At 59.5% G+C, this 57,450-nt stretch carries 49 protein-coding genes and 1 pseudogene (1 of these 50 only partly in view); 19 read left to right on the top strand and 31 right to left on the bottom strand.

Annotated features, from left to right (window positions below):
* The 12 genes from recD to rppH all read right to left on the bottom strand — a co-directional run.
* Nucleotides 1–1,511 carry the 5' portion of an exodeoxyribonuclease V subunit alpha gene (gene recD, locus AC6CWS_RS22010; protein WP_102004480.1) on the bottom strand. The gene continues 334 nt to the left of window position 1, outside the view, so only the first 1,511 of its 1,845 coding nucleotides appear in the window; it begins with the start codon at nucleotides 1,509–1,511; its stop codon lies beyond the left edge, outside the window.
* Nucleotides 1,508–5,044, bottom strand: coding sequence for an exodeoxyribonuclease V subunit beta (recB, locus tag AC6CWS_RS22005; protein WP_065882086.1), 3,537 nt, complete (start codon nucleotides 5,042–5,044; stop codon nucleotides 1,508–1,510). The genes recD and recB overlap by 4 nt, the downstream gene beginning before the upstream one ends.
* On the bottom strand, nucleotides 5,041–7,926 hold the full coding sequence (gene ptrA / locus AC6CWS_RS22000) for a pitrilysin (RefSeq protein WP_102004481.1): 2,886 nt from the start codon (nucleotides 7,924–7,926) through the stop codon (nucleotides 5,041–5,043). The genes recB and ptrA overlap by 4 nt, the downstream gene beginning before the upstream one ends.
* 120 nt (nucleotides 7,927–8,046) lie before the next feature.
* Entirely contained in the window at nucleotides 8,047–11,424 is a 3,378-nt protein-coding gene (gene recC, locus AC6CWS_RS21995; RefSeq protein WP_065882090.1) for an exodeoxyribonuclease V subunit gamma, read from the bottom strand.
* A gap of 12 nt (nucleotides 11,425–11,436) precedes the next feature.
* The gene (locus AC6CWS_RS21990; RefSeq protein ID WP_065882092.1) at nucleotides 11,437–11,760 is read right to left on the bottom strand and encodes a prepilin-type N-terminal cleavage/methylation domain-containing protein; all 324 of its coding nucleotides are present in this window, start codon (nucleotides 11,758–11,760) and stop codon (nucleotides 11,437–11,439) included.
* Nucleotides 11,745–12,152, bottom strand: coding sequence for a DUF2509 family protein (locus tag AC6CWS_RS21985; protein WP_065882096.1), 408 nt, complete (start codon nucleotides 12,150–12,152; stop codon nucleotides 11,745–11,747). The genes AC6CWS_RS21990 and AC6CWS_RS21985 overlap by 16 nt, the downstream gene beginning before the upstream one ends.
* On the bottom strand, nucleotides 12,149–12,706 hold the full coding sequence (locus tag AC6CWS_RS21980) for a prepilin peptidase-dependent protein (RefSeq protein WP_065882098.1): 558 nt from the start codon (nucleotides 12,704–12,706) through the stop codon (nucleotides 12,149–12,151). The genes AC6CWS_RS21985 and AC6CWS_RS21980 overlap by 4 nt, the downstream gene beginning before the upstream one ends.
* Nucleotides 12,703–13,254 (bottom strand): prepilin peptidase-dependent protein, encoded by a 552-nt coding sequence (locus AC6CWS_RS21975; RefSeq protein ID WP_065882140.1) that lies wholly within the window; start codon nucleotides 13,252–13,254, stop codon nucleotides 12,703–12,705. Before AC6CWS_RS21975 ends, AC6CWS_RS21980 begins: the two co-directional genes overlap by 4 nt.
* A gap of 187 nt (nucleotides 13,255–13,441) precedes the next feature.
* Nucleotides 13,442–14,236 (bottom strand): thymidylate synthase, encoded by a 795-nt coding sequence (gene thyA / locus AC6CWS_RS21970; RefSeq protein WP_023290899.1) that lies wholly within the window; start codon nucleotides 14,234–14,236, stop codon nucleotides 13,442–13,444.
* Nucleotides 14,237–14,242: 6 nt separating this feature from the next.
* Nucleotides 14,243–15,118 (bottom strand): prolipoprotein diacylglyceryl transferase, encoded by an 876-nt coding sequence (lgt, locus tag AC6CWS_RS21965; RefSeq protein ID WP_004205445.1) that lies wholly within the window; start codon nucleotides 15,116–15,118, stop codon nucleotides 14,243–14,245.
* A 244-nt stretch (nucleotides 15,119–15,362) separates the two neighbouring features.
* Nucleotides 15,363–17,609: a phosphoenolpyruvate--protein phosphotransferase gene (gene ptsP, locus AC6CWS_RS21960; RefSeq protein WP_023290901.1), complete on the bottom strand. Its 2,247-nt coding sequence runs from the start codon at nucleotides 17,607–17,609 to the stop codon at nucleotides 15,363–15,365.
* Between the two features lie 12 nt (nucleotides 17,610–17,621).
* Nucleotides 17,622–18,152: an RNA pyrophosphohydrolase gene (gene rppH, locus AC6CWS_RS21955; RefSeq protein WP_004205443.1), complete on the bottom strand. Its 531-nt coding sequence runs from the start codon at nucleotides 18,150–18,152 to the stop codon at nucleotides 17,622–17,624.
* 453 nt (nucleotides 18,153–18,605) lie between these two features.
* Here rppH and AC6CWS_RS21950 point away from each other — a divergent pair, with 453 nt between their 5' ends.
* The 5 genes from AC6CWS_RS21950 (at nucleotide 18,606) to AC6CWS_RS21930 (ending at nucleotide 21,911) form a co-directional block, all read left to right on the top strand.
* The gene (locus AC6CWS_RS21950) at nucleotides 18,606–18,770 is read left to right on the top strand and encodes a hypothetical protein (RefSeq protein ID WP_065882100.1); all 165 of its coding nucleotides are present in this window, start codon (nucleotides 18,606–18,608) and stop codon (nucleotides 18,768–18,770) included.
* A gap of 64 nt (nucleotides 18,771–18,834) precedes the next feature.
* Nucleotides 18,835–19,530: a DNA mismatch repair endonuclease MutH gene (gene mutH, locus AC6CWS_RS21945; RefSeq protein ID WP_048298206.1), complete on the top strand. Its 696-nt coding sequence runs from the start codon at nucleotides 18,835–18,837 to the stop codon at nucleotides 19,528–19,530.
* Between the two features lie 63 nt (nucleotides 19,531–19,593).
* Nucleotides 19,594–20,307, top strand: coding sequence for a TerC family protein (locus tag AC6CWS_RS21940; protein ID WP_023290903.1), 714 nt, complete (start codon nucleotides 19,594–19,596; stop codon nucleotides 20,305–20,307).
* 123 nt (nucleotides 20,308–20,430) lie between these two features.
* The gene (locus tag AC6CWS_RS21935; RefSeq protein ID WP_002915974.1) at nucleotides 20,431–20,649 is read left to right on the top strand and encodes a YgdI/YgdR family lipoprotein; all 219 of its coding nucleotides are present in this window, start codon (nucleotides 20,431–20,433) and stop codon (nucleotides 20,647–20,649) included.
* Nucleotides 20,650–20,870: 221 nt separating this feature from the next.
* A complete protein-coding gene (locus AC6CWS_RS21930; protein ID WP_008806332.1) occupies nucleotides 20,871–21,911 on the top strand; it encodes an NADP(H)-dependent aldo-keto reductase in 1,041 nt (346 codons plus the stop codon).
* Between the two features lie 198 nt (nucleotides 21,912–22,109).
* Here AC6CWS_RS21930 and lplT read toward each other — a convergent pair whose 3' ends face one another.
* The 3 genes from lplT to AC6CWS_RS21915 all read right to left on the bottom strand — a co-directional run bounded on the left by lplT (nucleotide 22,110) and on the right by AC6CWS_RS21915 (nucleotide 25,982).
* The gene (gene lplT, locus AC6CWS_RS21925; protein ID WP_023290904.1) at nucleotides 22,110–23,303 is read right to left on the bottom strand and encodes a lysophospholipid transporter LplT; all 1,194 of its coding nucleotides are present in this window, start codon (nucleotides 23,301–23,303) and stop codon (nucleotides 22,110–22,112) included.
* Nucleotides 23,296–25,455: a bifunctional acyl-ACP--phospholipid O-acyltransferase/long-chain-fatty-acid--ACP ligase gene (gene aas / locus AC6CWS_RS21920; protein ID WP_101994959.1), complete on the bottom strand. Its 2,160-nt coding sequence runs from the start codon at nucleotides 25,453–25,455 to the stop codon at nucleotides 23,296–23,298. The genes lplT and aas overlap by 8 nt, the downstream gene beginning before the upstream one ends.
* A 233-nt stretch (nucleotides 25,456–25,688) precedes the next feature.
* Complete coding sequence (locus AC6CWS_RS21915; RefSeq protein WP_049013350.1) at nucleotides 25,689–25,982, bottom strand: hypothetical protein; 294 nt, start codon at nucleotides 25,980–25,982, stop codon at nucleotides 25,689–25,691.
* 93 nt (nucleotides 25,983–26,075) lie between these two features.
* Here AC6CWS_RS21915 and galR point away from each other — a divergent pair, with 93 nt between their 5' ends.
* Nucleotides 26,076–27,092 carry an HTH-type transcriptional regulator GalR gene (gene galR / locus AC6CWS_RS21910; protein WP_002915981.1) on the top strand — a complete coding sequence of 339 codons (1,017 nt, stop codon included), beginning with the start codon at nucleotides 26,076–26,078 and terminating at the stop codon, nucleotides 27,090–27,092.
* Here galR and AC6CWS_RS21905 read toward each other — a convergent pair.
* From AC6CWS_RS21905 to AC6CWS_RS21890, 4 genes are all read right to left on the bottom strand, one after another.
* Nucleotides 27,053–27,532 (bottom strand): GNAT family N-acetyltransferase, encoded by a 480-nt coding sequence (locus tag AC6CWS_RS21905; protein ID WP_060592051.1) that lies wholly within the window; start codon nucleotides 27,530–27,532, stop codon nucleotides 27,053–27,055. The two genes, galR and AC6CWS_RS21905, sit on opposite strands and share 40 nt — an antisense overlap.
* Nucleotides 27,529–28,302 (bottom strand): GntR family transcriptional regulator, encoded by a 774-nt coding sequence (locus AC6CWS_RS21900; protein WP_004205433.1) that lies wholly within the window; start codon nucleotides 28,300–28,302, stop codon nucleotides 27,529–27,531. Before AC6CWS_RS21900 ends, AC6CWS_RS21905 begins: the two co-directional genes overlap by 4 nt.
* 67 nt (nucleotides 28,303–28,369) lie before the next feature.
* Nucleotides 28,370–29,797 carry a glycoside hydrolase family 1 protein gene (locus AC6CWS_RS21895; RefSeq protein ID WP_048298211.1) on the bottom strand — a complete coding sequence of 476 codons (1,428 nt, stop codon included), beginning with the start codon at nucleotides 29,795–29,797 and terminating at the stop codon, nucleotides 28,370–28,372.
* Between the two features lie 7 nt (nucleotides 29,798–29,804).
* Entirely contained in the window at nucleotides 29,805–31,142 is a 1,338-nt protein-coding gene (locus AC6CWS_RS21890) for a PTS sugar transporter subunit IIC (RefSeq protein WP_023290908.1), read from the bottom strand.
* Nucleotides 31,143–31,441: 299 nt separating this feature from the next.
* On the opposite strand from AC6CWS_RS21890, the gene AC6CWS_RS21885 reads away from it, so the two are divergent.
* On the top strand, nucleotides 31,442–32,443 hold the full coding sequence (locus tag AC6CWS_RS21885; RefSeq protein ID WP_004229436.1) for a LacI family DNA-binding transcriptional regulator: 1,002 nt from the start codon (nucleotides 31,442–31,444) through the stop codon (nucleotides 32,441–32,443).
* On the opposite strand, the gene lysA is transcribed toward AC6CWS_RS21885, so the two are convergent.
* A complete protein-coding gene (lysA, locus tag AC6CWS_RS21880) occupies nucleotides 32,436–33,698 on the bottom strand; it encodes a diaminopimelate decarboxylase (protein WP_023290909.1) in 1,263 nt (420 codons plus the stop codon). The two genes, AC6CWS_RS21885 and lysA, sit on opposite strands and share 8 nt — an antisense overlap.
* Before the next feature lie 136 nt (nucleotides 33,699–33,834).
* Here lysA and AC6CWS_RS21875 point away from each other — a divergent pair, with 136 nt between their 5' ends.
* Complete coding sequence (locus tag AC6CWS_RS21875) at nucleotides 33,835–34,761, top strand: LysR family transcriptional regulator (RefSeq protein ID WP_065882105.1); 927 nt, start codon at nucleotides 33,835–33,837, stop codon at nucleotides 34,759–34,761.
* On the opposite strand, the gene AC6CWS_RS21870 is transcribed toward AC6CWS_RS21875, so the two are convergent.
* On the bottom strand, nucleotides 34,727–35,440 hold the full coding sequence (locus tag AC6CWS_RS21870; RefSeq protein WP_023290911.1) for an aspartate/glutamate racemase: 714 nt from the start codon (nucleotides 35,438–35,440) through the stop codon (nucleotides 34,727–34,729). The genes AC6CWS_RS21875 and AC6CWS_RS21870 overlap by 35 nt on opposite strands.
* 139 nt (nucleotides 35,441–35,579) lie before the next feature.
* On the opposite strand from AC6CWS_RS21870, the gene AC6CWS_RS21865 reads away from it, so the two are divergent.
* Nucleotides 35,580–35,906, top strand: coding sequence for a cupin domain-containing protein (locus AC6CWS_RS21865; protein ID WP_023290912.1), 327 nt, complete (start codon nucleotides 35,580–35,582; stop codon nucleotides 35,904–35,906).
* Here the strand turns inward: AC6CWS_RS21865 and AC6CWS_RS21860 are convergent.
* Nucleotides 35,903–36,100 carry a hypothetical protein gene (locus AC6CWS_RS21860; RefSeq protein ID WP_065882110.1) on the bottom strand — a complete coding sequence of 66 codons (198 nt, stop codon included), beginning with the start codon at nucleotides 36,098–36,100 and terminating at the stop codon, nucleotides 35,903–35,905. The two genes, AC6CWS_RS21865 and AC6CWS_RS21860, sit on opposite strands and share 4 nt — an antisense overlap.
* 260 nt (nucleotides 36,101–36,360) lie before the next feature.
* Between AC6CWS_RS21860 and AC6CWS_RS21855 the strand changes: the two genes are divergently transcribed.
* Genes AC6CWS_RS21855 through AC6CWS_RS21840 form a run of 4 tightly spaced genes read left to right on the top strand, consistent with a single transcriptional unit; the run spans nucleotide 36,361 to nucleotide 40,589 of the window.
* Nucleotides 36,361–37,251: a carbohydrate ABC transporter permease gene (locus AC6CWS_RS21855; protein ID WP_002915995.1), complete on the top strand. Its 891-nt coding sequence runs from the start codon at nucleotides 36,361–36,363 to the stop codon at nucleotides 37,249–37,251.
* Nucleotides 37,244–38,146, top strand: coding sequence for a carbohydrate ABC transporter permease (locus AC6CWS_RS21850; RefSeq protein ID WP_025711283.1), 903 nt, complete (start codon nucleotides 37,244–37,246; stop codon nucleotides 38,144–38,146). The genes AC6CWS_RS21855 and AC6CWS_RS21850 overlap by 8 nt, the downstream gene beginning before the upstream one ends.
* A gap of 12 nt (nucleotides 38,147–38,158) precedes the next feature.
* On the top strand, nucleotides 38,159–39,286 hold the full coding sequence (locus AC6CWS_RS21845) for an ABC transporter ATP-binding protein (protein ID WP_017899248.1): 1,128 nt from the start codon (nucleotides 38,159–38,161) through the stop codon (nucleotides 39,284–39,286).
* 16 nt (nucleotides 39,287–39,302) lie between these two features.
* Nucleotides 39,303–40,589, top strand: a complete 1,287-nt coding sequence (locus AC6CWS_RS21840; RefSeq protein WP_032453986.1) for an ABC transporter substrate-binding protein — start codon at nucleotides 39,303–39,305, stop codon at nucleotides 40,587–40,589.
* Between the two features lie 59 nt (nucleotides 40,590–40,648).
* On the opposite strand, the gene AC6CWS_RS21835 is transcribed toward AC6CWS_RS21840, so the two are convergent.
* The 4 genes from AC6CWS_RS21835 to AC6CWS_RS21820 all read right to left on the bottom strand — a co-directional run bounded on the left by AC6CWS_RS21835 (nucleotide 40,649) and on the right by AC6CWS_RS21820 (nucleotide 44,955).
* Nucleotides 40,649–41,992, bottom strand: a complete 1,344-nt coding sequence (locus AC6CWS_RS21835) for a carbohydrate porin (protein WP_023290915.1) — start codon at nucleotides 41,990–41,992, stop codon at nucleotides 40,649–40,651.
* 121 nt (nucleotides 41,993–42,113) lie between these two features.
* A complete protein-coding gene (locus tag AC6CWS_RS21830; protein WP_032429209.1) occupies nucleotides 42,114–43,547 on the bottom strand; it encodes a glycoside hydrolase family 32 protein in 1,434 nt (477 codons plus the stop codon).
* A 19-nt stretch (nucleotides 43,548–43,566) separates the two neighbouring features.
* Nucleotides 43,567–44,808 carry an MFS transporter gene (locus AC6CWS_RS21825; RefSeq protein ID WP_023290917.1) on the bottom strand — a complete coding sequence of 414 codons (1,242 nt, stop codon included), beginning with the start codon at nucleotides 44,806–44,808 and terminating at the stop codon, nucleotides 43,567–43,569.
* A 12-nt stretch (nucleotides 44,809–44,820) separates the two neighbouring features.
* Nucleotides 44,821–44,955, bottom strand: coding sequence for a hypothetical protein (locus AC6CWS_RS21820; protein ID WP_032429210.1), 135 nt, complete (start codon nucleotides 44,953–44,955; stop codon nucleotides 44,821–44,823).
* A gap of 94 nt (nucleotides 44,956–45,049) precedes the next feature.
* On the opposite strand from AC6CWS_RS21820, the gene AC6CWS_RS21815 reads away from it, so the two are divergent.
* A complete protein-coding gene (locus AC6CWS_RS21815; RefSeq protein ID WP_065882114.1) occupies nucleotides 45,050–46,045 on the top strand; it encodes a LacI family DNA-binding transcriptional regulator in 996 nt (331 codons plus the stop codon).
* On the opposite strand, the gene araE is transcribed toward AC6CWS_RS21815, so the two are convergent.
* Entirely contained in the window at nucleotides 46,042–47,463 is a 1,422-nt protein-coding gene (gene araE, locus AC6CWS_RS21810) for an arabinose-proton symporter AraE (RefSeq protein ID WP_065882116.1), read from the bottom strand. The genes AC6CWS_RS21815 and araE overlap by 4 nt on opposite strands.
* 296 nt (nucleotides 47,464–47,759) lie before the next feature.
* Nucleotides 47,760–48,521 (bottom strand): 2-dehydro-3-deoxy-D-gluconate 5-dehydrogenase KduD, encoded by a 762-nt coding sequence (gene kduD, locus AC6CWS_RS21805; RefSeq protein ID WP_023290920.1) that lies wholly within the window; start codon nucleotides 48,519–48,521, stop codon nucleotides 47,760–47,762.
* 483 nt (nucleotides 48,522–49,004) lie between these two features.
* On the opposite strand from kduD, the gene AC6CWS_RS21800 reads away from it, so the two are divergent.
* Nucleotides 49,005–50,180: an oligogalacturonate lyase family protein gene (locus tag AC6CWS_RS21800; RefSeq protein WP_032453989.1), complete on the top strand. Its 1,176-nt coding sequence runs from the start codon at nucleotides 49,005–49,007 to the stop codon at nucleotides 50,178–50,180.
* 132 nt (nucleotides 50,181–50,312) lie between these two features.
* Here the strand turns inward: AC6CWS_RS21800 and ompK26 are convergent, their stop codons facing one another.
* From ompK26 to AC6CWS_RS21785, 3 genes are all read right to left on the bottom strand, one after another.
* Entirely contained in the window at nucleotides 50,313–51,008 is a 696-nt protein-coding gene (gene ompK26, locus AC6CWS_RS21795) for a KdgM family porin OmpK26 (protein WP_004205398.1), read from the bottom strand.
* Nucleotides 51,009–51,258: 250 nt separating this feature from the next.
* Nucleotides 51,259–52,437, bottom strand: coding sequence for an acetyl-CoA C-acetyltransferase (locus tag AC6CWS_RS21790; RefSeq protein ID WP_023290922.1), 1,179 nt, complete (start codon nucleotides 52,435–52,437; stop codon nucleotides 51,259–51,261).
* Between the two features lie 118 nt (nucleotides 52,438–52,555).
* Nucleotides 52,556–53,425: a LysR family transcriptional regulator gene (locus AC6CWS_RS21785; protein WP_032453992.1), complete on the bottom strand. Its 870-nt coding sequence runs from the start codon at nucleotides 53,423–53,425 to the stop codon at nucleotides 52,556–52,558.
* 102 nt (nucleotides 53,426–53,527) lie between these two features.
* Here AC6CWS_RS21785 and AC6CWS_RS21780 point away from each other — a divergent pair, with 102 nt between their 5' ends.
* The 4 genes and pseudogenes from AC6CWS_RS21780 to mrkH form a co-directional block, all read left to right on the top strand.
* Nucleotides 53,528–53,989: a multidrug/biocide efflux PACE transporter gene (locus AC6CWS_RS21780; RefSeq protein ID WP_017899256.1), complete on the top strand. Its 462-nt coding sequence runs from the start codon at nucleotides 53,528–53,530 to the stop codon at nucleotides 53,987–53,989.
* A 123-nt stretch (nucleotides 53,990–54,112) separates the two neighbouring features.
* A complete protein-coding gene (locus AC6CWS_RS21775) occupies nucleotides 54,113–55,342 on the top strand; it encodes an amino acid permease (RefSeq protein WP_065882118.1) in 1,230 nt (409 codons plus the stop codon).
* A 120-nt stretch (nucleotides 55,343–55,462) separates the two neighbouring features.
* On the top strand, nucleotides 55,463–56,341 hold the full coding sequence (locus AC6CWS_RS21770) for an aldo/keto reductase family oxidoreductase (protein WP_065882119.1): 879 nt from the start codon (nucleotides 55,463–55,465) through the stop codon (nucleotides 56,339–56,341).
* 382 nt (nucleotides 56,342–56,723) lie between these two features.
* Nucleotides 56,724–57,341, top strand: a pseudogene (gene mrkH, locus AC6CWS_RS21765) (transcriptional activator MrkH); the annotation flags it as partial.
* Nucleotides 57,342–57,450: the final 109 nt, after the last annotated feature.

Here is a 57,450-nt window from a genome sequence, read left to right as displayed (position 1 = left end):
ATCCCGATATCGCCATTAAACAGTCCCAGCGCGCTGTCGTTGCGCGCGATCATAATCGGCCGGCCGTCATACCAGCGGGAGTGGCGCGGCAGGGCGATCGCCCGCTGACGGTTGAGACGCTGCTCCAGCCGCTCATTGATGCCGCTCACGCCGTACGGCCCTTCACGCAGCGCGCACAGCAGCTGAAATTCGCTGAAGGCGGCCAGCATCGCCTGCGGTTCCGCCCGCTCGCGGCGCAGCTGCAGGTAGCGCTCATAGCCCTGCTGTGCCGCGCCGAGCATGGCGTCGTACTCTTCGGTCGTGCTGAGGGGATGAAGCGCGATATCGTCAAACGGCTGGCGCAGCATGGCCTTCACCTCCGCGCGCGCGCCAGCGTTCACCGCCCGCGCCAGGCTCCCAATGCCGGAGTGACTGCCGAAGCGATAGCTCTTTTGCAGCAGGCACAAGCTATCTCTCAGCGCGCCAGCGATAGCCCCCTCGCCCGCTGGTACCGGTGAACCGGTCAGCCGGGTCAGCTCCTGCGCCCGCGCGGCGGTATAGCCCGAGCTCGCCCAGGCGCAGATATCCCCCAGCACCGCCCCCGCTTCCACGGAGGCCAGCTGGTCGCGATCGCCGAGAAAAATCACCCGCCCGTGAGCCGGCAGCGCGTCGATGAGCCGCGACATCATCGGCAGGTCGATCATCGAGGCTTCATCCACCACCAGCACGTCCAGATGCAGTGGGTTGCCGGCGTGATAGCGCATGCGCTGGCTGCCGGGCTGGGCGCCCAGCAGACGATGCAGCGTGCTGGCCTCGGTGGGAATCAACGCTTTCTGCGCGTCGGTCAGCGGCAGTTTTCTCAACGCCGCGCCCAGCGATTCGGTCAGGCGCGCCGCCGCTTTCCCCGTCGGCGCCGCCAGGCGAATACGACAGCGCGGACTGTCTTCAATCTGGATTAGCGCCGCCAGAAGTTTGGCCACGGTGGTGGTCTTCCCGGTCCCGGGACCGCCGGAGATCACCGAGATGCGGCGGGTCAGCGCCACCGCCGCGGCCACTTTTTGCCAGTCGGTTTCGCCGGTGGCAGGGAACAGAGCGTTCAGGGTTGACGCCAGCCGGGCCTCATCCATCTCCAGCACCCGGTTGGCTTCGTTGAAGAAGCGGGCGACGGTCAGCTCGTTGCGCCACATCCGGTTCAGATAGAGCCGGTCGCCGCATAAGATCATCGGCGCCGGGGCATCGCCGCTGCTCACCGCCGACGAAGCGAGCAGCAGCGCGGGCCAGTCTTCCGGCGAGCCGGCTTCGGCCAGCAGCCGATCGCGGATCTCCCCCGCTTTCCCGCCGAGCGCCTCGTCGCCGCTCAGCCGCGAGAGCGGCAGGCATACGTGCCCCTCGCCGGCGTCCCGGCTCAGCAAGGCCGCCGCCAGCTTGACCGCCGGCGGGTCGTTTTGCGCCACCATCAGAGCAAACTGGACGTCCAGCGGCCGCAGCAGACGCTGCTCCACCGCCGCCAGCAGTAGTTGTTCGAAAGTCATGAGGCCTCCTCCTGAGTTTCTCCGGCAAAAAGCTGATCCAGACCGTCAATCAGCGGTCGCACCGGCCGGGTGGTGAAGATCCCCTGCCCCCCCTCCTGCCCGTCCATGCCGCGCAGGAAGAGATAAATCACGCCGCCGAAGTGGCGTTCATAGTCGTAATCGGCCAGCCGGTGGCGCAGATAGCGGTGAAGCGCCAGGCTGTACAGCTGATACTGCAGATCGTAGCGGTGAGCCCGCATCGCCTGCTCCATCGCGGGCCGGGTATAGGCCTCGCGATCTTCCCCCAGCCAGTTCGATTTGTAATCCAGCAGGTAATAGCGGCCTTCGTGGCGGAAGACCAGATCGATAAAGCCCTTCAGCATGCCGCGCACCTGGCGGAAATCCAGCGGCGGCGTGTCGGCGGAAAGGGGATCGTACTGGCGGATAAGCGCGTCAAGACGCTCCGCCGTCAGCAGCTGGGCGATGGGCAGGTAAAATGCCATCTCCACCTGTTTATCCCGCGCCGCCAGCTGATTGAGCGCGATATCCGGCCCCGGCAGACGGGTCTTCAGCACGCCCCCCAGCCAGTCGGTCAGCACCGGCGCCCACTGCGCGTCAAACCCGCTCAGCTGCAGTTTCTCCGCCATCCACCCTTCCGGCACCGGCTGGGTAAAGTCCAGCTCCTCAAACAGACTGTGCAGGAAGGTTCCCGGCGCGGCGCCGCGCGGAAACTGGTGCGGGGTCAGCTGCGGCTCTTCCACGACTTCGCCGACGCCGGCGGCATCGACATCCAGACGCGGCAGCAGATCCTGTCCGCCGCTGAAACCATGCTGCTGCAGCCCGGAATAGCTGGTCACCCGCCAGTCGTCGGCGATGCGGCGCTGCAGCTCGCGCGCCGACAGCGGGGGAATGCTCGCCGCCGGCGCCTGCCACGGGGTCAGATCCAGCTCGCCAGGTCTCTGTAATGCAATATCGCCATGGCAGAAGTCCGCTAAACGCGCGGCCAGCCCGGCGGCATCCATGGCTTCGCCCGCCTGCAGCAGCCGCCCGAGGGCGCTCAGATGAAAATCGCTGTTGCCGGACTTTCGACTGCTGAGGGGCGCCACGCCAAGGCTGCAGTGCCAGACCGCGCGGGTCAGGGCGACGTACAGCAGGCGCAGATCTTCCGCCAGCCGTTCCGCCTCCGCCAGCTCGAGGCTGGCCTCATCCTGGCCCAGATCCAGCACCGCCGCGAACGTCTCGCGATCGTGATAGAACGCCTGGTCCTGTTTGCGAAACCGGGCGATAAACGGCAGCCAGACCAGGGGATATTCCAGTCCTTTTGACTTGTGAATAGTGACGATTTGCACGAGGTGCTTATCGCTTTCGAGACGCATCTGCTGGCTGGCGGCGTTGCTGTCCGGCTCGGCGATATGCTGCGTCAGCCAGCGCACCAGGGCATGCTCGCTTTCCAACTGGCTGGCCGCCTCCTGCAGCAATTCGCTGATGTGCAGTATGTCGGTTAAGCGCCGCTCGCCGCCCCGGGTCGCCAGCAGGTTCTCGGCGATGTGCCGGGCCGTCATCAGCGCCCGCAGCATCGGCATCACCCCGCGCTGACGCCAGATCTGGCGGTATTCGCTGAACTCCTCCACCAGCGCGTCCCACGCCTGCTCATCCTGGTTGAGGTTTTCAATATCCAGCGCGGTCAGGCCAAACATTGAGGTCGCCAACGCGCTGCGCAGGGTATTTTCCCGCTCCGGGGACAACACCGCCTGCAACAGCCAGAGCAGCTCCTGGGCCTCCAGCGTCTCAAAAACGCTGTCGCGGTTGGAGAGGTAGACCGAGGGGATGCCCAGCGTCTGCAGCGCTTCACGCACCTGCGCCGCCTCCAGCCGGTTGCGCACCAGCACGGTAATATCCGAAGCCTGCACCGGGCGCGAAGTTTCCCCACGCCACAGCCGTGCGCGCCCCTGCTGACCGGCGCTCAGCCAGTCGCGGATCTGCGTGGCGCAGAGCTGGGCCATAAACGTCTGATAATCGCCGGCGCCAACGGTGTCGCCGGGCATCAGCCAGACGTTCATCGCCGGGACATCCGCCGCGTCAACGGTAAAGCGCAGCCCCTGGTTCTTCGCCGCCGACTTCACCGGCAGGAACGGTATCTCGCGAAACATGAAGGGGTTATCGCTGAGGCTGAACAGCCGGTTGACGCTACCCACCATGCCAGGCGAGGAGCGCCAGTTGGTGTCAAGCGTGTAGTGCGCGGCAACGTCGCCGCGCGCTTTCATATAGGTAAAGATATCGGCGCCGCGAAAGGCGTAGATGGCCTGCTTCGGATCGCCGATCAGCAGCAGCGCCGTCTCCGGACGCTGGCGCCAGATACGGCGGAAAATCCGGTACTGCTGGGGGTCGGTATCCTGAAACTCATCGATCATCGCCACCGGAAAACGCTGGCGAATGGCGCTGGCCAGCGCCTCGCCGCTGTCGCCGCGCAGCGCCTCATCAAGCCGGCTGAGCATGTCGTCAAACCCCAACTCGCCGCGGCGGCGCTTTTCGCGCGCGACCGCATCACGGATCTCGACCATCGCTCTCGCCAGCACCAGATCGGTGAGCGTCAGCGACGAGGCCAGCAGCGATTCGACGGCGCTAAACAGAGGATGCACGGGCGGTTCGCCACCGGCTTTGGTACGCTCAAGCAGAAACGACTGGGCAAATTTCTCCAGCGCGTCGGGCAACTGATAGCTCAGCGTCTCTTCCTGCGCCCAGGCGGTCACTTTCTCAAGCCATTTGCCCTGGTTGCCGCGATTGAACTTCCGCCGGTCAAGGCCGGAATCTTCAAGCACGCCTTCGATCTCCCCCACCTGCTCGCGCCACTGCTGCTTGAGCGAGTCAATGCGGCCGATGATTTGCTGATGGCGCTCGGCCAGCGTCTCGTCAGCGGCTGGCGGCGACTTGAGCTGCGGCGCTTCGCCCTGCAGCCAGCGGTCAAGGGACTTCAGCAGGTCGCGCGGCCCTTTCCAGACGTCATGGATCACCGCCGCGATATCGCGTGTCAGTGGATAACAGTGACGGCGCCAGAAGTCGGCGCAGGCCTGATAGCGCAGGCGGGATTCATCCTCGATCAGCTGCTGCTCGAACAGCATGCCCGACTCGAAGGCGTTAAGGCTCAGCATCCGCTGGCAAAAACCGTGGATGGTGAACACCGCCGCCTCGTCCATCTGCCGCTCGGCCAACAGCAGGGTCTTCGCGGCATCGTCTTTATCGGCGATCTCCGCCAGCAGCGCGCTGTAGAGCGGGTTGTCGGATTCACCGCGCATACAGGCGATGCGCAGTTCATGGATGTTGCTGCGGATACGTCCGCGCAGCTCTTCGGTCGCCGCCTCGGTAAAGGTCACCACCAGCAGCTCTTCAACGCTGATGGCGCGGGGATAGGCGGCCTCGCCGCCCAGCCCCAGCAGCAGCCGCAGATACAGCGCGGCGATGGTAAAGGTTTTTCCGGTGCCCGCAGAGGCTTCTATCAGACGCTCGCCCCTCAAGGGCAAGCGCAGGGGATCCAAAGACTCAGCGGTGTCGGTCATTCATTCTCTCGCATCAGGGGTAAGGATTGCTGCAATGCGCTGACGTTTTCCCACACTTTGCCGCCTGCCGGCTGGGCGTAGTCCGCTTTGCCATTCTGGCTACCGGAAATCTGGGACAATATCGTCACGCCCTGCGGATCCACCACCGTCTGATGGAAGAAATCGGCAAGTTTTTGCGGCGTCAGCAGTTTAATCTGAGCCACTACTTTATCACGTGAATCAAAACGCATATTACCGCGATCGAAATCTTTGCTCAGTTTCGATGCCTCTTCGCCCAGCGTCTGCGGCGCCTGCAGCATCTGGCTTATCACCGCCTGCTGGAGTTGGGCAAACTCTTCCGGCTTCATCGCCCGCAGCTTCGCCTCCGCGGTGGGGAAGAAGGCCTGGAACCGCTGCCAGAGGAAAGCCGGCTGCTTATCGCTACTCTGCAGCAGGAAGCCCATGCCCCACTGGCGCCCCACGTTCATCGGGAAGGCAAAGACCGCGTAGCCGAGCTGCTCTTCGGTGCGCAGCTGGTTGTAGAACCACGGCTGAATAATCTGTCCCAGCAGGGTGCTGGCGGCGGTGCTGCTGAACTCATCCACGTTGGGCGGCGCAAACACCGCGGCCAGCGCGGAGTCGGTGCTGTTGCCCGCTTTGTTGAAGATCGCCAGCTGCTGCCGGTTCACCACCACGTCTTTATTGCGGCACCATTCGTTGCCGTCAGCGCCCAGCTGCTGCTGGATCTGGCGAGCCAGCGTCGTGGCGGCATCGGCGGACATATTGCCGATCACCATCAGTTCAGGGCGCCCCTTGGTTTTCAGGTTGGCGCGGTAGTCGAGCACTTCCTGCAAGGTGATGGAAGGCAACAGCGCCCGGCGTACTTCGCGCTGGAAATACGGTACCTGGGAGACCATCTGGATCGGCATTATCGCCTGATCGTAGGCTTTGCCCTTCTCAGCGGAGTCCATCATTTGCGCATACCATGATTTGGCCTGCTCCAGCTGCTCCTCGGTCGGCGTCGAGCTGAAGTATCCCTGCAGCAGGTCGCTGAACAGCGCCGGCAGGTGCTGGGTGTAGCCGTTGGCATTGACCATTAACCCGTTATTGGCGCCGGTGGAGAACGAAATGCCGCCGACCGCCGCCTGGTTACTGAGCTGATCGAGGGCGATGCCGGCGAGATAATCGTTGAGGGCAAACATCACCTGCCGGCGAGCGCTGTCCATCGCCTGGGGATTACGCAGCACAAGAGAGATATCCGCCTTCGGCTCGCTGGCGAAATACTGGCTCGGGGCATAAACCACCCGCAGGGTCGGCTCATCGAGGATCAGCTGAGGGTGCGGCCAGGCTTTATCGCTTTTGATGAGGGTGAAATCATCCGGAATATAGGGGTTGAGCGCCGGCAGCTGCAGCTTGATCGCCTGCGCTTTTTGCTGCCAGTCAGCGAACGTCTGCTCGCCGATCTTATCCACCTGATACGGCGCATCGACAAAATAAGCGGTCTTGTTATGCGGTTCCTGCGGGCTGATATACCAGATGCGGGCGTTCTGTGGGGTCATCATCGCCAGCCGGTCTTTGATCGCCTGCGGGTCGTACCTATCGGCAATGTTGACCACGTCCAGCGCATGCTCGACCGGTACCCGGATCATGGTATCCGCCAGCCATTCCACGTAATCCATGTCACGGTTGATCGACGGATAGCGGAAATCCAGCGCCAGCACATGCGCCAACTCGTCAAAGTAACGTTTGTCGACGCCCTGGGTACGCAGGAGGTTGAGGTAGCTGAATATGGCAGCCGTCACTTCGTCGCGGTGCGCCTGGCCTTTATCGGTGAGGGTGGCAGAGATCGCCAGCACGCCGCTGTTGCCGTTCACCGCCGGGTCAGAATCCGCGCGGATACCTTCCGCCAGTCCCTGCTTTTGCAGCCAGTCGGAGAGCGTCCCCGGGCTGCGGTTGCCGATCAGGTAAGTGACCAGTTCATCCGTTTTGCTGCGGAAACGATCGCTGTTGTTGTCGATGCGAAACTCGACGCGCAGCACTTTACGCGGCATCGCCGGCACATAGTGAATAATAATGCCTTTTTGCGCATCGGTTACCACCGGGACGCTTATTTCCGGCCTGCTGATGTGACGATTCGGCACGCGGCCAAAGGTGTCAGCGGCCATGCGCGCCAGCTCCGGCAACGGCTTGTTGCTGTAGATCACCGCTTTCATCAGGTTGGCGGAGTACCAGCTATCGCGGAAGGTGTGCAGCGCATCAAGAACCGGGTTGCCGGGCTTATCGCTGAGCGTCTCGAGGTTGCCGCCAGAGAAGTGGGCCGCCGGGTGAGCCGGGTTAATGGTTTCTGCGCTGACCTGGGCCATGCGCATCCCGTCTCGCGTCCGGGCCATCGTCAGCTCGGCGTTGACCGCGTTACGTTCGCGGTCGGCATATTTTTTATCCAGCAGCGGCGCGGCGATGGCGTCGGCCAGCCGGTCTACGGCCCCGTCCAGCGCATCATTCTCCACTTCGAGATAGAACGCGGTGCGGTAGGGCGCGGTGCTGGCGTTATGGCTGCCGCCGTGCAGCTTAAGAAACTCTGCAAGGCTGTCAGGCTGGGGATATTTTTGCGACCCCATCAGCGTCATATGTTCCAGAAAATGCGCCAGCCCCTGATGATCGGCCGGATCCTGCAGGGATCCCACCGGCACCACCAGCGCCGACAGCGATTTCACCGCCTGCGGATCGGAAACCAGCAGCACGACCATGTCGTTATCAAGACGGATCGCCTGATACTGACGCGTATCTTTTTCGCTTTTGCGGATCGTCTCCTGAACAGGCTGCCATCCGGTGTCGGCTTGACTCAACGGCGCCCAGAGGGCGGCCAGCACTACAAAAACCTTGAACCATAAACTGCGGGGCATTCACGAACCTCATCATTAACAAACTTGCGCTGCACGGCGTGCAGCCTTTTATGTCCATCAGTCCGTGATACGTTGCGCATAATAAATGAACCGCCATTCACTGCGCAATTTTTATACTATTTAAATTTGTGTGGACTGATGGTAACGATATAGCGGTAACAGATAACGCTGCGTCTGGGCAATGATTTCTTCGTAATGCGCCGGCTCCAGCGAACGCCACAGGCGTTGATACCAGATATCGGCGCCCTCCCCGCTGACCACCATGTTACCTTCGTAGGTCTGCAGGAATTTGCTCCGCGCTTTCTGCTGCGTCTCTTCGTCCATTACGATGACATCCTTTTCGGCGTCATAACAGGCTTTCAGCCAGGCGCCACCGCTTTCCGGCAGCAGCAGCAGCGGCTGCGACATCCCCAGCAAATAGCCATCCACCAGCTCATTAAGGTACGCCTGCGCCTCGGCGGGCGCCAGCGGCGGAAAACGCCACTCTCCCTCTTTACGCACAAACAGCCGGCTCTCGCCGGTGCCGCCGCTGGCACAGTAGACAAGGTGTTCCAGCCAAAGTTGCATCCCCTGGGAGACGCTCAGCAGCGAAGGCCGCCAGCGCAGCAGCCCGTCCGGCTGCACCTGCTGCAGCCAGCCGGTCAGATTTACGCCGCCGCACTGGAGATCGATCTCCATGCTCTGCGCCTGCTGGCGCTCGGCTTTCACCCGCTCGGCCAGGGCCTGCATCTCCAGACGCTGCGTCTCCCACACCAGCTCGCCAAAGGCGCCATACGGCAGCTCGCCGGCGGCGCGGAAGCGGCGGAACATGGCCGAGGCGTCCTGTTCCTCGATAAGGGTATTGAGCAGTTGCTGGTTCAGTTGATAGCGGCTCAGCCCTTCCAGGGTGAAGGGCTCGTCATCGGGAATATCATCCTCTTCCGCACGGAAATTGACCCGCAGACGCTGCTGAAAGAACGCGCGAACCGGGTGCTGCCAGAAGCGCAGGAGCTGCTCGAACGGCAGGCTGTCTATCGGCGGCGGGGTAAGCGGTTGAATGAAGTCGCTATGCGCCTCACCCTGCTGGCCGGCGGCAGCCAGCCATTCCCGGGCGTAGCTCTTGTTCTCGTCCTCCTGGAAATTGGCGATGTCGAACGGCATGCGGGTATGCAGGTGAGTGATGTGGGCTTTAACCCGCGCCTCGCTGGTGTCGCAATCAAGCTCCTCGTCGCCGGCGAGACAGTGGCTCTGGCCGATGTAATCCACCAGCTCCTGCACCAGCACCGAGGGAAAGCGCTCGCTGTTGTCCTGGATAGAACGGCCGATGTAGCTGATATACAGCGTCTGTTCGGCGGACATCAGCGCCTCAAGGAACAGGTAGCGGTCATCATCGCGCCGGCTGCGGTCGCCGCGCTGCGGCTTCTGGCTCATTAAATCAAAGCCCAGCGGCGGCAGCGTTCGCGGATAAACCCCATCGTTCATCCCCAGCAGGCAAACCACTTTGAAAGGAATAGAGCGCATCGGCATCAGGGTGCAGATGTTGACCGGGCCGGCGAGAAAGCGCTGGCTGATCCGTTGTTGATCGAGGCGCTGGGCCAGCTCATCGCGCAGCAGCGTCAACGGCACCTGGTCGCCATACTGCGCTTCCAGACCGCTATCAATCACCGCCAGCCACTGCTGCTCAATCAGCGCCAGCGCCGCTTCGGTCTCGCTGTCCGGCAGGAAAAAGTCATTCAGCAGATCGCGACAGACCGGCAGCCACTCCGCCAGCGGCCGCTGCTGGGCGAGACCGCGTCGCCAGAGGTTAAGCTGCATCAGCAGCGATGCGAGGTTACCCACCAGTTCGGCGATCAAACCACTGGATTCGTCATAGGGCAGCACCGACTGCCATTCGCCCTCCCGGCTGTCCATCGCGTAGCCCAGCAGCATGCGGGTAAGGCCGAACCGCCAGGTGTGCTGGCCGGTCGCCGGCAGGTCAAGCTCACGGACGTTGTCGTCATCCATTCCCCAGCGGACCCCGGACTCGTTGACCCACTGGCGCAGGTAGCGCAGCCCCTCTTCGTTGATGTTAAAGCGCGCCGCCAGCACCGGCACGTCCAGCAGCGCCAGCACATCTTCGCTGGCGAAGCGGCTGTCGGGCAGCGAGAGCAGCGTGATAAACGCCTGCAGCACAGGGTGCGACTCCCGGGCGCGGCGGTCGGAGATCGCCCACGGCAGCCAGCGGTCGCCGCTGGCGGCGCCAAACACCGCCTGTATATAGGGGCTGTAGCTATCGATATCCGCCACCATGACGATGATATCCCGCGGCGTGAGCGTCGGATCCGCCTCCAGCATCGCCAGCAGCCGATCGTGCAGAACCTCCACCTCACGCTGCGGACTGTGGCAGACGTGAATGCTCAGGCTGCGGTCATCCTGCGCCAGCGGACGTTTGTCGCGACTGTGAGCGAACGCCTCTGCGCTCTGCCCGGCCACCGCCGCGTTGCGCAGTTCGAGGATATCCGACTGCAGGTTATGCAACAGGTTATCAGGAACGATATCGACAAAGGCGTCCAGCTCCTCATAGCGCTCCAGCCCCGCCAGCAGGTAGATATAGTCGCGTCCCAGCTTGCCCCAGGAGGCGAGCAGCGGGTTGCCGACATCCTGCTCCCCGGCGTCATTAAACAGCCCTGGCGCCTGCCCGGCGTCGCGGAACAGGGGCAGCGCGCGCGCCTCGCGGTGATGGCGTCGCTGACGCGACAGTAGCTTCGCCAGAAACGCCGGATCTTTAATATCTCCCCAGTAGTAGCGGCAGGGGTTGGTGAACAGCACATAGACATCGACATGCTTACCCAGCGCCTGCAGCGCCTGCAGGTAGACCGGCGGCAGCGCGGAAATTCCACAAATAAAGACGCGCGACGGCAGCCCGGCGGGCGGTTCATCCGCCTTTTCCAGGGCGCTGATAAAGCGCTGATAGAGATTGGCGCGGTGCCACTGCGGCTGACCGAGCTCGGCGGTATAGCGCACCAGCGCTTTCCACAGCGGCGCCTGCCACTGCTGGGCGTCGCCGAGGCCGTCAACCCGCTGGTCGGCCTCCCAGCGCATCAGCCATTCCGGGCGATAGACCAGATACTGGTCATAGAGGTCCGCTACCCGGGCGGCCAGCTGAAACAGCTTGCGTTTGTCGCCGTCATCGCTCAGATACTGGCGCAGCAGGATAAAATCGTCTTCTTCCAGGTGCTGCGGCAGGAGAGTCATCAGCTTCCAGCTCATGCTCTGCTTGCTGAAGGCGCTTTCGCCAGGGATATCTTTCAGGACGCGCACGAACATATCCCAGATAAAGCTCGCCGGCAGCGGAAACTCGATGTTGGCGGCAATTCCGAAGCGCGAGGCCAGGGTCATCTGCAGCCACTGCGCCATACCGGTACTCTGCACCAGCACCATTTCAGCCTGAAAAGGGTCATCCAGCCGCTGGCGCTCGACGATAAACTCCATCAACGCCTCGAGAACATCCAGCCGGTTTGAGTGGTATACCCTTAACATAATTGCTCCTGACTACTGGCTGACCGGGCAATGCAGCCGGGTCATCTGCGCCCGCTTTGCAACGGGCATACTGATCGTTACCGTGATGCTGACACATCTTTGCGTCGATGTCTGCATACGGCTTACCTGCTCGCCTGCCGGCGGAGGCGGCGCGGAAAGCTGGCTATAGCGCCAGGCGTCGCGCCATAGCTGACGCGTCTGGTTCAGCTGGTGGACCCCTTGCGCCATTCCGCGCTGATAGCCGCCCAGCGCGGTGACCGTCAGCACCATCAGCGCCATCGCCAGCACGGTCTCCGGCAGGTTAAAACCCCGCTGGCGCTTCATGGCATTTGACATAAGCTCACCTCCCTGAGCGGGCAAAAATCGCTCCAGCCATGGGCGGAGAAACGCACCTGCCCGCCGCGCACCTCGCCGGACTGCCAGACCTGCACCTCGCCGCTGGCGCTGCTGAGCAGCAGCGAACCGTCGTCGAAGATGCGCAGACAGGCGCGCCAGCCCTGCTGCGCCTGCTCGCGGCAGGCCAGCGGCGCCTGTGTCGACCAGGCCTGCTGTTTTCCCCACTGTAGCGCCGAATGGGCCACAGCCGTATCGCGGATCGCCTGCGTTTCGCTGGCGGTTTGCGCCAGCAGCGCCCGCTGCTGCAGGTTAAGCCCCTCAAGCAGCAGGCTACCGAGAGTCAGCAACAGGAGCACCAACAGCAGCGACGACATTCCACGCTGGCGGATCACAGGTTATACCCCGTCACCCGCTGCTCCACCTCGGCCGCCAGACCCGCCTGCCGGGCAGAGCGCGCCGCCAGCGTCACGATCAGCTCCGGCGCGAAGCCCTCGGTCAGCAGACGCTGCGCCGCAAAGCGCGTCACCACCATAGCGGCCGGATTGGTGATTTTCTCCCATCCGCTGCCGCGGCAGTCGCTGGCTCCGCGCAAAGTCTCCAGCGCGCCGTCGCGCAGGCGAAAGCCAGTGCTCTCCGCCGCTGCCGCAGGGGAGGTTTCCCATGTCCCATTGCTGTTCGCGTCCCAGCGCACAATCAGGCACTCGCCGTCGGCGGCAAGCTCCAGTCCGGCTCCGCCGCACGCTCCCCGGCAGTATCCGGCGCGCTGCAGATGTTTACCCACGGCATGCACCCGCTGCCACAGTTCGTTCTCCAGGGCCAGCTGTTCGCCCTGGCGCAGAATATGGCGCTGCAGGGCGGGTAGAAAGCGGCAGGCGCCAATCAGCAGCAGCGAGCCTATCGCCATGGCGATAAGCGCCTCCGCAAGGGAAAATCCGCGGCGGCTCACTGGCACCCTCCCGCGCTGTCGCTACGGCATAAACGAATCCGCCCCCAGTGTGAAATCACAATGCTCCAGCTGCCGGCCTCGCTCTGCAGCCGCAGATTCCCCGCCCAGGCGGTGCTGCGCAGGCCGTAGAATCCCAGGCCAGGCGTGACGCCTGCCAGCGAGATCCCCGGCCAGCGCGGGCGCAGCGTTAAAGTCGACCCGGAGGCGCACGCCGGCGCCTCCCCCTGCGCACTCAGGCACCAGCCCTCTTCATCCTGGCCGACGCGAAGCACGCGGTCCCGGTTGTAGGCGTTGGCGTCATCGCGCAGGAAGACCAGGAAATCCCGCACCTGGACGGCGGTTTGCCACAGTCGTTGCTGCTGCTGCCAGCGCTGCCAGCCGTACAGGACGCCGACGCTGAGGATCATCATTAACGTCAGCGTCACCAGGGTTTCCATCAGGGTATAGCCATGTTCTCTGTTCATGGCGCAGAGTATGCCGCGGCGGTTAGCCCTGGCGCGACGACGGAAAATAGCTTTCCCGGCCAGACACGCAAAAAAGGTTTGTATGATCAACAGCAGAACATTTTTTTGCGAGCCTCTTTCCAACATTCCCGCCCACAACCGCCTGTGGCCAGGGGCGGGATGAAGCGTTCCATTCCTAATGGCGACGAGGGCTGCCACTCATTCAGGTGGTGAAAACGGCATAAAAAAACCGGCGCCATCGGACGCCGGTTGGTCATATCTGCAGAGGGGGTTAAATCGCCACTGGCGCTTTGATTCCCGGGTGCGGATCGTAACCTTCAATCTCGAAGTCTTCAAAGCGGTAGTCGAAGATCGACGCGGGCTTGCGTTTGATGACCAGCTTCGGCAGCGGACGCGGTTCGCGGCTCAGCTGCAGATGAGTCTGCTCGAGATGGTTGCTGTACAGATGGGTATCGCCACCGGTCCAGACGAAATCGCCGACCTGCAGATCGCACTGCTGCGCCACCATATGCACCAGCAGCGCGTAGCTGGCGATGTTGAACGGCAGGCCGAGGAAGACGTCGCAGGAGCGCTGATACAGCTGGCAGGAGAGCTTGCCGTCGGCGACATAGAACTGGAAGAAGGCATGGCACGGCGCCAGGGCCATCTTATCCAGCTCGCCGACGTTCCACGCCGAAACGATGATCCGGCGGGAGTCCGGGTCGTTTTTCAGCTGGTCCATCACCGTGCTGATCTGGTCGATATGACGACCGTCCGGCGCAGGCCAGGAGCGCCACTGTTTGCCGTAAACTGGCCCCAGGTCGCCATTTTCATCTGCCCACTCGTCCCAGATGGTGACGTTGTTGTCGTGCAGATAGGCGATGTTGGTGTCACCCTGCAGGAACCACAGCAGTTCATGGATGATGGAGCGTAAATGACAGCGCTTGGTGGTCACCAGCGGGAAGCCTTCCTGCAGGTTAAAACGCATCTGATGGCCGAAAATAGAGATCGTGCCAGTGCCGGTGCGGTCATTTTTTGGCGTGCCCTCGGCGAGCACTTTCTGCATCAAATCAAGATACTGTTTCATGGTTCCTCAAGAATTCAGTTGCTGCGGACGGTGGCGGTAAGCCCAAACCATCATGATGATACCCGCAAGCACCATCGGGATCGAAAGAATCTGCCCCATGCTGATGTACTGCACCCAGCCGCCGGTGAACTGGGCGTCGGGCTGGCGGAAGAATTCCACGATAATGCGGAACAGGCCGTAGCCAATCAGGAACAGGCCGGAAACGGAACCGGTCGGGCGCGGTTTACGGATAAACAGGTTCAGGATCAGGAACAGCACCACGCCTTCCAGCGCCAGCTCGTACAGCTGCGACGCGTGGCGCGGCAGCGCGCCATAGGTATCAAACAGCGATTGCCATTCCGGGTGGGTCGGCAGCAGCGCCAGGTCTTCAGCACGGGAGCCCGGGAAAATCATCGTGTAGTGGAAGCTCGGGTCCACGCGGCCCCACAGCTCGCCGTTGATAAAGTTGCCCAGACGCCCGGCGCCAAGGCCAAACGGGATCAGCGGCGCGATAAAATCGGAGACCTGGAAGAAGGTCCGTTTGGTGCGTCTGGCGAAGATAATCATCACCAGGATCACGCCGATCAGGCCGCCGTGGAACGACATGCCGCCGTCCCAGACGCGGAACAGATACAACGGATCGGCAAGAAAGACCGGCAGGTTGTAGAACAGCACGTAGCCGATACGGCCGCCCAGGAAGACGCCGAGGAAGCCCGCGTAAAGCAGGTTTTCCACTTCATTTTTCGTCCAGCCGCTGCCCGGACGATTCGCCCGACGGGTGGCCAGCCACATCGCAAAGACAAAGCCCACCAGGTACATTAAACCGTACCAGTGGAGGGAGACCGGGCCTAGAGAAAAAATGACCGGATCGAACTCCGGAAAATGCAGGTAGCCACTATTCATCTGTCACCATAAAGACTTGTTATTCCGCCGAAAGTGGACAGCGGTGATGATCCATGCCCGATTAAAACGGGCACGCCGAAGGAGGCGAATCATAGCATAAGCCAGGTGTGCGATCCGCGCCGGCGTGTAAAAGATATGTATACGGATGCTAACAGAATGCCGTTTTCCCGGTGGTATCCTATTTTGCCGGAGGGTGCGAACAGAGGATTCCCGGGTTACGGCTTACGCCTCACCCGGGCTACCGCTACCGCCCGCCGCGGATCAGGCCGCCGAGACCGCGCCGCTCCATAAAGGCCGCCACCTGATGGCGCACCTCGGCGGTCATCTGGGCTTCGAGGCTGCGACGCGACAGCTCCTGCGCCTCTTCGATATCGATGCGGCGCAGCAGATATTTCACCCTCGCCACCGAGCGGCCGTTCATCGACAGATGGCGATAACCGAGACCGATGAGGATCGTCACGCACATCGGGTCGCCTGCCATCTCGCCGCACAGTCGCAGATCGATGCCAAAGCGCTCCGCGTCATGGGCGATCATCGCCAGCGCCCGCAATACCGCAGGATGCAGGCTGTCATACATGCTGGCGACCCGGGTATTGTTACGGTCGACGGCCAGCAGGTACTGGGTCAGGTCGTTCGTGCCTACCGAGATAAAATCGATCCGGCTGGCCAGCTGCGGCAGCATAAAGACCATCGACGGCACCTCCAGCATCACCCCCAGACGCGGACGCGGGATGGCGTAGCCGATCATCTCTTCCACTTCCCGGCTGGCGCGGTCGATCAGCCGACGGGCCTCATCGACCTCTTCCAGACTGGTCACCATCGGCAGCAAAATGCTGAGGTTGCCGGTGGCGGCGTTGGCGCGCAGCATCGCTCGCACCTGGATCAAAAAGATCTCCGGCTGATCGAGGGTGATGCGGATCCCGCGCCAGCCAAGGCACGGGTTCTCTTCGCTGATCGGCATGTACGGCAGCTGTTTATCCGCGCCGATGTCCAGAGTACGCAGGGTCACCGGTTTGCTGTTAAACATCTGCAGCATGCCCTGATACTGGGCGACCTGCTCCTCTTCTGAGGGGAAGCCGCTCTGCAGCATAAAAGGAATTTCGGTACGGTACAGACCAATACCGTCAACAAAGCTGCCGAGCTTCTCTTCGTGCTCCGGGCTTAAGCCGGCGTTGAGCATGACTTTCACCCGTTCGCCGCTTTTCAGCTCCGATGCGCGCTGGAGATCGTCCTCCGCCAGGCGGCTGAGCTCGTTCTCTTCGCTGATAAGCCGCTGATATTCCTGCAACAGAACAGGTTCAGGATCCACCAGCAGCTCACCGCGATAGCCATCGACAATCAGCGTATGGCCATGCAGCAGCGAGGGCTGAATATCGGCGCCCATCACCGTTGGGATGCCAAGGGCCCGCACCATAATGGCGGCATGGGAGTTGGCAGCGCCATCGCGCACCACCACGCCGGCCAGACGATCCTGCGGCACCTCGGCGAGGGTGGTGGCCGACAGCTCGTCCGCCACGAGGATAATGCGCGCCGGCCAGGTGTTAGGTCCCTGAATACTGTCGTCGAGATGGAACAGCAGACGCTGACCCAGCGTGCGCAGGTCGCCGGCCCGCTCTTTCAGATAGCCGTCGCTCAGCGCGGCAAACTGTTCGGCGAACTTCTCGATGATCTTTTTGACCGCCCACTCGGCGACGGCGCCTTTGTCGACTTCGGCAAAGAGCTCGCGACGCAGGCGGGCGTCGGAGAGCAGGTGCGAGTAGAGATCGAAGATCGCCGCCGTCTCTTTTTGCGCGCCGGCGGCGTAGCGTTTGCTGTAGCGACGAAACTCGTTGGCCGCTTCTTCCAGCGCGCCAGTGAGGCGTTCACGTTCCGAGGCGGTGTCCAGCGTCGAGGCTTCATACACCTGCTCCATCAGCGGCAGGCTGACGTCCATCCAGCCCTCGGCGATCGCCACCCCGGAAGAGGCCGGCAGAGCGCGAATGCGCGTCTGACGATACTGGCCAAACAGGGCGTTCAGCTGGGACTGGGAGAGGATCGCCGCCATCTGGGTGGCGAGGGTGACGAGGAAAGACTCTTCGCTTTCATCAAACTGGCGCAGCTCACGCTGCTGGACCACCAGCACGCCCAACAGCTGGCGGCGCTGGATGATCGGCACGCCAAGGAAGGCGCGGAAGCGGTCCTCTTTGACGGCGGGGATATACTTGAAGCTGGGGTGTTTTTGCGCATCGGCGAGGTTGATGGGCTCCGCCAGGCGGCCAACCAGCCCCACCAGGCCTTCATCGAACGCCAGCGCAACGGTGCGCCCGCGAGGTTTTTTTAACCCGCGGGTAGCCATCAGGTAATAGCAGCGTCGATCATTGTCAGCCAGGTAAACCGAGCAGACTTCCGTCTCCATCGCCTGGCAGACATCCGTCACCAGAATATCCAGCGCCTCGTTTAAACGCGGCGCACTCGCGACCTTCTCGACTATTTCTCGCAACCGAGTGAGCATAATGTGCGTGGCTTAACCTCTTTTACGTCGATAAGCAGGCGCGCTTTGCGGCTTAGGTGCGCTCTCCGCCAGCGACATAGTGACGCTGGCGAACTCTTTCATCACCCGGCGGTAGACGTCGCGTTTGAACGACACCACCTGACGCACCGGGTACCAGTAACTCACCCAGCGCCAGCCATCAAATTCAGGTGTGCTGCTGGTTTGCATATTGATGTCCGCGTCGTTACCGATCAACTGCAAAAGAAACCACTTTTGTTTCTGGCCGATACAAACCGGCTTTGTGTCCCAACGCACCAAACGTTTAGGCAACTTGTAACGCAGCCAGTTACGGGTTGAGGCAAGGATCCGCACATCTTTACGGCTTAACCCGACCTCTTCAAACAATTCCCGATACATCGCCTGCTCTGCGGATTCTCCTGGATTTATGCCCCCTTGCGGGAACTGCCACGAGTGCTGACCATAGCGTCGGGCCCACATGACCTGGCCCTGACGATTACAGATTACAATACCGACATTTGGGCGGTAGCCATCGTCATCAATCACCGGACTACCTCAAGATAAGCTTCAATGTGAATGATTGTTTCACACTCGTCGGAAACGGTAAACCACTCTGTTCGCACACTGAGAACGGATAACATTTGAATAACTCACAGTAATTGCCAGAGTTATAAACAGCGAAAGCGCCCGACGGCCGATTTTATTCACTTTTTCTGTGGATAGAGTTGTGAAGAAGTACGGAATTAACCCGGGAAAACCCGGAGTAATCTGAACATCGCACTGCTAGCACCTTATAATAATGATAGCATATTCATTAAGTTAGAATATATTCCTTTCACTTATTACAGCATAACGTGACGTTCATCACACATGCGATCCGCCGACTGATGAAAGATCGAGCAATGTCGATTTTATCCACAGATTACGCGCAGGTCGCGGGCATATTTTCTCTAAAAATTCGATTTTCGTCGCACGTCAAGGCTGTAAATCGAACCAGTAGTGGGGCTTTTCCCCAGTTATCCCACTTTTCTGTGGATAACATGGTGTAAGATCCTGTTTATTGTCAGTGACCAGTTCTGGAAAACCTGTTTTCATGGTTTTCACCTGCCACGTAATGCCCTTAAAAAATCATATAAATCATGGGATTGGTATAGTTACTCATAAAACGATAAACTCTATCCACAACGCGCAAAATTAGCGCTCATTTTTTAACCAAAGGTGTCACCCTATGCCCGCTATCGCTCCGCTCTCCTCTCCGCCGCAAAGTCAGGAACAGCTGTTGGCCCAGGCCCGCCAGCTGGCCGGCTATACGCTGGGTGAGCTGGCGGCGCTGGCCGGGATCCCCATCCCCCGCGATCTTAAACGTGATAAAGGCTGGACGGGCATCCTGCTGGAGCTGTGGCTGGGGGCCAGCGCGGGCAGTAAACCCGAGCAGGATTTCGCCGCGCTGGGGGTGGAGCTCAAAACGATCCCTATCGACAGCCGGGGCCGTCCGCTGGAGACGACTTTTGTCTGCGTCGCCCCGTTAACTGGCAATAGCGGCGTCACCTGGGAGAGCAGCCATGTGCGGCATAAGCTGCAGCGAGTCCTGTGGATCCCTGTGGAGGGAGAGCGCGCCATTCCTCTGGCGGCGCGGCGCGTCGGCGCACCGCTGCTGTGGAGTCCGGACGAAGAAGAGGAGCGCCAGCTGCGCATGGACTGGGAAGAGCTGATGGATCTTATTGTCCTCGGTGAGGTGGAGCGCATTACCGCCCGCCACGGCGAGGTGCTGCAGCTAAGACCGAAAGCGGCCAACAGCAAGGCGTTGACCGAAGCCATCGGCGCCCGCGGGGAGACGATCCTCACGCTGCCGCGCGGCTTCTACCTGAAAAAGAATTTTACCGCCGCCCTGCTCGCCCGCCATTTCTTGTTACAACACGATTAATTTTTTGTTCTGCGTTGGGGCTTGCATATAATTGCTGCTTTCTATTTTGCAGGACTTTGAACAATGTTATTTGCATGGATAACCGATCCTAACGCCTGGCTGGCGCTGGGCACCTTGACGCTGCTGGAGATCGTGCTCGGGATCGATAATATTATTTTTCTCTCTCTGGTTGTGGCCAAGCTCCCCACCGCCCAGCGCGCCCACGCGCGACGGATCGGTTTAATGGGGGCGATGGTCATGCGCCTGGCGCTGCTGGCCTCTATCGCCTGGGTCGTTAAGCTGACCAACCCGCTCTTTACCGTCCTCGGTCAGGAGATTTCGTTTCGCGATCTGATCTTGCTGTTTGGCGGACTGTTCCTTATCTGGAAAGCCAGTAAAGAGATCCATGAATCTATCGAAGGCGAAGAGGAGGGGCTGAAAACTAACGTTCACTCCTTCCTCGGCGCCATCGTGCAGATCATGCTGCTGGACATCATCTTTAGCCTCGACTCGGTGATCACCGCCGTCGGCCTGTCGGATCATCTGTTTATTATGATGGCGGCGGTTGTGATTGCGGTGGGGGTCATGATGTTCGCCGCGCGACCTATCGGCGATTTTGTTGACCGTCATCCGTCGGTAAAAATGCTGGCGCTGTCGTTTCTGATCCTCGTCGGCTTTACCCTGATGCTGGAAAGTTTCGACGTCCATGTGCCGAAGGGATACATCTACTTCGCGATGTTCTTCTCTATTGCGGTGGAGAGTCTTAACCTGCTGCGCAATAAGAAAAACCCGCTGTAAACCACAAAATTGCAGCCTGGTCACAGGCTGCAACCCTTTTTCAGACTTTACTGCTTTTTATGTCTCACAAATCAGGCTATTAATAGACAGGTATGGGGTGCAGCTACTCAAGAGGTGATGACGATGAAAAAATGGGCAGTATTGATTTCCGCCGTAGGACTGGCGTTCTCGGTTTCCGGTTGCAGCAGCGATTACGTCATGGCGACCAAAGATGGGCGAATGATCCTGACCGACGGTAAACCCACCGTGGATGACGATACCGGTCTTATCAGCTACGAAGATCAGCAGGGTAATAAAATGCAGATCAATCGTGACGACGTTTCACAAATCATTAAGCGTTAATTTTTCCCCGTCGGCCCCAGCCTCTGTTGACGCTGCGCTTACCGACAACCAGTCTTCTGAGAAGAGTCGGGACACACCAGGACACCGCGGGTTTCACCCACCGCTCCTCCTCGTCACCCGGCTTTTTTGATTTTTTTACTTCCTCTTTTTCTCACCCTCTGCCATGTTGATACTCCTTTGTCGGGGAATGCCTGACCTTATAAATAAAAAGGAAGCTGGCTATGCAGTATCACCGTATCCCACACAGTTCACTTGAAATCAGCACCCTCGGGCTGGGAACCATGACCTTTGGCGAGCAGAACAGCGAGGCCGATGCCCATCAGCAGCTCGACTATGCGGTCGCCAACGGCATCAATCTGATCGATGTCGCTGAAATGTACCCTGTCCCGCCGCGCCCGGAAACTCAGGGGCTGACCGAAACCTACGTCGGCAACTGGCTGGCGAAACGCGGCAATCGCGAAAAGCTGGTGCTCGCCTCGAAGGTCAGCGGGCCCGCGCGTAATAACGACAGCAGTATTCGACCAAACCACGTCCTGGACCGGAAAAATATCCGCGAGGCGCTGCACGCCAGTCTGAAGCGTCTGCAGACCGATTATCTCGACCTGTACCAGGTACACTGGCCGCAGCGCCCCACCAACTGCTTTGGCAAGCTGGGCTACACCTGGGCCGACGCCGCCCCCGCGGTGACCCTGCTGGATACCCTCGAGGCGCTGACCGAGTTCCAGCGCGCCGGCAAGATCCGCTACATCGGCGTGTCGAACGAAACCGCCTTCGGCGTGATGCGTTATCTGCACCTGGCGGATAAGCACGACCTGCCGCGGATCGTGACCATTCAGAACCCCTACAGCCTGCTGAACCGCAGCTTTGAAGTCGGCCTGGCGGAAGTGAGCCAGTTCGAAGGCGTGGAGCTGCTGGCTTACTCCTGCCTGGCTTTCGGCACCCTGACCGGGAAGTACCTCAACGGCGCGAAGCCGGCGGGGGCGCGCAATACGCTGTTCAGCCGCTTTACGCGCTACAGCAGCGAGCAGTCGCAGAAAGCGGTGGCGGCGTATGTGGATATCGCCAAACGCCACGGCCTCGATCCGGCGCAAATGGCGCTGGCCTTTGTGCGTCGGCAGCCGTTTGTCGCCAGCACCCTGCTGGGGGCGACGACCATGGCGCAGCTGCAGGCCAACGTGGAAAGTTTACAGCTTGAGCTGAGCGAAGAGGTATTAGCGGAGATTGAAGCGGTGCATCAGGTTTATACCTACCCGGCACCGTAGCACGACCTGTCGACGCCGGCTTCTGGCGTCGCGTTGTTGCCCGGTGGCGGCTACGCCTTACCGGGCCTTCGCTACCCAGGTCGGGTAGCCACCTCAGCAGCCGCGGTAGCCCGGGTCAGGCGTAAGCCGCAACCCGGGGTTTCCCTCTGCCCGCGCGCCTGGCAGGGGTTACGATTTCGAGTCAACCGCGACGAGAAGTTATTTACGCCGCCCCCAGACCCACAGCGCGGCGATGGCCACGGCAAACACCGCGCCAAAACCTATCCCCACGGCGACCGGCGGAACGCCGACGCTCACCGCCAGGGAATAGAGCCCCAACATCAGCAGCATCGCCACGTTTTCGCCCAGGTTCTGTACCGCAATCGCGTTACCCGCCCCGACCGAGTGTTTCCCGCGCTCCTGCAGCAGCGCATTCAGCGGCACGATAAAGAAGCCGCCGAACACCCCGAGCAGCAGTAGCAGTCCGAACGCCGGCAGCAGCGACTGCTGCACCGCAAACGCCATTACCGCAATACCGATCAATATCCCGGCCGGCATACAGCGCGACACCGTCTCCAGAGTCACCAGCTTCGCCGCCGCCCCGGCCCCCAGCACAATCCCCACCGCCACCATCGCATTAAGATAGGTGGGCATGGCGTTGCTGGTAATGCCCAGCGCTACCGGCACCCAGATCACCAGCAGGAAGCGCAGGGTCACGCCAGCGCCCCAGAACAGGCTGGTGCCCATCAGCGAAAAGCGGGTTTCGCCGTTGCGCCACAGCGTGCGGCAGGCGCTGAAGAAGCTGTGCGTCATCGGCTTAAAACGCCATGACTGCCCCGGACGCGCCGCCGGCAGCCTGGGTATCCACAGGTTAGCCACCACCGCCCCGCCGTAGACCAGCGCGCAGACGATCAGCGCCGCCAGCACGTGCCAGTCGGCGAGGATCCCACCGGCCATGGAGCCCAGCAGGATCGCCGCGATGGTCGAGGACTCCATCAGTCCGTTAGCCTTCACTAACTTATCGCCGGTGGTCAGTTCGCCGAGAATGCCATACTTGGCCGGCGAATAGGCGGCGGCGCCAATCCCCACCAGCGTATAGCCGATAAACGGATTAACGCCGAAGCAGATGCAGCCGGCGCCGAGCAGCTTCAGGCCGTTGGCCACCATCATCACCCGGCCTTTGGCAAAGCTGTCGGCGAACTGGCCGACAAAGGGGGCAAACAGGATGTAAGCGCCCACAAACAACATCTGCAGGACCGGCTGGCTCCACTCCGGATAATAAAGCTGCTTCATCAGCGCCAGGGTGGCGAAGAGAAGCGCATTGTCGCCGAAGGCCGACAGGAACTGGGCGCAGATCACCGCCATCATCCCTTTCGAATACAGCGAAGGGTTAGTATGCACTGACTCACTCATGGGTTGTTTCCGCCTCGTCGACCATGTTTTTCAGGGTGACATAGTCTGGCTTGCCGCTGCCGAGCACCGGCAGCTGTTTCAGCCAGCGTATATCGCGCGGCACCGCCAGCTCCGGTACGCCGTGCTGGCGAGCGTAGCGCAGCAGGGCTTCGCGAGTCAGTTCATTATCGGTGGTAAACAGCACCAGCGCCTCGCCTTTGCTGGCGTCCTGTTTAATCGCCGTGGCGTGCATTTTGTCCGGCGACGTGCCGAGGGCCACCTGCTCCACCATCTCAAGAGAGATCATTTCGCCAGCGATTTTGGCGAAGCGCTTCGCGCGGCCCTGGATGCGGACATAGCCCTGCTCGTCGAAGGTGACGATATCGCCGGTGTCATACCAACCCGCTTCCTTTTCGCCGTGCTGATTTTCCGCCGTCGGCGCTTCCAGCACCCCGGGATTTTCCACCCGCAGGTAGCCTTTCATAATGTTCGGCCCTTTCAGCTGTAGCCGCCCCCCTTGCTCAATGCCAGGCATCGCCAGCAGGCGGGCGTCCATCCCCGGCAGGATACGCCCCACGGTGCCGACCTTCGCCGCCATGGGCACGTTGATCGAGACCACCGGGGCGCACTCGGTCACGCCATAGCCTTCGAGAATGCGCAGGCCGAATTTATCCTGCCACAGCTGTTTGGTGCTCTCCTGCAGCTTCTCCGCCCCGGCGACCACATAGCGCAGACGATAGAAATCATAGGGGTTAGCGAAGCGGGCATAGTTGGCGAGGAAGGTCGAGGTGCCGAACAGCACTGTGCAGTTGCGATCGTAGACCAGCTCCGGCACCACGCGATAGTGCAGCGGGCTGGGATAGAGAAACACCTCCGCACCGGTAAGCAGCGGCGTCAGCAGACCGACGGTGAGGCCAAAGGAGTGGAACAGCGGCAGCGCCGACATAAAGCGGTCATTAGCGGTAAAGTCGGCAATGGTTTTGATCTGCTCGACGTTGGCCAGCAGACTTTTATGGCTGTGCACCACCCCTTTCGGATTGCCCTCCGAGCCGGAGGTAAAGAGGATCATCGCCGCGTCTTCCGGCTGCTGCTTAACCTGCGCCAGACGCGGCGCCAGCAGATGGCCGAAAATCCACAGTTTGTCCGCAGGGGTGATATCGCCTTTGAGATCTTCCAGGAACACCCAGCGCACCTGAGTCAGTTGCTCCGGCAGGTGCCAGAGCTTGCCTTTATCAAGGAAGGTGCGCGAGGTAAAAATGGTGTTGAGTTCCGCGGCGGCGATGGCGCTGCTGAGCCCTTTCACCCCGGCGGTATAGTTCATCATCGCCGGAATGCGCCCGCGGGCGATCGCGCCGAAAATCACCGCCGCGCTGATGCCGGCGTTGGGCAGCATCAGGCCGATCTTCTCGCCCCGCTGGCTGTATTTTTCCAGAATGCGGGCGACAAACAGGGTTTTGGTCAGCAGCTTGCGATAGGTATCCGGCTGGAAGTTGATATCCTCCACGCAGGGTTTGCGCGCGCCGAAGCGGTCCTGCGCCGCCAGCAGCGACTCATACAGGGTTTCCCGCGGACGCACCGCCATCCGGGCTTCCATCATGATCTGATGCAGCATTTCTCCGGCGATTTTGCGCCGGTCGCGGGCGCGCGGCGCCTCAGGCATCGGCAGATGGGTGGGCGGCAGCAGATGCAGCTGAATACGCGGGAACAGGCGACGTTTCACCAGCCCCTTCAGCCGGCTGAAGGGCGTCAGTTCAGCGCCTTCAATGCGCAGCGGCACGATGGTCGCCTGCGATTTGGCGGCGACAAAGGCGGCGCCGTCATAAATTTTCATCAGCGAGCCGCTGACCGAAATTCGCCCTTCCGGGAAGATGACCACCGGCCGCCCCTGTTCAATCAGGCGCACCAGATGTTTGATCGACATCGGTTTGGTCGGGTCCAGCGGCACAAAATCGATAATCGGCGTCAGCGCGCGCATAAACCAGCGCTGGCTGATTGAGGTATAGACGGCAAAAACCGGTCGGACCGGCAAAAACAGCGCCAGCAGAATGCCGTCGAGGAACGAGACGTGGTTCGGGGTAATTAAGACTTTTTGCTGGTGCAAAGCCTGCGTGTCGCCGGTCAGTCTGACCCGGTATAACCCCTTGAACAGCAGTCTGAAAAATCCCAAAAGCATAACAACTCCATGTGACCGGTGATGAGTCAAAGCAGGTTACACGAGAAGGCGTGGGAAAGCAGTGCAGCGGGGGGATTTTCAGAATAAAAAAAACCTGCGCATCCGCGCAGGCTGGTGTAAGACGTCCAGTACGAAGAGCGTACCTGAGAAACTCACCTATCAATACCTCTGGGATCTCGATTGTCGCGTTTTTCGCCCGCTTCGGGCCAGCGGGAAAACGCAAGGGAGTGAGCCTAAGTGCAACCAGTTATTACGATTTTCGCTATCTGTAACAACGCCGGCGACGGGCAAAAAAAAACCTGCGCATCTGCGCAGGCTGGTGTAAATAAAGTGGTCAACATGACGTTGACTCCACCTATCAATACCTCTGGGATAGCCAGAATATCAACCTGCTCGGCGGACAAACCAGCGAACATTCGCAACAGCGCATCGCAAAGTGTAAGCAAAGGTTTGTATTTCCCCGAGCCGGTTTCAATTACTGATAGCGTCAATGTAAACAGGTCACCGATAAGCCCGCTCTGAATCACATTTGCGCCATTCCTTCGCCGCCGCGCCTTGAATCTGCCGCTCTTTCCCGTAACATAGCAGTATGTAAACGCTTACCCTATAAAAGGCATGGTATGGCGACAATTAAGGATGTAGCCCGACTCGCAGGAGTCTCCGTCGCTACCGTCTCCCGCGTCATCAACAACTCTCCCAAAGCCAGCGAAGCCTCGCGTCAGTCCGTGGGCGCGGCGATGGAAACCCTCAACTATCACCCCAACGCGAACGCCCGGGCGCTGGCCCAGCAGTCCACGGAAACCGTCGGCCTGGTGGTGGGCGATGTCTCCGACCCCTTCTTCGGCGCGATGGTCAAAGCCGTCGAACAGGTGGCCTATCGCACCGGCAATTTTTTGCTGATTGGCAATGGCTACCACAACGTGCAGAAGGAGCGCCAGGCGATAGAGCAGCTGATCCGTCACCGCTGCGCGGCGCTGGTGGTGCATGCCAAAATGATCCCCGATGAGGAACTCGCCGGGCTGATGAAGCAGATCCCCGGCATGGTGCTGATCAACCGCATCCTGCCCGGATATGAAACGCGCTGCGTAGCGCTGGACGATCGCTACGGCGCCTGGCTGGCGACCCGCCATCTGATCCAGCAGGGGCACACGCGTATCGGCTACCTGTGCTCAAACCACGATATCTCTGATGCGGAAGATCGCCTGCAGGGGTACTACGCGGCGCTGGAGGAGAGCGGCCTGCCGTGCAACGACCGGCTGGTCACGTTCGCCGAGCCGGATGAAAGCGGCGGCGAACAGGCGATGACCGAACTGCTTGGCCGCGGCCGCCACTTTAGCGCCGTCGCCTGCTATAACGACTCGATGGCCGCCGGCGCGATGGGGGTGCTGAACGACAACGGCATCGACGTCCCGCGGGAAATTTCGCTGATCGGCTTCGACGATGTCCTGATTTCGCGCTATGTTCGCCCGCGGCTGACCACCGTCCGCTACCCGATCGTCACGATGGCGACCCAGGCGGCCGAGCTGGCCTTAGCCCTGGCGGAGCAGCGCCCGGCGCCGGAGATCACCCACCTGTTCAGCCCGACGCTGGTGCGCCGTCATTCGGTGGTGGCCCCGCAGGAAGGCGATAAGTCGTAGCGATAGAGATGCACGGCGGTGGCCGGGTAATCCAGCCCCTCGCCGATGTAGCGCCAGCCGAAGCGTTCATAAAAATCGCGGCAGGCGGAGTAGAGATAAAGCTCCCGATAGCCCGCGCGGCGGGCATAATCGATCACATGCCGCTGCAGCTGTCCGGCCAGCCCCTGACCGCGAGCGGCGGGCGCGACGTACAGCGCCGCCAGCCAGGGAAACAGATCCTGGCGGCTGATCAAATCGCAGCGCCAGAGGCCAATCGTTCCCAGCAGCTGCTCCCCTTCCACGGCAATAAAGGTCAGCGGCAGCGCCTCCGCCGTCTGGCTATGCTGCACAATGCTGGCGAAAAACTCCCGCGGCAGCGCCTCGCCGCCAAAGGCCTGCCACAGCCGGTCGGTCACCTCCCGGGCGAACTGCGGCGCGGCATATAGCGGCAGGATCGTCATACCAACTTCCCCTGAAAAATCGGCACCGAGTCGAACAGATAGCCGTCAAAGTCCGGGGCGTCTTCATCGGACAGCTCCAGCAGACTGTTTTTAACGTTTTCCAGATGCTGCCACATCGCCTGCCAGGCGCCCATCACATCGCGACGCCGCAGCGCGGCAAGCAGGGTCTGCCGGTCGCCGAGCCACTTCAGCCGCCAGGCGCGGCTGGCAATGTGCACATTAAACTGCTGCCACAGCGGGCTGCTGTCCATCTGCAGCCAGATCCGCTCCACCGTCGCTAACAGCATCTGGTTCTGCGTCGCCCCGGCCAGCACCAGATGGAACAGACGAGCGTTATCCTGGGCGGTGTCGTTGAGGGCGATTGCCCGCTGCTCCTGCTCGATAATCCGCTTCAGATTATCGATATCGGCGCGGGTGGCCATTTTCGCGGCAAAGGCGGCGATATTGCTCTCCAGCAGCTGGCGCGCCTGGAGAATTTCAAACGGACCAACGTCGCTGCTGAGCAGCTGCTCTTCTTCGCTGTCGTTTTCGTGCGGGATACGCATGACGTACACCCCGGATCCCTGACGGATATCCACCGTCCCCTGCAGCTCCAGCATCAGCAGCGCTTCGCGCACGATGGTCCGGCTGACGCCATAGGTTTCGGCAATATGGCGTTCCGGCGGCAAGCGCGACCCGACCGGGTAGCGCCCCTGCGCGATCTGGGCGCGCAGGTCATCACCAATCTCCTGATAGGGCTTCTTTTCCGGCGGAATTATCGCTTTTTCCACAAAATCACCTGTGCGTTACATGCCTGCGAGTCAAACACGGCGCTATCTTAGCAAATATTGCCCCCGGCTAGCGGTATTCATCATCGATATCCAGCACCAGTTCACGCCGTTCGCCGAGCTGACGAAACCAGTGCGCCGAGGCTTTGGGTCGCCGGGCGCGATGGTTTTGCAGGTCGATTTCGATAAGCCCGTAGCGGTTTTTAAAGGCGTTCATCGGCGACACGTTGTCGGTAAACGCCCACAGCATATAGCCCTGGCAGTTGGCTCCTGCCTCGCGGGCGCGCAGGGTGTGCCACAGATGTTCGCTGATAAAACGAATGCGGTAGCTGTCGTCAATGGCGCCTTCGCGGTTACGGAACTGGCCTTCGTTTTCCACCCCCATCCCGCTCTCCGCCACGAACCAGGGAATGTTGCGATAGTCATTTTTTATCCGCATCGCCATATCAAAGATGATTTGCGGGTAGATTTCCCAGCCGCGGGAGGCGTTCATCCGCCGGCCGGGCAGCTCAAACGACTCATAATACCAGGCCGGATGGAACGGGGTATGCGGATGCCAGGCCCGCGACGGGGCTTTGACCCGGTGCGGATAGTAAAGGTTAATCCCCAGCTCATCGACGGTGTGCTCGCGGATAATCGCCAGATCCTCCGCGCTGGCCTCCCACGTCACCTGATGCTGCTCAAGCAGCGCGAGAAGCGCCGGCGGCCAGACCCCGTGCACCAGCGGGTCGAGAAACATACGGTTATAGAACAGATCGTAGATCTCCGCCGCGCGCAGGTCATGCGGGGCGCGGGAGCGCGGGTAGGTCACCTCCGGATTGAGGATGCAGCCGACGGTCCCGGGATAGCCTAGCTCGCGAAATCGCTTCACGACGCAAGCGGTCGCCAGCACCTTATGGTAGTTCCACTGCATCCAGGTGCTGGTGTTCTGCTCATAGGGCCAGCGCAGGGCATCAAGATAGACCCGGGTCTGCACCACGATCGGCTCATTAAAGGTAAACCAGCGGGTCACCTTCGGGTGGTAGCGGGCAAAAACCTGCTCCGCGTAGCGCACAAACAGCTCGACCACCGTTTTCGACCCCCAGCCGCCATACTTTTCCAGCAGATAGCCCGGTAGTTCGTAATGCTCAAGGCAGATCATCGGCGTGATGCCGTTGGCCAGCAGCGCATCGAACAGCTGGTCGTAATAGGCCGCATACTCCTCATCCACCGTGACGTTTTCATAGTCGGTCAGAAAGCGCGACCAGTTGATCGAAGTGCGGTAGTGGGTCAGCCCGGCCAGCTTCATCAGCTGCACATCTTCCTGAAAGCGGTTGATAAAATCGGTAGCCACCGCCGGGCCATAGCCGTTATGCCAGACGTGACGGTCGTTTTTGTACCAGAGATCGGGCCAGGAGTCCTGCCCCGGTTTTTTCCCGCTCCAGCCCTCGGTCTGCCAGGCGGAAGCCGCCGCGCCAAGGATAAAATCATCGGGAATAGTCATCCGTACGGTAGTCATAGGCTCCTCAGACAGGGTTGGCGGTCTGTTGATTGTCTGCCTGACGCTGCGCGGCATCGGCACGGCGGGAGGCGATTTTGACGAAAGGCAGATAGATAAGCACCGCGGCCACGATGCAGATCAGCTGGGTGACCACCGCCCCCATCGAGCCGGCGGTGGAGAGCCAGGCGTTGATCAGCGGCGGCGTGGTCCAGGGCACCATCACCACCGCCTTGCCGGCGAAGCCGGTCAGGGTGGCGAAATAGCCGATGCTGCCGGTCACCAGCGGGGTGATGATAAACGGGATGGCGAGGATCGGGTTGAGCATGATAGGCATCCCGAAGATCACCGGCTCGTTAATATTGAACAGCCCCGGGCCTATCGACAGCTTGGCGATCTCTTTCATCTCTTTGCGCCTGGTGGCGATCATCACCGCAATCAGCAGGCCGATGGTCAGCCCCGAGCCGCCGATGCTCATGTAAACATCCCAGAAGGGCATGGTGATGATGTTCGGTACCTCTTTCCCCTGCTCAAAGGCGCTCATATTGACGGTGATCGCCCCCAGCAGCAGCGGCTCGCGGATCGGCTTGATCATCTGGTTGCCGTGAATACCGATCACCCAGAACAGCTGGGCGACGAACATCAGCAGCAGGATCCCCGGCAGGCTCTGCACCACCCGCTCCAGCGGCTGCTGCACCACCTGGTAGACCGCATCGTAGAGATACATTCCCGTCAGCTGGTGGAAGAGAAAACCAAAGGTGGCGATCGCGGTGGTGGTGATGATCGCCGGGATCAGCGCCGAAAAAGAGGCAGAGACGTTCGGCGGCACGGTATCCGGCATCTTGATCTTCAGTCCCTTGCGCCCCTCCAGCCAGCAGTAAATCTCGACCGACAGAATGGCGATGAACATCCCGAGGAACAGGCTGCGGGTGTCGGAGAACTGACGCAGCAGGACATCTTTCACCACGTGCATCTGGCCATCGACCATCATCTCCACCGTGGTCGGCGTGACGCAGATAAAGCAGATCACCGCCAGCAGGCCGGGAAACAGGCTTTTGATGCCGTTGATCCGCCCCAGCTCAATGCCGATCAGAAACACGGCGCCGATATTGAGGAAGTTGAGCGTGGCGTAGTTCAGCGCGCTGGTGATCGGCTTCAGCGCGGCGAGAAAGGAGAGCGAGGAAAAGCTGGCGAGCCCATTCTTTGGATCCAGCACCATATTGGAGATCAGTACCGAAAAGGCCCCGACGATGATCACCGGCATCAGGGTAATAAACGCCGATTTGATCGCCATAATGTAGCGATAGCTGTTGAATGTCGTCGCGAAACGCCCCAGCGCGTCGATCAGTTTGTCCTGTAATGCCATAAAAGAGTACCTCAGTGTAAAGGGCTTATTGCGGCCAGGTGGACAGCCAGAGACTTTTGGCATACCAAAACATAGTTGCCAGGCAAAAATTGTTCTGTGACAGCGCTCGCAACCCGCTGCGTGGTATCCCAAATACCGATATTAAAATCTATTGGCATACCAGATAGCGCCGGTTGGTCAGTTCCTGCTAAAAGCGTGATCGCGATGGTTTTTCCGCCCCGCCCCGTCGATATGTCCCTTTTCGGTCTGTGATAAACTGCGCCTTACCACGTGAAATCAGGAATCGATGAATGGCTACAATGCTGGATGTCTCAATTCGCGCAGGCGTCTCGAAAGCGACGGTTTCCCGCGTGTTGAACGGCACAGGTCAGGTGAAAGAGAGCACCCGCCAACAGGTCTTTAAAGCGATGGAAGAGCTGGGCTATCGGCCGAATTTCCTTGCCCGCTCGCTGGCCAATCAGACCAGCAACAGTATCGGGCTGGTCGTCTCCACCTTTGACGGCTTCTACTTTGGCCGTCTGCTGCAGCAGGCGTCACGCCAGACCGAAGCCTGGGGAAAACAGCTTATCGTCACCGACGGCCATGATACGCCGGAGCGCGAAGAGGAAGCGGTACAGATGCTCGCCGACCGGCAGTGCGATGCGATCATCCTCTATACCCGGCATATGAGCGAGAAGGCGATCATGTCGCTGATTAACTCGATCGCCATGCCGCTAGTGGTGATTAACCGTGATGTGGCGCAGGCCCGCGAACGCTGCGTGTTCTTCGAACAGCAGGAAGCTGCCTTCCAGGCCGTGGAGTATCTGATTACCCAGGGCCACCGCGATATTGCCTGCATCACCGTCCCGATGCACACCCCCACCGGCCAGGCGCGCCTGCAGGGCTATCGCAACGCGCTGATAAAACATGGTATTGAGTGGGATCCGAGCCGGGTGAAATACGGGGACTCGACGATGACCCGCGGCTACGAGCTGTGCCGGGAACTGCTGGACGAGAAAGCCCGCTTCAGCGCGCTGTTTTCCTGTAACGATGATATGGCGCTGGGAGCGTCTAAGGCGCTGCATCAGGCGGGGCTGCGTATTCCGCAGGATGTGTCGCTGTTTGGCTTCGACGATGCGCCAAGCGCGAAATGGCTGGAGCCGGGGCTGTCGACGGTCTATCTGCCGATCGACAACATGATCACCACGGCTATCGATCAGGCGATCAAGCTTGCTAACCAGCAGCCGATCGAAACGATCCCGCCGTTCACCGGCACGCTGGTGTTGCGTGAGTCGGTGACGACGGGACCTTTTTTTAAATAAGCTCTAAGGCCAGCAGCTCCTGGATGGTCTGGCGACGGCGGATCAGCCGCGCCTTGCCGCCATCAAACAGCACCTCCGGCAGCAGCGGACGGCTGTTATAGTTGGATGACATCGAGGCTCCGTAGGCGCCAGTGTCATGGAGCACCAGATAATCCCCTGGGGCCACCGCCGGCAGCAGACGGGTCTCGACTTTCCCCCCTTCCTGCTGGGTAAAGACGTCCCCGGACTCGCACAGCGGCCCGGCCACCACGGTCTCCACCTGCGGCGCGGCGCTGAGATCGCGGCCATCCGCCGCCAGAGCGGTGATATGATGATAGCTGCCGTACATTGCCGGGCGCATCAGGTCGTTAAAGCCAGCGTCAATCAGCACGAAGTGGCGGCTGCCCATCTCTTTCACGCTGCGCACCTGCGACACCAGCACGCCGGACTCGGCCACCAGGAAGCGTCCGGGTTCAATCTCCAGTTTCACCGGGTGACCCAGATGGGTGGCGATCTGCTCCCGGGCGCGGTTCCACAGGCCATAATAGTGAGCGGTGTCGATGGCCTCTTCGCCCTCGCGGTAAGGAATAGACAGGCCGCCGCCGGCGGAGATGGCCTGCAGATCCTGACCAAAGTCGACAACCTGGCGCACCATCGCGCCGCACACCTGCTCCAGGTGACCATAGTCGACGCCAGAGCCGATATGCATATGGATCCCCACCAGCTGCAGCTGATAGCGACGCATCACTTCCAGCGCCGCCGGCAGGTGGCTGTACCAGATGCCATGCTTGCTGTTCTCACCGCCGGTATTGGTTTTCTGGCTGTGGCCGTGGCCAAAGCCCGGGTTGACGCGCAGCCATACGCGATGGCCCGGCGACACTTCACCCAGTTGGCTCAGCATGTCGATCGAGCCGGCGTTCACCGGGATCTGTAACGCCTTGACGCGATCGAGGGTCGCCTCGTCGATCAGATCGGCGGTGAAGACAATATCCTCTGGATTCTGCTGCGGATCGTAGCCCGCCGCCAGCGCACGCTCGATCTCCCCCAGCGACACCGAGTCCACCTTCACCCCCTGCTCGCGCATCAGACGCAGAATATGGATGTTAGAGCAGGCTTTTTGCGCAAAACGCACCACGTCAAACTGGCTGAGCTGGGCAATCTGGCGGCGAATAATCTGCGCATCATAGACCCAGACCGGGCAGCCAAATTCCGCCGGCAGGCGCAGCAGATTGTCCGCGGTCAGATCGGTATCGGTGGCGTAAAGCGAGTGTGGCATAAGAACTCCGGTGTAGTGCGTGTGTTGGTCGCTGTTTTTTCTGATTACGCCACAGCGCCGGACGAATAAAAAATATCGTTTTATCGCGACTCTATGCAAAAATGATATAGTTCCAGCCGAGCCTCAGGGAGACCGCATGCCAGCCGTCAATTTGCGTCATATCGAAATCTTTCATGCGGTGATGACCACCGGCAACCTGACCGAAGCCGCGCGGATGCTGCATACCTCCCAGCCCACCGTCAGCCGAGAGCTGGCGCGCTTTGAGAAGGTGCTCGGCCTGCGGCTGTTTGAACGGACCCGCGGTCGCCTGCAGCCAACCGTGCAGGGCCTGCGCCTGTTTGAGGAGGTTCAGCGTTCCTGGTACGGCCTGGACCGCATCGTCAGCGCCGCCGAGAGCCTGCGCGAGTTCCACCAGGGCGAGCTGTCGATAGCCTGTCTGCCGGTCTTTTCCCAGTCCTTTCTGCCGCTGCTGTTGCCGCCGTTCCTCGCCCGCTACCCGGAGGTCAGCCTGCAGATCGTCCCCCAGGAGTCGCCGCTGCTGGAGGAGTGGCTCTCCGCCCAGCGCCATGACCTTGGCCTGACGGAGACCCTGCATACCCCCGCGGGCACTGAACGCACCCCGCTGCTGACGTTGAATGAAGTCTGCGTGCTGCCCGCCGGCCATCCGCTGGCGGCGCAGACGACGCTGACCCCCGCCGATTTTCAGGGCGAGAACTACATCAGCCTGTCGCGCACCGACAGCTATCGCCAGCTGCTCGACGCCCTGTTCCTTGAGCATCAGGTCAAGCGGCGGATGGTGGTCGAAACCCACAGCGCGGCCTCGATCTGCGCCATGGTGCGCGCCGGCGCCGGGATCTCGGTGGTTAACCCGCTGACCGCCCTGGACTATGCCGATAGCGGCGTGGTGGTGCGCCGCTTCAGCGTCGAAGTGCCGTTTACCGTCAGCCTGATCCGCCCGCTCCATCGCCCGCGATCGGCGCTGGTCGACGCCTTCGTGACGCACCTGCAGCAGAGTCTGCCGCAGATCCTCACGCCGCTGGCGTCGGTTCTGCAGAGAGCATAAAGTTGACCGCGTCCTCAGCGTGGATCGCCGCGGTGTCAAAGACCGGCAGCGGGCTGAGCTCGGCAGGCACCAGCAGGCCAATTTCCGTGCAGCCGAAAATAACCCCTTCCGCCCCCTGCTCCGCCAGGGCGGCAATCACCTGCAGATAATAATCCCGCGACGCCTCGCTGAAGGTGCCGAGACAGAGTTCGTCGAAAATGATCTGATTGATCCGCGCCCGATCGTCGGCCTCGGGGATCAGCGTCTCGATGGCAAACTGCGCCTGCAGACGACCCCGGTAAAAGGTCTGCTCCATGGTATAGCGGGTGCCCAGCAGCGCGACCCGCCGCTGGCCCTTGGCGGCAATCGCCCTTCCGGTGGCGTCGGCGATATGCAGAAAGGGAACCTGGCAGCGGGCGGCGATGGCATCCGCCACCTTGTGCATGGTGTTAGTGCACAGGACAATGCCCTCGGCGCCCGCCTGCTGCAGCCCAACCGCGGCGTCGGCAAGGATCGCGCCGGCGCGATCCCAGTCGCCGGTGGACTGACAGGCTTCAATCTCGTGAAAATCGACGCTATGCAACACCAGTCTGGCGGAGTGCAGCCCGCCCAGTCGCGCCTTCACACCTTCATTAATCAGGCGATAGTAAGGGATCGTTGACTCCCAGCTCATGCCGCCTAACAGGCCAATGGTTTTCATCTTTTGCTCCTTATGTTGTTTCTGCCAGTGAAACAAACTTGTGATCAACTTTCCACTTCTCTGGCCGCGTATTTCTTTTTCATGAAGAGTGAGATAACTTAAGTGAAACAATGTTTCATTTTAACAACAGGATCGGCAGATGTTTATTTTCCATAAAGACACCACCCTTGAAGACCTTGGCAATGGCGTAACCCGCCGCATTCTGGCCCATGACGGCAAAATGATGGCCGTGGAGGTAAATTTTGCCGCCGGCGCCGTCGGCCCAATGCATAACCACCCTCACGAACAGCTCACCTACGTGCTCTCCGGCGAGTTCGAATTCACCATCGGCGAGGAGACGCGCGTCGTCAGCGCTGGCGATACGCTGTACAAGCAGCCGGGGATCATGCACGGCTGCGTCTGTCTGCAGCCCGGCACGCTGCTCGATACCTTTACCCCCATCCGCGAAGATTTCCTCCAGGGTTAATCCCTGTCGGGGGGCGCTTGCCGCCCCCGGTTATCTATCTGTACCTTCGAATAAAATATACCAGCAAAATCATTACCCTGATAATAATATTCCCCGCCTCGCTTACGCTGATATTTCATACTTTTCAGCCCCTCACAAACGCCTAAAATGCTTACCACCTCACCTTTTTGAAACATCGTTTCGACTTTGATCACATTTCCATCCAGATCTGCATGACGCGGAAATAAATCGCAATAAAATGAAATTAAAACGGTGTTTTATAAAAAACAGATCAGCATAAAAAAAAGAGCCTGACGGCCCCTCCACGCTGGGCCAGTTAAAACCTAACCCATTCATTAACAAGGATATGTTAACCAGAGGAAGCGTTCAGACTTTTTTGCGTGGTTCGCGGCCAAAGGCCGACAGCGCCGCGTCACCGGATCCGTATTACAACTCGTAAGCCAGGTAGGTATGTATGAATGAAAACAAGCTGCTGGGATTGGCATGGATATCGCCCTATATCATCGGGCTGATTGTCTTTACCGCTTTTCCTTTTGTTTCATCTTTCTTTCTCAGTTTTACTGAGTACGACTTGATGAGTCCGCCGGTATTTAACGGCATTGAAAACTATCGCTATATGTTGACCGAGGATAGCCTGTTCTGGAAATCAATGGGGGTGACCTTTGCCTACGTCTTTTTAACCATCCCCTTAAAACTGGCTTTCGCCCTCGGCATTGCCTTTGTGCTCAATTTCAAACTGCGCGGTATCGGCTTTTTCCGCACCGCCTACTATATCCCGTCGATCCTTGGCAGCTCGGTGGCGATTGCCGTGCTGTGGCGCGCCCTGTTCGCCATTGACGGCCTGCTGAACAGTTTTCTCGCCGTCTTTGGCATCGATGCCATCAACTGGCTGGGGGAACCCTCGCTGGCGCTGATGTCAGTCACCCTGCTGCGCGTCTGGCAGTTTGGTTCCGCGATGGTCATCTTCCTCGCCGCGCTGCAGAACGTCCCGCAGTCGCAGTATGAGGCGGCGATGATCGACGGCGCCTCGAAGTGGCAGATGTTTATGAAGGTCACCGTGCCGCTGATCACCCCGGTGATTTTCTTCAACTTTATTATGCAGACCACCCAGGCGTTCCAGGAGTTTACCGGCCCGTACGTGATAACCGGCGGCGGCCCGACCTATTACACCTACCTGTTCTCGCTCTACATCTACGATACCGCCTTTAAGTACTTCGACATGGGCTATGGCGCCGCGCTGGCGTGGGTGCTGTTCCTCGTCGTGGCGGTCTTTGCGTCGATAGCCTTTAAGTCATCGAAATACTGGGTCTTCTATTCCGCCGATAAGGGAGGCAAAAATGGCTGATATTCAACAGATGGCGCCGGTGATGAGCGACGCCGATCGTGAGGTGGCCCGTACGCTGCGCCGGGAAAAGGTGAGCCGGGTGGTGCGCTACGTCGTGCTGGTGTTCGTCGGCCTGCTGATGCTCTACCCGCTGGCGTGGATGTTCTCCGCCTCGTTCAAGCCGAACCATGAGATCTTCACCACCCTCGGGCTGTGGCCGACTCACGCCACCTGGGACGGGTTCATCAACGGCTGGAAGACCGGCACCGAATACCATTTCGGCCACTATATGCTGAACACCTTTAAGTATGTGATCCCGAAGGTCGTGTTAACGATCATCTCCTCCACCATTGTGGCGTACGGCTTCGCACGCTTTGAGATCCCGTGGAAGAAGTTCTGGTTCGCGACGCTCATCACCACCATGCTGCTGCCGAGCACCGTCCTGCTGATCCCGCAGTACCTGATGTTCCGTGAAATGGGGATGCTGAACAGCTATCTGCCGCTGTATCTGCCGCTGGCCTTCGCCACCCAGGGATTCTTTGTCTTCATGCTGATCCAGTTTCTGCGCGGCGTCCCGCGCGATATGGAAGAGGCGGCGCAGATCGACGGCTGCAACTCCATCCAGGTGCTGTGGTATGTGGTAGTGCCGATCCTCAAGCCGGCCATTATCTCGGTGGCGCTGTTCCAGTTCATGTGGTCGATGAACGACTTTATCGGTCCGCTGATCTACGTCTACAGCGTCGATAAGTATCCCATCGCGCTGGCGCTAAAAATGTCTATCGACGTCACGGAAGGCGCGCCGTGGAACGAAATTCTGGCAATGGCGAGCATCTCCATTCTGCCGTCCATCATCGTCTTCTTCCTGGCTCAACGCTACTTCGTGCAGGGCGTGACCAGCAGCGGAATCAAAGGTTAAGAGGGAAATATCATGGCTGAAGTGATTTTCAACAAACTGGAAAAAGTTTACTCAAACGGGTTTAAAGCGGTGCATGGTATCGACCTGAAGATTGCCGATGGCGAATTTATGGTGATCGTCGGCCCTTCCGGCTGCGCCAAATCGACCACCCTGCGCATGCTGGCGGGTCTGGAGACCATCAGCGGCGGCGAGGTGCGGATCGGCGATAAGATCGTCAACAACCTGGCGCCTAAATCCCGTGGTATCGCGATGGTGTTCCAGAACTACGCCCTCTATCCGCATATGACGGTAAGAGAAAACCTCGCCTTCGGCCTGAAGCTGAGCAAGCTGCCCAAGGCGCAGATTGATCGGCAGGTGGAGGAAGCGGCGAAAATTCTTGAACTGGAGGAGCTGCTGGAACGTCTGCCGCGCCAGCTCTCCGGCGGCCAGGCGCAGCGCGTGGCGGTGGGCCGGGCGATCGTCAAAAAACCGGACGTCTTCCTGTTCGACGAACCGCTCTCCAACCTGGACGCCAAGCTGCGCGCCTCGATGCGCATCCGCATTTCCGATCTGCATAAGCAGTTGAAAAAATCCGGTAAACCGGCGACCACCGTCTACGTTACCCACGATCAGACGGAAGCGATGACCATGGGCGACCGCATCTGCGTGATGAAGCTCGGCCACATTATGCAGGTCGATACCCCGGACAACCTCTACCACCAGCCGAAAAATATGTTTGTCGCCGGCTTCATCGGCGCGCCGGAGATGAATATTCGCCCCAGCCAGCTGGTTGAGCACGACGGCCGCCTGTGCCTGACCCTTGGCGACCAGCGCCTGCCGTTGAACGACCGTCTGGCGGAGAAAGTCGGCGCGTATCAGCATCAGGAGGTGTTCTACGGGGTCCGCCCGGAATTCGTGTCGCTCTCCGACGCGCCGTTCGCCGAAGGCGGCTGCATGGGCGAGATGGTGCGGGTGGAAAACATGGGCCATGAGTTCTTTGTCTATCTGCAGGTCGCGGGCTACGAGCTGACCGCTCGCGTGCCGTCGGACGATGCGAAGCCGATGATAGCTAAGGGACTGAATCGAAAAGTCTATTTCACCTTTGATCTTAACAAGTGTCACATCTTTGACGCCAAAACCGAACAGAACCTCTCTCTGTGAACCCTGGAGCATAACAATGAAAAACGTGCTGATAAGCGCCACCCTCTCCGCCACCCTGGGCCTTAGCGCCTTCTCCTCGCTGGCGCAGGATGTCGACCTGCGTATGTCCTGGTGGGGGGGCAATGGCCGCCATCAGGTGACTCTCAAGGCGCTGGAGGCTTTTCACCAGCAATATCCCGATATCAATGTCAAAGCGGAATATACCGGCTGGGACGGCCATCTTTCGCGCCTGACCACCCAGATAGCCGGCGGCACCGAGCCTGACGTGATGCAGACCAACTGGAACTGGCTGCCGATTTTTTCGAAAAATGGCGAGGGTTTTTACGATCTCAACACTCTGAAAGACGAGATCGATCTCAGCCAGTTCGACGCCAAAGAGCTGCAGTCCACCACGGTCAATGGCAAGCTCAACGGCATCCCGGTGTCGGTCACCGCCCGGGTCTTCTACTTTAACGACGAAGCGTGGAAAAAGGCGGGCATCCCCTTCCCGAAAACCTGGGATGAACTGCTGGCGGCGGGGAAAACTTTCGAAAGCAAACTCGGGAAACAGTACTACCCGGTGGTGCTTGAGCACCAGGACGTGCTGGCCCTGCTCAACTCTTACATGGTGCAAAAATACAACCAGCCGGCCATCGATGAGAAAGGACGCAAATTCTCCTACAGCAAAGCGCAGTGGGCGGACTTCTTCGGCATGTATAAGAAGCTTATCGACAGCCATGTCATGCCGGACACCCGCTACTATGCCTCCTTCGGCAAGAGCAACATGTACGAGATGAAGCCGTGGATCCAGGGTGAATGGGGCGGGACCTACATGTGGAACTCCACCATCAACAAATACTCCGACAACCTCAAGCCGCCGGCGAAGCTGGTGCTGGGGGAATACCCGATGCTCCCCGGGGCCACCGATGCCGGACTGTTCTTCAAGCCTGCGCAAATGCTGTCGATTGGCAAATCGACGAAAAACCCGCAGGCGGCGGCGAAAGTGATTAACTTCCTGCTGAACAGTAAAGAAGGGGTGGATATTCTCGGACTGGAGCGCGGCGTGCCGCTGAGTAAAGCGGCGGTTACCTACCTGACCGAAGACGGGATCATCAAAGCCGACGATCCGGCGGTGTCCGGTCTGAAGCTGGCGCAATCCCTGCCCACCACTCTGCCGGTCTCGCCGTACTTCGACGACCCGCAGATCGTCGCCCAGTTCGGCACCACCCTGCAGTACATCGACTACGGTAAAAAGTCGGTGGAAGAAGCGGCCGAGGACTTCCAGCGCCAGACCGACCGCATTCTGCGCCGCGCGATGCGCTAACCTGCCCGTCGGAAACCTCCCGCGGCGTCCGCCGCGGGAGAGCCTGCCTGAGTATCCTGTCAGAAGAAATATTTAAAGCGCACCCGGGCGCCGTAGCGTTCATCGGGATTCCCACTCTTCGCTGCCGTGGAATCGAGCCACGAGGCGTAGGCGCCAAGGTAAATATTGAAGTTCGGCATCGCCATAATATTCGGCAACTGCCAGGAAGTATGCACGGTGTGGATGTCATAGCGCCCCGGCGCGAGGATTGCGCAGTCGTCATCGCACTCGCTGCTCACCCCGGCCATGTTGAACTGGTCGATTTTGTTATGCGCGTAGATATAGCCCAGCTCCACGCGATGCCACAGGGCGTTGATCCCGGCGCTGAAGTCGGTTTCGTCCGCCGCGTCCAGCAGGGCGGTACTCAGATTGACCACCGCCCCGTCCTGCGGATCGCTTTTCAGGGTGTTCCAGCTCATGGTCATCCCGTAGCCGGTACGGTTTGACTGGTCGACCCAGCGCCCGCCCTGGTTCTGATAGCCGTAGGCGTTGTTGACGAGGTTGCTCTCTATCGCCGCCGCCGCCGACCACGCGCCGGACTGCCACACCGCCACCGGCCGCACGTACACCACGTTTTTGCGGTTTTCCAGCGCATTACCGTGATAGTTCTGATCGACAAACAGCGAACTGCCATCCTCCACCAGGGTGTTCACCTCGAAATACCAGTTATCCACCGTTTTGCTGAACAGGAGGTTGCCGCCGCTGCTGCTGCGCCCGCGCCCCTCTTTCATCATGTAAATATAGCCATAGCCGTCGGAATAGAGATCGTTGGCGGTATTTCCTGAATATTCAATAAAGGTATCCTGATTCAGGGGGAACATATCCCAGGCTTCAAAGCGGCCTATTTTTATTTTCCAGTCATCCTGCTGACCAAAGAAAAATACCGCATCATCGAGATTCATTTTGCCATCCATATCCGCCAGGGGCTGCACACTGAATCCGGCATATTTCCCGTCGGCGCCATTACGTCGGCCATCGAAACCCAGCAGAATACGGCCATTAATATCCCAACGCTCTTTATCACCGGGCGCCCAGCTTTTATTCGCGCTGGTTTTGACCGACGTCAGGCTACCGGTGCGGCTGGCGCCATCAAGGTTAAATTCGACATCGCCATAAAATTTTAATTCGCCATTGTCGTTTAGCTGCAGGCGCGGCGTAGCCGGCGCCGCGCGGGCGACCGTCGTGGCCTGCTGCTGGCCTTTCAGCGTCTTAATCTCCGCCTCTGCGCTGGCGGCGCGCGCCTCCGTCGCCTTCAGCCGCTGCTCCATTTGCGCCAGCCGATCCTCCAGCGATAACGGCGCCTGCGCCATCGCCTGTGGCAGAGAGAGAGACGTGAGAAAACACCCGACCCAGATTTTATTCATCGGTAAACCCTTTTATTATGGAATGAACTAAATTTGTTATTAATGGGTAATGCACGACGATGCAGGCAATAATAACCCGCCCATCGTCAAAGACGGGTTATTAACGACAACAGCCTTATTATTATTCGAGCTGCCAGGCTCCGGCTTCAGTTAATGCCGCTGAGCCGCTCCAGGCAAATAACGCTAATTCACGGCGGGGAGCCTGCGGATAGATACGGCTGCTCAGGCAGGCTTCGCCGTCATTGACAAACACCTCCACCGAAGAGCTATCGAAAAATATCCGCAGATTGAGATCCGCCCCCGCGGTCAACGGCACACTGCGCGTCCCGCACAGGCCATGCTGCGGATAATGCCGCTCCAGCACCAGACGCTGTTGCTGGGCATCCACGTAGAGGCGCAGGCCATCGCCAAAGCGCAGACCATACTGCTCGGCGCTGCTGCGGGCGCAGTTCCAGCGCAGGTTCACCTCCATCGCCTCGCAGTTGTCGACCATCGTGGTCTGCTGATTGTTCAGGGTGCTTACCGGCCACGGGAACCAGGCGCCGCGCAGACTCTCCACTTCTTTCGCCGGGCGCATCTGCAGGCGGTTATCCGCGCTCAGGCTCAGCTCGCGCGGCAGGGAGAGCATGCCCGCCCAGCCGTCCTGCTGCTCCGGCAGCGGTGATTCCCACATATCCAGCCAGCCAATCACGATCCGCCGGCCATCGGGGGTGGCGAAGCTTTGCGGCGCATAGAAATCGTGGCCGTGATCCATCTCTCTGAACTCGCCGTGGCGGACGAATCGCTGCCCCGGCTGCCACTCGCCGATCAGATAGCCGCTCTGGAACAGGTTGCGGTTGCGGAACCCCTCAGCCTGCATCCCCTGCGGGGAAAACATCAGAACGCGTTTGCCGTTGAGGGTGAAGAAGTCCGGGCACTCCCACATATAGCCCATGGCGCTTTCCGCTTCATCCAGCACCCCCACATCCTGCCACTGGCGCAGATCGGCTGAGCGGTACAGCCGCACCTGGCCGGTGTCGCCTTCGCGCGCGCCGACGATCATGTACCAGCTGTCTCCTTCCCGCCAGACCTTCGGGTCGCGGAAGTGGTGCATACCCGGCGGGGTGTCGACCACCATCCCCTGGCGCTCGAAGTGGATCCCGTCCCGGCTGGTGGCCAGACACTGTACCTGATACAGATTGGCTTCGTCGCCAGGATCGCCGTGGAATTTATGCCCGGTGTAAATCAGCGCCAGGGTATCGCCATCGACCACCGCCGAGCCGGAGAAGCAGCCGTCTTTATCCTCCGGCCCCTCCGGCGCCAGGGCCACCGGCAGATGCTCCCAGTGCACCAGATCCTTACTCCGCGCGTGCCCCCAGTGCATCGGCCCCCACTGAGTGGAGTACGGGTGATGTTGATAAAAGGCATGGTACCAGCCGTCGAACCACACCAGACCGTTTGGGTCGTTGATCCACCCGGCGCGGGCCGCCAGGTGATAGTGCGGATACCAGCGCAGATTGAGCGCCTGGCGTTGTGTCTGGAGTACCTGTTCAGCCCTGGAGATTGTGTAAGTCATCATTTTCACTCTTTTTGATTCAGACAGCGGTAGGTTGCGACACCAGCGGATCGGCGGAGGATTTGCCGGAGCGCAACAAGAAGATGGAAATAAAGGTGGTGCAGAACACCAGCAGGCCCATGATCAGATAGGACTGAGCGAAGCCATATTTTTCATAGCTGTAGCCCGCCAGCGGCGACAAAACGCTGGCGATAATCGAGCTGGTGCAGGCGAAGCCCACCAGATAGAGGGTGGAGGAGAGGCGTTTATCGAAGTTGATGCTGTTGTACTTAAAGATAGCCACCAGCAGTATCGGCAGCTCCACTGCGTGCAGCAGTTTAGTGATGGAGATCAGCAGCGGCCCCTCCACCAGGCCGGAGGCCACCATGCGCATCGCCATCACCATGCCGGCGAAAATCAGACCGTTTTTGGCGCCGATGCGGTTCACCAGCCACGGCGCGCAGAACATGCCGGCCGCCTCGAGGAACACCTGGAAGGAGTTGAGGTAGCCATACATCTCATTGCCTTCCTGCAGGGTCGCGAACTGCGATGAGAAATAGACCGGGAACTGCTGGTCATAGACGCCGTAGATGCAGGTGCCGATGACGAAGAAGACCAGCGCCCAGAAGCGCGGCAGCGTCAGCAGGCGCAGCGCATCTTCCAGGGTCACCTTGCCGCCCGAAACCGCCTCCTGCATCGCATGCGGCGCCGAGGAGACGCGCAGCCGCGCCAGCAGGATAAAAAACACCAGTCCGGAACAGCTGGCGACGAGGAAGTTAAGCTGCGGATTGATGTTAAACAGCAGACCGGCGAAGAAGGTGGCCACCGCCCAGCCCAGCGAGCCCCACATCCGCGCCCTGCCGAATTCAAACTGGCTCTGGCGCGCCACGCGCTCGGTATAGGATTCCAGCACGCCAATGCCGCCGTTAAAGGTCAAGCCGATGTAGATCCCGCCGAAGATGCTGCCCAGCAGGACGTTAATTTTCAGCAGATGGCCGAACAGCAGATACGCCGGACCGGAGAGGATCAGCAGCGCGGTGATATACCAGAGCAGATGTTTGCGCAGCCCCAGCTTATCCTGGATAAAGCCATAGCAAACTTGCGCAAACAGCGCGGAAACCGACAGAACGGCGTAGATGATACCGGTATCGCCGGCCTTCAGCCCGACCTCCTGGTGCAGCCAGATGGAGAGCAAGGAGCCGGATGACGACCAGGTCACGAAAAAGAAAAACAGTAAGGCACTGAGCAACGGGTAGCTGTGTGAGTGATGCGCTTTCATCATGACATTCTCGTGTTAGAGGAATGCAATTATGGTAACGTTAACAAAAAACAAAGCGCAGGGGGATTCGCTGCGATACATGATGTTAATCACAAAAGTTAACGTTAACATAATGAAGATGCGATCGCGATCAAATATTAACCGCGGCAGCGTGGAGGACGAGGCTAGCATAAAATCGTTTCACGCTTTTACATCAGCGACTTAGTTGTATAGCCTGTACTCTGCAGCTATGGCGGAGGAAAAAATGGCGTCCCTGAAAGATGTAGCAAAACTGGCGAATGTATCTCTGATGACCGTCTCTCGGGCGCTGAACACCCCGGAGCGGCTCAAGCCGGAGACGCTGGCGCGCGTGCAGGCCGCCATCGCCGAAACCAACTATGTCCCCGACCTGTCGGCGAAAAAGATCCGCGGGGCGCGGGCCACCCCCAGCACCATCGGCGTGCTGGCGCTGGATACCGTCACCACCCCCTTTTCGGTGGAGATCACCCTCTCGATCGAAGAGACCGCCCGCGCCCACGGCTGGAACAGCTTTGTGGTCAACATGTTTTCCGACGATCGGCCGGAAGCGGTGGTCGACCTGCTCCTCTCCCACCGTCCGGACGGCATTATCTTTACCACCATGGGCCTGCGCCAGGTGCCGCTGCCGGACAAACTGCTGACCCTGCCCTGCGTGCTGGCCAACTGCGAAAGCCTCAGCCAGCCGGTGGCCAGCTATATCCCGGACGATGAACAGGGTCAGTACGACGCGGTAAAAGCCCTGCTTGCCGCGGGCTATCGTCGTCCGCTGTGCCTGCACTTACCCGCCAGCCAGCTGGCGACAATCCGCCGCCGTCAGGGGCTGGAGCGCGCCTGCCGGGAGGCGGGCATCGAACCGGACAGCCTGACCCACTCGTATATGGCCCAAGGCGATGAGCATTACCACGATATTCCGGGGGTGGTGATGGCGCATATCCGCGAGGGTAAACCCGGCTTTGACTCGGTGATTTGCGGCAACGATCGCATCGCCTTTATGGTCTATCAGACGCTGCTGGGCCAGGGGTTACACATTCCACAGGACGTGGCGGTGGTGGGATACGACAATATGGTGGGCATTGGCGATCTGTTTCTGCCGCCGCTCTCCACGGTGCAGCTGCCGCACTACGACATCGGGCGCCTGAGCGCCCTGCATATCATTCACGGCGACAACCATCGGGAGACGCGCAAGGTCGCCAGCCCGTGGCTGCCGCGCGCCTCACATTAACGGTTACCGATGTTGCGCAGCCTCTCGCCCGCCATCAGGTTGCGCTCAATGTGCTCGAGGGTGACATTTTTGGTTTCCGGGATCAGCCAGAAGGTGACGCCGATAAAGGCCACGTTGAGCACCGTGTAGAGCCAGAAGGTCCCGGCGGCGCCGATCGCGTCAAGCAGCGTCAGGAAGGTGGCGCCGATGATCATGTTCGACACCCAGTTGGTGGTGGTGGAGCAGGTGATGCCGAAGTCGCGGCATTTCAGCGGCTGGATCTCGGAGCAGAGGATCCACACCACCGGCGCCGCGCTCATCGCATACCCGGCAATACACATCATGGTCATGCCGACGGAAAGCCAGGAGAGGCCGCTGGAGGCGGTGCCATTGTCGAACTGCATCAGGCAGTAGCCGAGCACCAGGGTGCCCAGCGCCATCACGCTGAAACCGATTTTCAGCGCCGGCTTGCGGCCCGCTTTATCCACCGTGAACACCGCGATAAAGGTGGCAAACATAAAGGTCAGGCCCACCACCAGGGTGGCGATCATCTGCTGTTCGGTAGTGGTAAAGCCCGCCATTTTGAAAATACGCGGGGCGTAGTACATGATGATGTTCATGCCGGTGAACTGCTGCATCGCCTGCAGCAGCATGCCAAGGAACACCGCCCGGCGCACGTTACGATTGACCTTGAACAACGCCCAACCGCCCTGCTTCAGCTTCAGGCTTTCGCGGATCTCGTTAAGCTCATCGCGCGCCTTCTCCGAGGTATCGCGCAGCATCCGCAGCACCTCTTCCGCTTCGATATGGCGCCCTTTCTCCGCCAGCCAGCGAGGGCTGTTCGGCAGAAAGACGACCAGAACGATCAGGATCACCGCCGGCAGCGCCAGCACGCCCAGCATGGCGCGCCAGTTACCGCTGTAGCTGAAGGCGGTATCGGAAAGAAACGCCAGCACAATGCCGAGGGTCACCATCAGCTGATACATACTGATCATTTTTCCGCGCACGTTCTCGCTGGCCATTTCGGAGAGGTACAACGGCGCGGTATAAGAGGCGATCCCAACGGCCACCCCCAACACCACGCGGGCCACCAGCAGCACTTCCACGCTGGCGGCAAAAGCGGAGCCGATAGAGCCGGCGACAAAAAGCACGGCCCCCGCCATCAGGCTGTATTTGCGGCCAAGGCGGAACGACAGCCAGCCGTTAAACAGCGCGCCTATCGCCGCCCCCAGCATCATGCTGCTGACCACCCACTCCTGAAGCTGGCTGGATAAGGTGAAGTGGTCGGTTATAAAGGGCAGCGCCCCGGATATCACGCCGATATCCAGGCCAAAGAGCAACCCCGCCACCGCCGCGGCGATAGAAACAAACCAGTTCATCCGCCGGGTGTCACGTTGCGCCCGCGGCGTTAATGCAGAGTCGTTACTGATTGAAGTCATTTTTATTCCTGCCACACAGAGAAAGACATAGGACGAAAGTACGTGACTGGCGGAGGAGTTTGTCAGGCTGGATACGCCAAAGATATGGACTATTTTGCTGGCAAGATGGGTTTTGTGATGGACATTAAACTTTCAAAGTAACAAAAAATTCGTTTCGCCTAGTTAATAACCCTGTCCATACAGGGCGGTAACATTCATTCTGCACTATGGAATATGGACGATCCTCATTTTACGGTATGGACAATAATTGCTCAGACGGCCGGGGCGATGAGTGTCGCGCCGGCCGTCGCCGACGGTTAGCGCGCCAGCCAGCCGCCGTCCACCGCCACCGTGTAGCCATTGATGTAATCGGAGGCTGGGGAAGCGAGGAAGACCACCGGCCCCATCAGGTCGGACGGCAGGCCCCAGCGCCCGGCGGGAATGCGGTCGAGGATTTCGCTACTGCGCTGCTCGTCAGCGCGCAGCTGCTGGGTGTTATTGGTCGCCATATACCCCGGGGCGATGGCGTTGACATTGATATGGTGTTTAGCCCACTCGTTGGCCAGCAGGCGGGTGACGCCCATCACCGCGCTTTTGGACGCGGTATACGACGGCACACGGATCCCGCCCTGGAATGACAGCATCGAGGCGATGTTAATGATCTTCCCGCCGCTGCCCTGGGCGATAAAGTGCTTCGCCGCCGCCTGGGACATGAAAAATACGCTCTTGATGTTGAGGTTCATGACATCGTCCCAGTCCTTTTCGCTGAACGCCAGCGCGTCCTCGCGGCGGATGAGGCCGGCATTGTTGACCAGAATATCAATATGGCCAAACTCCGCCACCGCCCGCTCCAGCAGCTGGGGGATACCGTCGATCTGGCGCAGGTCGGCGGTCAGGCTAAGAAAGCGGCGTCCCAGCGCCGTCACCCGCTCGATGGTTTCCACCGGCTCGACAATATTGATACCGACAATATCGCAGCCCGCTTCCGCCAGCCCGAGGGCCATCCCCTGACCTAAACCGGTATCGCATCCGCTCACGACGGCCACTTTTCCCTGCAGGGAGAATGCATCAAGAATCATAATGTGTTCCTTAGTCGTTCAGAGCCTGCAGTATGCAGGCAAGGTTCTCTCGGCCCGGCTCGCGCCGGCGGCGCGACTGAGCGTAGGGCGAACTCACGGGCATAGCCCATCATAAAAATAAAACAGAGTTCCGTTTTACTAATGGGTGCCATCTTAGCCCCACCCCCTGTCATTTTCAATGATATTTAAAACGTCGTTTCATTTTTTATGACGTCGATTACAAAAAAAGAAAAAGCGAACGGATGCGGCAACCCGCGCCGGACAGGAAGCGGTTTTAAAAGAATGATGATTCAACCGGTTGTCTGGAGAGACGGTCGAAGTGGGGCCAGCAGGCCGTGGAGGATGCGAGAATTGCGCTGAACTGCGTGAGACATCACAAATAATGAAACATTATTTTGATAAATTAACACCCATCTTTTAAAACACATCACTCAGCGACACGCCTCTGGTCCAGCGGCATCGCAGGAAAGAAAGGAGCACTACATGGCTAAAGGCATGCGGGTCAAACTGAACTATCACGTCAGCCGCGATCCGGATACCGGGGCGGAAGTCACCCGCTTAACCCCCCCGGAGGTCACCTGTCATCGCAACTACTTCTATCAGAAGTGCTTTTTTAACGATGGCAGCCATTTACTGTTCGCCGGCGAGTTTGACGGCCACTGGAACTACTATCTGCTGAATATCGCCAGCGCCGAAGCCGTCCAGCTGACGGAAGGCGCCGGGGATAACACCTTCGGCGGCTTCCTCTCCCCGGACGATAAGTCGCTCTATTACGTGAAAAATGACCGTACCCTGCTGGAGGTGAACCTCACCACCCTCGCCGAGCGTGAAGTTTACCGCGTCAGCGAGGAGTGGGTCGGCTATGGCACCTGGGTGGCGAACAGCGATTGCAGCAAACTGGTAGGCATTGAGATTGCGAAAAGCGACTGGACGCCGCTCAACGACTGGCAGATTTTTCATGACTTCTTCCACAAAGGACCGCACTGCCGCCTGCTGCGCGTCGACCTGCGCAGCGGTGAGAGCCAGGTGATCCATGAGGAAAAAATCTGGCTGGGACATCCGATCTATCGTCCCTTCGACGACCATACCGTCGCCTTCTGCCATGAAGGGCCGCACGATCTGGTTGACGCCCGCATGTGGCTGGTCAATGAAGATGGCAGCAACGTGCGTAAAGTCAAAGCGCATGCCCCAGGCGAAAGCTGCACCCATGAATTCTGGGTACCGGACGGTTCAGCGCTGATCTACGTCTCCTATCTGAAAGGCCAGCAGGGGCGGACGATCTATCGCTTTGATCCGGAAAGCGGCGTCAACGAGGCCCTGATGACGATGCCCGCCTGCTCGCATCTGATGAGCAATTTCGACGGCACGCTGCTGGTGGGCGATGGATCGGGCACGCCGGTCGATGTCAAAGATACCGGCGGCTACTCCATTGATAACGATCCTTATCTCTACGTCTTTAACGTGGCGGAGAAGCGCTACTTCCGCGTCGCGCGCCATGATACCTCGTGGGCGACAGTGGCCAACAGCCGGCAGGTGACTCACCCGCACCCCTCGTTTACGCCGGATGACAGCGCCATTCTGTTCAGCTCCGATAAAGACGGCAAGCCGGCCATCTATATCGCGAAATTACCTGACCATCCGCCGATGCTGAGCGCCTGAGCCCGGCGAACGTTTTTCTGTAACTGGCCTTGCCCTCCTTTGCGGAGGGCTTTTTTTGTTCCCTCGCTTTGGCGCATAAAAAACCCCGGCTGACGGCGCCGGGGAAAAGAGACGATGAGGGTCTGGCGGAAATCAGAACGAGTAGGCCACCCCGACGCGGAAACGGGTCTGGCGATCGCTGCGGTCATTCACGCCGACGTTGCCGATTTCACCATACGGCGACCAGTTGTTATCCAGCTTATAGGCTACCTTCACGTTATATTCCTGTGAGTAGGGTTTGTTGTCGTTGCGGTTCACCCCTTCCGAACTGCGGGCATAGACATAGTTCAGCTCGGTGCGCCAGTCGCCGAGGGCAAACCCGGCCCACGCGTCGCCGCGATTCACCTTGTCATCATCTTTACCGGCATCGTTCGGATAGCGGGTGTACTCATAGCGATAGCGAGCGGCGACATAGAAGCCATTGTCGAAACTGTACTGTACGTGCAGATGCGGCTTGTAAATGGAGCGGCTGTCGTTGCTCTCTATGGTAAACCCGGGGGTGAGGAAAAGGTTCGACGTCGCTTTCCAGCGCCAGCTGATGGTGTCTTCATGGCCGTTGCCCACCACGTCCGAATAGGGTTGCGACCCGTTGTCGCCGCCTGAACGCCATTTGGCCTCCACGGTAAAGCCTAGCCCGTTGGCGAAGCGGTGGGATACCGAGACGCGGTCGGCATTGCTTTTATCGCTCTTGCCGCCATCAATAAATTCATGACGTAAATCTATCGTGACCGCAGTTGCCGCAAAAGACATACCGCAGAGGGCGGCCAGAACCAGAGATCGTTTTAACATAGGGTACCCCTTATAATAAATAAAATGACATTTCGTTTTTATGAAACGTTATTTTATTTTTTAAGCACCTCAGTTTTAGTGACCAGGATCGTAGTTATTTGTTTCAAAAAAGGTGGCACAACAAGACGTGACGGAGCTCAATAAATTGACGATGGGGAGAAGGGAAATACGGCAAAAAAGAGGAGGGTCGGCAAAGCGCGGCGCATAAAAAAGGCCTCCCGCAGGAGGCCATGGAAATCGACATTCAGCGCTACGCGCGCTCTACCGCCAGCGCCACGCCCTGACCGCCGCCGATGCACAGCGTCGCCAGCCCTTTACGCGCATCGCGCTTGATCATTTCATGCACCAGCGACACCAGAATCCGGCAGCCGGAGGCGCCGATCGGGTGGCCGAGGGCGATCGCGCCGCCGTTGACGTTGACCCGTCGCTCATCCCACTCCAGTACCCGGCCAACGGAGATAGCCTGAGCGGCAAAGGCCTCATTGGCTTCGATCAGATCGACGTCGTCCAGCCGCCAGCCGGCCCGTTCCAGACAGCGGCGGGTGGCGTGCACCGGGGCGATGCCCATCAGCGCCGGATCGACGCCGACGCTGGCGAAAGCGCGGATCCGCGCGAGGATCGGCAGCCCCAGCTCCTCGGCTTTCGCCTCGCTCATCATCATCACCGCCGCCGCGCCGTCATTGATGCTGGAAGCGTTGCCGGCGGTCACCGATCCGAGACGATCGAAGGCAGGCTGCAGGCTGGCCAACCCTTCCGCGCTGGCATCCACCCGCGGTTGTTCATCGGTATCTACGGTGCGCGGCGCGCCGTTATGCTCGGTAACGACCGGGACAATCTCATCGCGAAAGCGTCCGGAATCAATCGCCTTGCGCGCCTTATGCTGCGAGCTGAGCGCCCAGGCGTCCTGCAGTTCGCGGCTGATGCCGTATTCCCGGGCGAGGTTTTCCGCCGTGACGCCCATATGGTAATCGTTGAAGGCGTCCCACAGGCCATCATGGACCAGACTGTCAATCAGCTGGCTGTTGCCCAGCTGGGCGCCGGTGCGGCTGTCGGTGAGGACATGCGGAGCGCGGCTCATGTTCTCCTGGCCGCCGGCGATAACCACGTCCGCCTCCCCGCACTGGATGGCCTGGGTGGCGAGGTGCAGGGCTTTCAGACCGGAACCGCAGACGTCGTTAATGGTGATAGCCGATACCGTGTTGGGCAACCCGCCGCGAATAGCGGACTGACGGGCCGGGTTTTGCCCGGTTCCCGCGGTCAGCACCTGGCCGAGGATCACCTCATCCACGCTCTGCGGATCGATTCCCGTCTTCTCCACCAGCGCCTTCACCACCACGCTACCCAGCTCGACGGCTGAATGGCGCGATAGCGCGCCCTGAAAGCAGCCAATCGGCGTTCGCAGCGCCCCGACGATCACGACATCCTTCATCCTCTACCCCTGCCCGTGCTTTTGCGCAAAGAAACAGCGATATACTAGATAATTGTTATCAAAAAACTTTGTAATTGTTTAAAAAAAGTGAGGCCAATCACAAAGAATTAGCCATTTGTTAACGTTCACGCCGCTGCAGATGCTGACGCAGCCAGCTGCCCGCCGCCCCGGGCGGCGCTTTCTTATTCCACAGCAGATCCACCGAAATCGCCCGCGGCCAGCCGGGGATATCGAGCGCCACCAGCCCGCCCTGCGGCGCAAACTCCGCCACCAGGGCGCAGGGCAGAATGCACCAGCCGAAGCCCTGCACCGCCATGCTGAGCAGCAGCAGGTAGTTTGGCGCCGACCAGACCTGCCCGGCGGCAGGCTCCGTGGCGCTGGCCAGAAAGGTGCTCAAACGCAGCTCGCGCCAGCTGCGCAGCTCATCCCAGACAACCTTGCCCTGCGCCGCCAGCGGATGGTCAGGCGCCACGTAAATGCCCATCGCCGTCTGCAGCGGCAGGCGGGTGCTGCCGATATCGGTCGGGTAGCGCTCTCTCGCCTCAATCAATCCCACCTGGGCGCGGGATTTTTGCAGGAGATCGATCACGTCCTCATCTTCGCCAATCAAACACTCAAACTCGGTATGAGGGAAGCGGCGGTCAAACTGCACCAGCAGATCTTCCAGCACGTCCGGGTGCAGGGTGTCCGAGAGCACAAAGGTCAGTCGCGGCTCCGTCTCGCCGGACAGCGACACCGCCAGCTCATCCAGCCGCTCGCTGGCGGCGAGGATCGCTTTGACATAGCTCAGCACCTGCTCCCCCTGCGGCGTCAGCGTCGGCTGCCGCGTTGCCCGATCGAAGAGGGTCACCCCGAGGTCAGCCTCCAGGTTGGCGATAGCGGTACTGATCGTCGACTGGCTTTTCCGCAGGCGACGGGCGGCGGCGGAGAACGACCCGCTGTCAACGGCCTCGACAAAGGCGGTTAACGCTTCCGGTGAATAACGCATGATGTATCTACTTTATCGATGGTTTCTATCTTTTGTTTATCATATTTTTCCATAAACTGCCGGGTAATTTCCTGTTCAGGCTAAAACTGGAGGTAGCTCGCCATGCAACAGACCCCACATCAGCGCAAGACGCTCACCGAACGCGTTATCCACGCCATCACCTTCGAAGGACTGGCGACGCTGATCCTCGCCCCCACCGCCGCCTGGCTGATGCAGCGTTCGGTGGTGGAGATGGGCGGGCTGAGCATTCTGCTCGCCACCCTGGCGATGGTATGGAACATCATTTATAACGCGGCTTTCGATCGCCTGTGGCCGGTCTCCCGCGTCCCCCGCCGGCTGAAAGTGCGGGCGCTGCACGCGATCGGCTTCGAGACCGGCTTTGTTATCATCGGCGTCACCATGGTGGCTATCGTGCTGGGGGTATCGCTGCTGCAGGCGTTTATGCTGGAGATCGGCTTCATGCTCTTCTTCCTGCCCTACACCATGGCGTTTAACTGGGTCTGGGACACCCTGCGCGAGCGCGTGATCCGTCACCGCCGCCCGCGCCAGGCGGCACGCGGCTAGCCCCGCGGCGGATCCTTCGCGATCCGCCGCGACTTTATCACCAAAAACTATCGCAACAGATGAACCATAAATATGGTAAATTGCACTCCTTTTTTTTGGTTTGACGGTTGATAAAGTCGCATAATGTCTAAAATTTGGTCTAAAGAAGAAACTCTATGGAGTTTTGCCTTATATGGCACTGCAGTAGGCGCTGGGACGCTATTTCTACCGATCCAGCTGGGTTCGGCTGGCGCCATCGTCCTTTTCATCACCGCGCTGGTCGCCTGGCCGCTCACCTACTGGCCTCACAAAGCGCTGAGCCAGTTTATTCTCTCGGCCAATATCGCGCCGGGAACCGGGATCACCGGCGCTGTCAATCACTACTATGGTAAGAAAATTGGCAACCTGATCACCGGCCTCTATTTCCTCGCCTTCTTTGTGGTCGTGCTGATCTACGCCGTGGCCATCACCAACTCGCTGGCCGAGCAGGTGGCGCATCACACGCCGATGACGCCTGCGCTACGCGCGCTGCTGAGTCTTGGCGTGGTGCTGGTCCTTAACCTGATCTTTCTCATGGGCCGGCAGATCACCATCAAGGTGATGGGCTTTCTGGTCTTCCCGCTCATCGCCTGCTTTCTGTTTCTCTCCCTCTATTTAATTCGCGACTGGCATCCGGAACATCTCACCAGCCAGATGCAGTTCAGCTCGCAGACACTCCACCAGGTCTGGATCTCCATACCCGTGATGGTTTTCGCTTTTAGCCATACGCCGATCATCTCGACTTTTGCTATCGACCAGCAGGAGAAACACGGCGACCTGGCCATGGGTAAATGCAAAAAAATCATGAAGGTGGCCTATACCATCATCTGCGCCAGCGTGCTGTTTTTCGTCTTCAGCTGCCTGCTGGCCATCCCGGCGACCTATATTGAGACCGCCCGCGATCAGGGGGTGACCATCCTCTCCGCCCTGTCGATGGTGCCGGGTGCGCCGGGCTGGCTGGCGGTGACCGGCATTATCGTCGCCGTGGTCGCCATGTCGAAATCCTTTCTCGGCACCTACTTCGGGGTCATTGAAGGCGCCAGCGAAATCGTCAAAAGCTCACTGGGCCTGGTGGGCGTGCGCAAGAGCCGCGCCTTCAACCGCGCGATGTCGATTATGCTGGTCTCCGCCTTCACCTTTGCGGTGTGCTTTATCAACCCGAATGCGATCTCGATGATCTACGCCATCAGCGGACCGCTTATCGCCATGATCCTGTTTATCATGCCCACGCTGTCAACCTGGCTTATCCCGGCGCTGAAGCCGTATCGCTCGGTTGGGAATGCCATCACTCTGGTGGTCGGCCTGCTCTGCGTCTCCGTGATGTTCTTCGGCTAATCCGCCTCCGGCGACAGCGGCTTGCCTGAGCCGCTGTCGCACATTCTGACAACATTCTCGCCCTTCCCTTCCTTGTGAGCGCATTACACTTACGGCTTAGCCACCGTGAGGAGAGTTCCTATGTCCAGTGTCATCTTATCCGGTCGCGGCACGCTCGGCGATCGCCAGGTCTATCGGTTGGGTTACGGCGCCATGCAGCTGGCCGGCCCCGGCGTTTTCGGCCCGCCGAAAGATCCAGAAGAAGCGGTGCGCGTGCTGCAGGCCACCGTCGAAGCCGGGGTAAACCATATCGATACCTCGGATTTCTATGGCCCCCATGTGACCAATCAGCTGATCCGCAAAGCGCTCCACCCCTACCCCGACGATCTGTGCATTGTCACCAAGGTCAGCGCCCGCCGTGACGAGAAAGGCAACTGGCTGCCGGCCATGTCGCCCGCTGAACTGACCCAGGCCGTCGAGGACAATTTGCGTCACCTGGGGCTCGACGTGCTGGAGGTGGTGAACCTGCGCAGTATGCTGAGCTCCCACGGCCCGGTAGAAGGGTCGCTGGAGGCGCCGCTCGCCACCCTGCTGGAGCTGAAGGAGCGAGGATTGATCCGCCATATTGGCCTTAGCAACGTGACGGCAAAGCAGGTGGCGGATGCACAGAAAATGACGCCTATCGTCTGCGTGCAAAACCTCTATAACATTGCCCATCGCGCCGACGACGCGCTGGTGGATGCGCTGGCCGCCCAGCACATCGCCTGGGTTCCCTTCTTCCCGCTGGGCGGTTTTACCCCGCTGCAGGCGCAGGAGCTGAACGAGGTCGCGGCCTCGCTTGAGGCGACACCGATGCAGGTCGCCCTCGCCTGGCTACTCCAGCGCGCGCCCAATATTCTGCTGATCCCCGGCACCTCATCCCGCACGCACCTGGCGGAAAATATTGCCGCCGCCGGACTGGTTCTGCCAGCAGATGCGCTACGCATCCTGGATAATATCGCCAATCGCGCGCATCCCTGACCCCTCAGGCCAAATGGAGGGAACGACTTCCCTCCTCAATATTTGCCTGGAAAAACCTCAATACTGCTGGCACTATAGATCCTACAAATGGGGCATGATCGACGATCGTTTTCTCATTATCCCCGTTAATTAAACTTAAGTTTTTTTCCTTCGACCGGTCTCCAGCTTGGAGGCCGTTGTCGTTTTTGTCATGACCAAAATTTGAAACTCTTGATTACAGGAAACACAATATCGAATTCCAAGTTTATACATATCAATCTGGCTGCAAAGATAGTCAATAACATCAAACGCTCATAAAAACATCTGATTAACCCAATCAGAATGTTGCTATTGCTATAAGAAAAATCAAACGCCTCACGACAACTATTTACAAGGGAAGCCTATGACAGAGGGAACGATAAAGACCAGTAAGTATGAAATTATTGCTATTTTCAGAGAGGAGTTGCGCAAACGTACTGAAATTGAAATATTTTTTAACAACACCAGTATCATAACCCAACTGACGCGCGTGGACTTTGCCGAGTTCCATATTCAGACCCATCGCAAAATCCCACCGGGTCATAAAATTCGTTTTCTACTGCATAGCGATTCAGGGAAAATAGAGTTTAATGCAGCCCTGACAAAACATGACAATAGCGGTGTCGATAAAGGTATCCGCTACGCCTTTTCCTTACCTGAATGCCTGCAGGTCGTGCAGCGTCGCCGCGATCCCCGCTTTCGTTTACGCCATGAGCATGACTTTTATTGCCGCGGGCGCCATAAAAATGGCGAAAACTATCTTTTCGACATCAAAGACATTTCGGACGGCGGTTGCGCGCTGATGACCAAAACGCCGAACCTGAAATTTCTCAGTCATAACGCATTGCTGAAAAATGCCGTACTGATGCTGGCGGAATATGGCGAGATCACCATCGACCTGGTGGTAAAAAATGTCATTATTATCACCCTCGACAATCCCAATGAAGAGAACGAAAGCTACTATCAGATATCCTGCCAGTGGCTTTGTTGAATAAATCAGATTTCGGGTAAGTCTCCCCCGTAGCGGGTTGTGTTTTCAGGCAATACGCACGCTTTCAGGCATACCTGCTTTCGTCATTTTGTTCAGCGCT

It is taken from the genome of Klebsiella sp. M041 (assembly GCF_059759695.1).
Note: the sequence above shows the minus strand (reverse complement) of the source record. Positions and strands in the feature narration are given on the sequence as shown.

What these genes read in the sequence shown, in the direction of transcription:
- recB (WP_065882086.1), bottom strand. Translation starts at nt 5,044, where the DNA reads ATGACCGACACCGCTGAGTCTTTGGATCCCCTGCGCTTGCCCTTGAGG.
- ptrA (WP_102004481.1), bottom strand. Translation starts at nt 7,926, where the DNA reads ATGCCCCGCAGTTTATGGTTCAAGGTTTTTGTAGTGCTGGCCGCCCTC.
- recC (WP_065882090.1), bottom strand. Translation starts at nt 11,424, where the DNA reads ATGTTAAGGGTATACCACTCAAACCGGCTGGATGTTCTCGAGGCGTTG.
- AC6CWS_RS21990 (WP_065882092.1), bottom strand. Translation starts at nt 11,760, where the DNA reads ATGTCAAATGCCATGAAGCGCCAGCGGGGTTTTAACCTGCCGGAGACC.
- thyA (WP_023290899.1), bottom strand. Translation starts at nt 14,236, where the DNA reads ATGAAACAGTATCTTGATTTGATGCAGAAAGTGCTCGCCGAGGGCACG.
- lgt (WP_004205445.1), bottom strand. Translation starts at nt 15,118, where the DNA reads ATGAATAGTGGCTACCTGCATTTTCCGGAGTTCGATCCGGTCATTTTT.
- ptsP (WP_023290901.1), bottom strand. Translation starts at nt 17,609, where the DNA reads ATGCTCACTCGGTTGCGAGAAATAGTCGAGAAGGTCGCGAGTGCGCCG.
- mutH (WP_048298206.1), top strand. Translation starts at nt 18,835, where the DNA reads ATGCCCGCTATCGCTCCGCTCTCCTCTCCGCCGCAAAGTCAGGAACAG.
- AC6CWS_RS21940 (WP_023290903.1), top strand. Translation starts at nt 19,594, where the DNA reads ATGTTATTTGCATGGATAACCGATCCTAACGCCTGGCTGGCGCTGGGC.
- AC6CWS_RS21935 (WP_002915974.1), top strand. Translation starts at nt 20,431, where the DNA reads ATGAAAAAATGGGCAGTATTGATTTCCGCCGTAGGACTGGCGTTCTCG.
- AC6CWS_RS21930 (WP_008806332.1), top strand. Translation starts at nt 20,871, where the DNA reads ATGCAGTATCACCGTATCCCACACAGTTCACTTGAAATCAGCACCCTC.
- lplT (WP_023290904.1), bottom strand. Translation starts at nt 23,303, where the DNA reads ATGAGTGAGTCAGTGCATACTAACCCTTCGCTGTATTCGAAAGGGATG.
- aas (WP_101994959.1), bottom strand. Translation starts at nt 25,455, where the DNA reads ATGCTTTTGGGATTTTTCAGACTGCTGTTCAAGGGGTTATACCGGGTC.
- galR (WP_002915981.1), top strand. Translation starts at nt 26,076, where the DNA reads ATGGCGACAATTAAGGATGTAGCCCGACTCGCAGGAGTCTCCGTCGCT.
- AC6CWS_RS21905 (WP_060592051.1), bottom strand. Translation starts at nt 27,532, where the DNA reads ATGACGATCCTGCCGCTATATGCCGCGCCGCAGTTCGCCCGGGAGGTG.
- AC6CWS_RS21895 (WP_048298211.1), bottom strand. Translation starts at nt 29,797, where the DNA reads ATGACTACCGTACGGATGACTATTCCCGATGATTTTATCCTTGGCGCG.
- AC6CWS_RS21890 (WP_023290908.1), bottom strand. Translation starts at nt 31,142, where the DNA reads ATGGCATTACAGGACAAACTGATCGACGCGCTGGGGCGTTTCGCGACG.
- AC6CWS_RS21885 (WP_004229436.1), top strand. Translation starts at nt 31,442, where the DNA reads ATGCTGGATGTCTCAATTCGCGCAGGCGTCTCGAAAGCGACGGTTTCC.
- lysA (WP_023290909.1), bottom strand. Translation starts at nt 33,698, where the DNA reads ATGCCACACTCGCTTTACGCCACCGATACCGATCTGACCGCGGACAAT.
- AC6CWS_RS21875 (WP_065882105.1), top strand. Translation starts at nt 33,835, where the DNA reads ATGCCAGCCGTCAATTTGCGTCATATCGAAATCTTTCATGCGGTGATG.
- AC6CWS_RS21870 (WP_023290911.1), bottom strand. Translation starts at nt 35,440, where the DNA reads ATGAAAACCATTGGCCTGTTAGGCGGCATGAGCTGGGAGTCAACGATC.
- AC6CWS_RS21865 (WP_023290912.1), top strand. Translation starts at nt 35,580, where the DNA reads ATGTTTATTTTCCATAAAGACACCACCCTTGAAGACCTTGGCAATGGC.
- AC6CWS_RS21855 (WP_002915995.1), top strand. Translation starts at nt 36,361, where the DNA reads ATGAATGAAAACAAGCTGCTGGGATTGGCATGGATATCGCCCTATATC.
- AC6CWS_RS21850 (WP_025711283.1), top strand. Translation starts at nt 37,244, where the DNA reads ATGGCTGATATTCAACAGATGGCGCCGGTGATGAGCGACGCCGATCGT.
- AC6CWS_RS21845 (WP_017899248.1), top strand. Translation starts at nt 38,159, where the DNA reads ATGGCTGAAGTGATTTTCAACAAACTGGAAAAAGTTTACTCAAACGGG.
- AC6CWS_RS21840 (WP_032453986.1), top strand. Translation starts at nt 39,303, where the DNA reads ATGAAAAACGTGCTGATAAGCGCCACCCTCTCCGCCACCCTGGGCCTT.
- AC6CWS_RS21835 (WP_023290915.1), bottom strand. Translation starts at nt 41,992, where the DNA reads ATGAATAAAATCTGGGTCGGGTGTTTTCTCACGTCTCTCTCTCTGCCA.
- AC6CWS_RS21830 (WP_032429209.1), bottom strand. Translation starts at nt 43,547, where the DNA reads ATGACTTACACAATCTCCAGGGCTGAACAGGTACTCCAGACACAACGC.
- AC6CWS_RS21825 (WP_023290917.1), bottom strand. Translation starts at nt 44,808, where the DNA reads ATGATGAAAGCGCATCACTCACACAGCTACCCGTTGCTCAGTGCCTTA.
- AC6CWS_RS21815 (WP_065882114.1), top strand. Translation starts at nt 45,050, where the DNA reads ATGGCGTCCCTGAAAGATGTAGCAAAACTGGCGAATGTATCTCTGATG.
- araE (WP_065882116.1), bottom strand. Translation starts at nt 47,463, where the DNA reads ATGACTTCAATCAGTAACGACTCTGCATTAACGCCGCGGGCGCAACGT.
- kduD (WP_023290920.1), bottom strand. Translation starts at nt 48,521, where the DNA reads ATGATTCTTGATGCATTCTCCCTGCAGGGAAAAGTGGCCGTCGTGAGC.
- AC6CWS_RS21800 (WP_032453989.1), top strand. Translation starts at nt 49,005, where the DNA reads ATGGCTAAAGGCATGCGGGTCAAACTGAACTATCACGTCAGCCGCGAT.
- ompK26 (WP_004205398.1), bottom strand. Translation starts at nt 51,008, where the DNA reads ATGTTAAAACGATCTCTGGTTCTGGCCGCCCTCTGCGGTATGTCTTTT.
- AC6CWS_RS21790 (WP_023290922.1), bottom strand. Translation starts at nt 52,437, where the DNA reads ATGAAGGATGTCGTGATCGTCGGGGCGCTGCGAACGCCGATTGGCTGC.
- AC6CWS_RS21785 (WP_032453992.1), bottom strand. Translation starts at nt 53,425, where the DNA reads ATGCGTTATTCACCGGAAGCGTTAACCGCCTTTGTCGAGGCCGTTGAC.
- AC6CWS_RS21780 (WP_017899256.1), top strand. Translation starts at nt 53,528, where the DNA reads ATGCAACAGACCCCACATCAGCGCAAGACGCTCACCGAACGCGTTATC.
- AC6CWS_RS21775 (WP_065882118.1), top strand. Translation starts at nt 54,113, where the DNA reads ATGTCTAAAATTTGGTCTAAAGAAGAAACTCTATGGAGTTTTGCCTTA.
- AC6CWS_RS21770 (WP_065882119.1), top strand. Translation starts at nt 55,463, where the DNA reads ATGTCCAGTGTCATCTTATCCGGTCGCGGCACGCTCGGCGATCGCCAG.